General features: G+C 48.2%; 41 protein-coding genes and 1 pseudogene. 18 read left to right on the top strand and 24 right to left on the bottom strand.

Annotation, left to right across the window (positions count from 1 at the left end):
- The first annotated feature begins 145 nt into the window (after window positions 1-145).
- The 6 genes from FTO70_RS15220 (at window position 146) to FTO70_RS15245 (ending at window position 3,088) form a co-directional block, all read left to right on the top strand.
- Window positions 146-739, top strand: a complete 594-nt coding sequence (locus tag FTO70_RS15220) for a uracil-DNA glycosylase family protein (RefSeq protein ID WP_255336618.1) — start codon at window positions 146-148, stop codon at window positions 737-739.
- A 146-nt stretch (window positions 740-885) separates the two neighbouring features.
- Window positions 886-1,182 carry an Hsp20/alpha crystallin family protein gene (locus FTO70_RS15225; RefSeq protein WP_255336655.1) on the top strand — a complete coding sequence of 99 codons (297 nt, stop codon included), beginning with the start codon at window positions 886-888 and terminating at the stop codon, window positions 1,180-1,182.
- 57 nt (window positions 1,183-1,239) lie between these two features.
- Entirely contained in the window at window positions 1,240-1,470 is a 231-nt protein-coding gene (locus FTO70_RS15230) for a ferredoxin family protein (protein ID WP_304364521.1), read from the top strand.
- A 23-nt stretch (window positions 1,471-1,493) separates the two neighbouring features.
- Window positions 1,494-1,688 (top strand): ferredoxin family protein, encoded by a 195-nt coding sequence (locus tag FTO70_RS15235; RefSeq protein WP_255336619.1) that lies wholly within the window; start codon window positions 1,494-1,496, stop codon window positions 1,686-1,688.
- Window positions 1,689-1,759: 71 nt separating this feature from the next.
- Entirely contained in the window at window positions 1,760-1,954 is a 195-nt protein-coding gene (locus FTO70_RS15240) for a ferredoxin family protein (RefSeq protein ID WP_255336620.1), read from the top strand.
- Between the two features lie 117 nt (window positions 1,955-2,071).
- Entirely contained in the window at window positions 2,072-3,088 is a 1,017-nt protein-coding gene (locus tag FTO70_RS15245) for a hypothetical protein (protein WP_255336621.1), read from the top strand.
- Window positions 3,089-3,164: 76 nt separating this feature from the next.
- Here FTO70_RS15245 and FTO70_RS15250 read toward each other — a convergent pair whose 3' ends face one another.
- The 8 genes from FTO70_RS15250 to pta all read right to left on the bottom strand — a co-directional run bounded on the left by FTO70_RS15250 (window position 3,165) and on the right by pta (window position 11,905).
- Window positions 3,165-3,539 (bottom strand): transcriptional regulator, encoded by a 375-nt coding sequence (locus FTO70_RS15250; protein ID WP_255336622.1) that lies wholly within the window; start codon window positions 3,537-3,539, stop codon window positions 3,165-3,167.
- Between the two features lie 148 nt (window positions 3,540-3,687).
- On the bottom strand, window positions 3,688-4,578 hold the full coding sequence (locus FTO70_RS15255; RefSeq protein WP_255336623.1) for an S-layer protein domain-containing protein: 891 nt from the start codon (window positions 4,576-4,578) through the stop codon (window positions 3,688-3,690).
- 299 nt (window positions 4,579-4,877) lie between these two features.
- On the bottom strand, window positions 4,878-6,329 hold the full coding sequence (locus tag FTO70_RS15260; protein WP_255336624.1) for a HEAT repeat domain-containing protein: 1,452 nt from the start codon (window positions 6,327-6,329) through the stop codon (window positions 4,878-4,880).
- Window positions 6,322-7,182 carry a hypothetical protein gene (locus FTO70_RS15265; protein ID WP_255336625.1) on the bottom strand — a complete coding sequence of 287 codons (861 nt, stop codon included), beginning with the start codon at window positions 7,180-7,182 and terminating at the stop codon, window positions 6,322-6,324. Before FTO70_RS15265 ends, FTO70_RS15260 begins: the two co-directional genes overlap by 8 nt.
- Window positions 7,179-7,829, bottom strand: coding sequence for a hypothetical protein (locus tag FTO70_RS15270; protein ID WP_255336626.1), 651 nt, complete (start codon window positions 7,827-7,829; stop codon window positions 7,179-7,181). Before FTO70_RS15270 ends, FTO70_RS15265 begins: the two co-directional genes overlap by 4 nt.
- Window positions 7,830-8,492: 663 nt before the next feature.
- The gene (locus FTO70_RS15275) at window positions 8,493-9,242 is read right to left on the bottom strand and encodes an acetate--CoA ligase family protein (RefSeq protein WP_255336627.1); all 750 of its coding nucleotides are present in this window, start codon (window positions 9,240-9,242) and stop codon (window positions 8,493-8,495) included.
- Window positions 9,243-9,582: 340 nt separating this feature from the next.
- Window positions 9,583-10,809, bottom strand: coding sequence for an acetate kinase (locus tag FTO70_RS15280; RefSeq protein ID WP_255336628.1), 1,227 nt, complete (start codon window positions 10,807-10,809; stop codon window positions 9,583-9,585).
- A gap of 94 nt (window positions 10,810-10,903) precedes the next feature.
- On the bottom strand, window positions 10,904-11,905 hold the full coding sequence (pta, locus tag FTO70_RS15285; protein WP_255336629.1) for a phosphate acetyltransferase: 1,002 nt from the start codon (window positions 11,903-11,905) through the stop codon (window positions 10,904-10,906).
- 255 nt (window positions 11,906-12,160) lie between these two features.
- Between pta and FTO70_RS15290 the strand changes: the two genes are divergently transcribed.
- The 4 genes from FTO70_RS15290 to mtaA all read left to right on the top strand — a co-directional run bounded on the left by FTO70_RS15290 (window position 12,161) and on the right by mtaA (window position 19,570).
- A complete protein-coding gene (locus FTO70_RS15290; protein WP_255336630.1) occupies window positions 12,161-12,727 on the top strand; it encodes a flavodoxin family protein in 567 nt (188 codons plus the stop codon).
- Between the two features lie 297 nt (window positions 12,728-13,024).
- Entirely contained in the window at window positions 13,025-14,806 is a 1,782-nt protein-coding gene (locus tag FTO70_RS15295; protein WP_255336631.1) for a chloride channel protein, read from the top strand.
- 249 nt (window positions 14,807-15,055) lie between these two features.
- Window positions 15,056-18,475 (top strand): HEAT repeat domain-containing protein, encoded by a 3,420-nt coding sequence (locus FTO70_RS15300; RefSeq protein ID WP_255336632.1) that lies wholly within the window; start codon window positions 15,056-15,058, stop codon window positions 18,473-18,475.
- 57 nt (window positions 18,476-18,532) lie between these two features.
- Window positions 18,533-19,570 carry a methylcobamide:CoM methyltransferase MtaA gene (gene mtaA / locus FTO70_RS15305; protein ID WP_255336633.1) on the top strand — a complete coding sequence of 346 codons (1,038 nt, stop codon included), beginning with the start codon at window positions 18,533-18,535 and terminating at the stop codon, window positions 19,568-19,570.
- A gap of 572 nt (window positions 19,571-20,142) precedes the next feature.
- On the opposite strand, the gene FTO70_RS15310 is transcribed toward mtaA, so the two are convergent.
- The 3 genes from FTO70_RS15310 to glpX all read right to left on the bottom strand — a co-directional run bounded on the left by FTO70_RS15310 (window position 20,143) and on the right by glpX (window position 23,728).
- On the bottom strand, window positions 20,143-20,508 hold the full coding sequence (locus FTO70_RS15310; RefSeq protein WP_255336634.1) for a cupin domain-containing protein: 366 nt from the start codon (window positions 20,506-20,508) through the stop codon (window positions 20,143-20,145).
- A 639-nt stretch (window positions 20,509-21,147) separates the two neighbouring features.
- Window positions 21,148-22,455, bottom strand: a complete 1,308-nt coding sequence (locus tag FTO70_RS15315) for a tRNA (N(6)-L-threonylcarbamoyladenosine(37)-C(2))-methylthiotransferase (RefSeq protein WP_255336635.1) — start codon at window positions 22,453-22,455, stop codon at window positions 21,148-21,150.
- Between the two features lie 184 nt (window positions 22,456-22,639).
- Window positions 22,640-23,728: a class II fructose-bisphosphatase gene (gene glpX, locus FTO70_RS15320; protein ID WP_255336636.1), complete on the bottom strand. Its 1,089-nt coding sequence runs from the start codon at window positions 23,726-23,728 to the stop codon at window positions 22,640-22,642.
- 283 nt (window positions 23,729-24,011) lie between these two features.
- Here glpX and FTO70_RS15325 point away from each other — a divergent pair, with 283 nt between their 5' ends.
- On the top strand, window positions 24,012-24,806 hold the full coding sequence (locus FTO70_RS15325; RefSeq protein WP_255336637.1) for a type 1 glutamine amidotransferase: 795 nt from the start codon (window positions 24,012-24,014) through the stop codon (window positions 24,804-24,806).
- Here FTO70_RS15325 and cgi121 read toward each other — a convergent pair.
- Together cgi121 and cooS are read right to left on the bottom strand one after the other, a co-directional pair.
- On the bottom strand, window positions 24,798-25,322 hold the full coding sequence (gene cgi121, locus FTO70_RS15330; protein ID WP_255336638.1) for a KEOPS complex subunit Cgi121: 525 nt from the start codon (window positions 25,320-25,322) through the stop codon (window positions 24,798-24,800). The two genes, FTO70_RS15325 and cgi121, sit on opposite strands and share 9 nt — an antisense overlap.
- 231 nt (window positions 25,323-25,553) lie before the next feature.
- Window positions 25,554-27,455 (bottom strand): anaerobic carbon-monoxide dehydrogenase catalytic subunit, encoded by a 1,902-nt coding sequence (gene cooS, locus FTO70_RS15335; RefSeq protein WP_255336639.1) that lies wholly within the window; start codon window positions 27,453-27,455, stop codon window positions 25,554-25,556.
- 369 nt (window positions 27,456-27,824) lie between these two features.
- Between cooS and larA (FTO70_RS15340) the strand changes: the two genes are divergently transcribed.
- Complete coding sequence (larA, locus tag FTO70_RS15340; RefSeq protein ID WP_255336657.1) at window positions 27,825-29,087, top strand: nickel-dependent lactate racemase; 1,263 nt, start codon at window positions 27,825-27,827, stop codon at window positions 29,085-29,087.
- Between the two features lie 158 nt (window positions 29,088-29,245).
- The gene (gene larA / locus FTO70_RS15345; RefSeq protein ID WP_255336658.1) at window positions 29,246-30,505 is read left to right on the top strand and encodes a nickel-dependent lactate racemase; all 1,260 of its coding nucleotides are present in this window, start codon (window positions 29,246-29,248) and stop codon (window positions 30,503-30,505) included.
- 528 nt (window positions 30,506-31,033) lie between these two features.
- Here the strand turns inward: larA (FTO70_RS15345) and FTO70_RS15350 are convergent.
- Together FTO70_RS15350 and FTO70_RS15355 are read right to left on the bottom strand one after the other, a co-directional pair.
- Window positions 31,034-32,692, bottom strand: a complete 1,659-nt coding sequence (locus FTO70_RS15350) for a sodium:solute symporter (protein WP_255336640.1) — start codon at window positions 32,690-32,692, stop codon at window positions 31,034-31,036.
- An 80-nt stretch (window positions 32,693-32,772) separates the two neighbouring features.
- Complete coding sequence (locus FTO70_RS15355) at window positions 32,773-32,931, bottom strand: symporter small accessory protein (RefSeq protein ID WP_255336641.1); 159 nt, start codon at window positions 32,929-32,931, stop codon at window positions 32,773-32,775.
- 368 nt (window positions 32,932-33,299) lie between these two features.
- On the opposite strand from FTO70_RS15355, the gene FTO70_RS15360 reads away from it, so the two are divergent.
- Window positions 33,300-33,779 carry a hypothetical protein gene (locus FTO70_RS15360; RefSeq protein WP_255336642.1) on the top strand — a complete coding sequence of 160 codons (480 nt, stop codon included), beginning with the start codon at window positions 33,300-33,302 and terminating at the stop codon, window positions 33,777-33,779.
- Here the strand turns inward: FTO70_RS15360 and FTO70_RS15365 are convergent.
- Window positions 33,760-34,650 (bottom strand): LysR family transcriptional regulator, encoded by an 891-nt coding sequence (locus FTO70_RS15365; protein WP_255336643.1) that lies wholly within the window; start codon window positions 34,648-34,650, stop codon window positions 33,760-33,762. The two genes, FTO70_RS15360 and FTO70_RS15365, sit on opposite strands and share 20 nt — an antisense overlap.
- A 122-nt stretch (window positions 34,651-34,772) precedes the next feature.
- On the opposite strand from FTO70_RS15365, the gene FTO70_RS15370 reads away from it, so the two are divergent.
- From FTO70_RS15370 to FTO70_RS15380, 3 genes and pseudogenes are all read left to right on the top strand, one after another.
- Entirely contained in the window at window positions 34,773-35,312 is a 540-nt protein-coding gene (locus FTO70_RS15370) for a prolyl-tRNA synthetase associated domain-containing protein (protein ID WP_255336644.1), read from the top strand.
- A gap of 19 nt (window positions 35,313-35,331) precedes the next feature.
- Window positions 35,332-36,129: a glutamate 5-kinase gene (proB, locus tag FTO70_RS15375; RefSeq protein ID WP_255336645.1), complete on the top strand. Its 798-nt coding sequence runs from the start codon at window positions 35,332-35,334 to the stop codon at window positions 36,127-36,129.
- A 23-nt stretch (window positions 36,130-36,152) separates the two neighbouring features.
- Window positions 36,153-36,626 (top strand): annotated as a pseudogene (locus tag FTO70_RS15380) (transposase); the annotation flags it as partial.
- 151 nt (window positions 36,627-36,777) lie between these two features.
- Here the strand turns inward: FTO70_RS15380 and gatD are convergent.
- From gatD to codB, 4 genes are all read right to left on the bottom strand, one after another.
- Entirely contained in the window at window positions 36,778-38,052 is a 1,275-nt protein-coding gene (gene gatD, locus FTO70_RS15385) for a Glu-tRNA(Gln) amidotransferase subunit GatD (RefSeq protein ID WP_255336646.1), read from the bottom strand.
- A 273-nt stretch (window positions 38,053-38,325) separates the two neighbouring features.
- A complete protein-coding gene (gene argH / locus FTO70_RS15390) occupies window positions 38,326-39,801 on the bottom strand; it encodes an argininosuccinate lyase (RefSeq protein ID WP_255336647.1) in 1,476 nt (491 codons plus the stop codon).
- Window positions 39,802-40,290: 489 nt separating this feature from the next.
- Entirely contained in the window at window positions 40,291-41,142 is an 852-nt protein-coding gene (locus tag FTO70_RS15395; RefSeq protein WP_255336648.1) for a UbiA family prenyltransferase, read from the bottom strand.
- Window positions 41,143-41,284: 142 nt separating this feature from the next.
- The gene (gene codB, locus FTO70_RS15400) at window positions 41,285-42,559 is read right to left on the bottom strand and encodes a cytosine permease (RefSeq protein ID WP_255336649.1); all 1,275 of its coding nucleotides are present in this window, start codon (window positions 42,557-42,559) and stop codon (window positions 41,285-41,287) included.
- 218 nt (window positions 42,560-42,777) lie between these two features.
- Here codB and FTO70_RS15405 point away from each other — a divergent pair, with 218 nt between their 5' ends.
- Window positions 42,778-43,071: a hypothetical protein gene (locus FTO70_RS15405; protein WP_255336650.1), complete on the top strand. Its 294-nt coding sequence runs from the start codon at window positions 42,778-42,780 to the stop codon at window positions 43,069-43,071.
- 143 nt (window positions 43,072-43,214) lie between these two features.
- On the opposite strand, the gene cas3 is transcribed toward FTO70_RS15405, so the two are convergent.
- The 4 genes from cas3 to FTO70_RS15425 are packed head-to-tail and all read right to left on the bottom strand — an operon-like array spanning window position 43,215 to window position 47,250.
- Window positions 43,215-45,434 carry a CRISPR-associated helicase Cas3' gene (gene cas3, locus FTO70_RS15410; protein ID WP_255336651.1) on the bottom strand — a complete coding sequence of 740 codons (2,220 nt, stop codon included), beginning with the start codon at window positions 45,432-45,434 and terminating at the stop codon, window positions 43,215-43,217.
- 21 nt (window positions 45,435-45,455) lie between these two features.
- Window positions 45,456-46,079 carry a type I-B CRISPR-associated protein Cas5b gene (gene cas5b / locus FTO70_RS15415; RefSeq protein ID WP_255336652.1) on the bottom strand — a complete coding sequence of 208 codons (624 nt, stop codon included), beginning with the start codon at window positions 46,077-46,079 and terminating at the stop codon, window positions 45,456-45,458.
- Between the two features lies 1 nt (window position 46,080).
- Window positions 46,081-47,058: a type I-B CRISPR-associated protein Cas7/Cst2/DevR gene (gene cas7i / locus FTO70_RS15420; protein WP_255336653.1), complete on the bottom strand. Its 978-nt coding sequence runs from the start codon at window positions 47,056-47,058 to the stop codon at window positions 46,081-46,083.
- A 27-nt stretch (window positions 47,059-47,085) separates the two neighbouring features.
- Window positions 47,086-47,250, bottom strand: a complete 165-nt coding sequence (locus tag FTO70_RS15425; protein ID WP_255336654.1) for a hypothetical protein — start codon at window positions 47,248-47,250, stop codon at window positions 47,086-47,088.
- Window positions 47,251-47,443: the final 193 nt, after the last annotated feature.

The following is a 47,443-nucleotide window of genomic DNA, read 5'->3' on the forward strand; positions in this document are numbered from 1 at the left end:
CAACCTCATTTTAAAAAGAAGCAATGTTTTATCAATTTAAAGGAGCACAAAAAATGTGCGAGGGTTCACTTCATCCCCGACCTAAAGGACGGGGTATTCGTGACCCTCCGCGCTCCCGATGTAATAAAACTGGAAGATAAAAACCATGCCAGACGGGAAAAAAGACAGTGAAGATTTTGAAGCAAGGGCAAAGGAACTGGTAGATGCAGGCTATGAAGCCGTAGAAAAAGCCATAATTGCCTGTACACGGTGCCCTCTCCATGAAACCGCGACCAACAGGGTAATAGGAAAAGGCTCTCGCACCCCGAAAGTGCTCTTCATAGGGGAAGCCCCCGGAAAAAACGAAGACGAAAAAGGAATTCCGTTCTGCGGGAGGGCAGGAAAAGAACTGGACAAAATGGTCGAATATATGGGCCTTTCGGAAAAAGACTGGGCTGTGATTAACACCGTCAAGTGCCGCCCCCCGGAAAACAGGAACCCGAAAAAAACCGAACTTGAATCCTGCAAACCCTTCCTGCTCGCCCAGATCACCCTGCTTGACCCGAATCTAATAATCCTCCTTGGCAACACTGCAGAAAAAGCCTACTGCCCCGAAAAGAAGCTAGAATGGGGAGTTCCCGAAAATGTGGAAGGGCAAACGGTCCTTAAACTCTTTCACCCTGCAGCCCTGATCTACACTCGCTCAAGGACCGGGACCCAACACGAACTTATCGACAGGAACAGAGGACTCTGGGAGTAAGGCACAGGAAACCCCGGGGGTAAGGCAAGGGAGGCCCTGGCAAAAGAAAAATCTGACTGAGGTAATTTATTGTTCACAAATTATAAATAACGCGATCCAGCTATTATTATTTAGCTTATTCTGAAATTCAGAAAGGGGGTATGGATATAGCAATGGTAAAAATGTCTCCTGACGTGTTTTCATGTTCGGACGAACAGGGAAAACTGGACATTGAAATCGACCTGCCAGGAGTAAAAAAAGAAAGTATAGAGTTAAAGATGGTTGAAGACGGCTTCTTCATCAAAGCAAAAAGGGAAGAAACGGGAGTTGAGTACGTGGGGACCTATGCCTTCTGCTGCGATGTCGTCCCGGAAAAAGCCGCTGCAAAATACTCAAACGGAAAACTATACGTGACAGTGCCTTACAGGGAAAACGTAGAAACCGTAGATGTCAAAATCCTGTAAAAAAACAGGTGACTTTGTAATCTGATGTAACAGATGACTTTGTAATCTGAGTTTCACCTGTTTACTGAAAATCTAAAATCCGGGGGGAAAAGAACGTATCCGAAAATCGATTATAAAAAGTGTACCGGGGCTCTTGCCTGCTATGAGGTATGCCCGGCAGACGTCTTCGATATAGAGGAAAAAGAGGGAGTCAAAAAAGCTGCAGTAGTCCGCCCCGATGACTGTATCGAATGTGAGCAGTGCGTGGATGCCTGCCCGGAAGACGCCATCGAACTTGTTGAAGATTGATAAAAGCGAACAGGGAGGAAAAGGTGTATCCTGTAATCGATTATGACAAATGTACAGGATCCCTTGCCTGCTACCTGGTCTGCCCTTCCTACGTCTTCACTACCAGGAAAAGAAAGGGCATAAAAGAAGCGGTGGTCTCCCATCCGGAAGAGTGCATCGGATGTGAGCACTGTTTGAGGTCCTGTCCGACAAAGGCAATTGAACTGGTAGAGAAATGAAAGCTGAAATTTAATTATTCATGTCAAGTAAAAGCTGAAACTTAAAGAAACAAAATAATCGGGGGTAAGAAATGTATCCGAAAATCGATTACGAGAAATGTGTGGGGTCGCTTGAATGCTACGACGTCTGTCCGACGGAAGTATATGACGTGGAAGAAACGGATGAAGGAAAGAGGGCAGTTGTTGCCCGCCCGGACGACTGCACCGAATGCGAGCAGTGTGTGGATGCCTGCCCGACAAATGCCATAGAACTGGTAGAAGATTGAAAGGGACGCACAGGCAAAATTCCTGGGATTTTTCTTCAGGGATTTTGTTCCTTGTATTTTGTCCCCATTATTTTTGTTCCCGCTATTATTCTTGATTAAGAAAGAGGGGGAAAACCGGTGGACTTGCCCGCTGCAATAATACTTTTTATTTTATTTACATCTATTATCGGGGCAGCCGGGACCAGATTGGGCAGGACTGCGGACCAGCTTGCAGACCTTACGGGCCTCGGGGAAGCCATGGTGGGAGGAATACTCCTCGGAGCGATTACGTCCCTTTCGGGAATTGTAACCTCGCTTACTGCAGCAAGCCAGGACCACCCGGAACTTGCAGTCAGCAATGCCGTAGGGGGAATCCTTGCCCAGACAGCCTTTCTTGCCCTTGCCGACATCAGCTACAGGAAAGCAAACCTCGAACATGCGGCGGCATCCTACCCCAGCCTGATGCAGGGAATGCTCCTCATAATCCTGCTCTCCTTTATCCTGCTGGTGGCATTTTCTCCCGAAGTTTTCGTACTCGGGATCCATCCGGCATCGGTTTTCATAATACTTGCATACGTTTTCGGGATACGCCTTATCTGGAAAGCAAAGCAAAGAGGTATGTGGGCCCCGAAACACACGGCCTTTACCGTGGAAGACAGGGTACGCTACTTTGAAAGCGAGACCCTGAGCAAAAAGGGCGTTTCAGCCAGGTTCATTATACTTGCGGCTGCCGTAGCCGTCTCCGGATATATGGTAGCACAAACGGGAATCGTCATTGCCGAAGAAACGCGGCTTTCGGAAACCATCGTGGGCGGGCTTTTTACAGCTGTGTCCACTTCCCTTCCGGAACTCATTGTCACCTTTTCGGCGGTAAGGGAAGGAGCCCTCACCCTTGCCGTAAGCAACATCGTGGGAGGAAATACCTTTGACGTTCTTACCGTGGCTTTTACGGACTTTGCTTATTCAGGAGGTTCAGTATACCATGCCCTTACAGGCGGCCAGACCTTCATAATCACCCTGACCCTGATGCTGAGTGCGATCCTGGTCCTGGGACTCCTGGACAGGGAAAGGTACGGCATAGGAGGCATAGGCTGGGAAAGCTTTTTGATCCTTGTCCTCTTTGTGGGGGGCTACTTTGTCCTTATTTTTACTTGAGCCGGTTTAAGGCTTAATTCTACCAAGGCTTGATTCTGCTGAGGTTTAATTCAGAACCTTTCCGGGCCGACAGGGTTCACCCCCGGCAAAGTTCACCTCTAACTTCCTCCAGAAAGTATGAAATAGAAGGATTTTCATTTGTTTTTGCCCCGGGAAGCAGTAAAATTGGCTGCTCCGAAGGAGTGTAGACTTTTATTTTACGGCCTTTACAGCTCCATCTTACCACCTTTACACGGATCAGGCCAGCTTCTTCCAGTGCGTCAAGGTTGTATTTTAGGGTGTTCAGGCGCAGGCCAAGTTCTGCTGCAAGCTCGCTTGCAGACATCTGTTTTTCCCGGAGATGTTTCAGGATTTTCATCGAAAGGGGCCTTGAAAGAGCCCTGGCAAGCAGCGGCACCTCATCCGGCAGCGACAGGACCTGCACGGGTATCATATCCTCAGTTCCTTCCAAACCTTTCAGCCTCCTTTCCAGTACCCGGAAGCAAAGAACTCAAACACATTACAATTTCCCCATTCTCATTCAGCGTCTCATTCTCTTTTTATTCCGGAGTTTCAGGCCCCACATTTCTTCCGGGGCTCGAAACTCTGCAGCCTTACAATTAAGATGTACATTTGCTTCTCATTGTGATACATCTCCATAAGTCCCAGTACCACGAAGTAGGCGATCCTGTAATTTTTCCAGTGGACTTTACTGGTTCATTTCCGGAAGTGCCGGATGAGGATAAATCTGTAACCGAAGCATCATCAGCGGCTGAAGAATTGTCAGTAACCGAAGCGTTGTCAGCAATAGAAGCATTTCCGAAAACAAGACTTCCAGGGTTAGATGCATCTACTCCGCTGATGATTTGTTCAAGTGTGAATTCCCCGTATTCATCCCCGATATTGAGGGTCATGGCATTTGCATAATCAATAAGCCAGATCCCATCGATCCAGACGATTCTTTTTTCCATGCCCACGAATGACTGCCTGACATGGACTTTCATGACAACAATATCGTTTTCACCCTGAACATTGTCAAGGACAACAGTCCATGTCTTGTTGTCCTCGGAATCAACCGAGATGTTTCGGTCAGCGACATGTTGTCCGTCCCTGGTGAATTCTAGCCAGACCTCTCCACTATCAATATTATCAACAATCTGCCTGGCTTCGAGAGCATAACCATGGCCCAGGTCAAGTTTTTCGCCTTTTTCGAGAGTATGCGTTTCATTACTGTCAAGAACCAATCCGGCAAGCTTGTTCACGTGCGCGTCCCGGAGATCATCGTTATTGGCGAGCAGCGGGACATACTTCTCTCCGAATAGATCGATTACAGGATACCGTTCATCGGACCAGCTATCGCATTCATAACCGGTATCGGTAACATTACAAGTGACGGTTCTGTGACTAACATTATCTGCTGCACTTAAAGTGCCTGTCACACTTGCAGTGCCTGCTGCGACTGCAATTAAGACAGTAAGAGCAGCCAGTGAAACTACCGTATATTTCTTCATTTTGTTCATTCCTCCGTATTTTTTTGAAACATTTGAGCATTTTTTAGAGTAGAGTATTTTTTTAGAACATTCAAAAATCTAGCAAAGCCTTCGCTAATTGTTGACCACAGTCAATCAAAAACCGGGAACAGAGAACAAATTGTCTTTCAAAGATCCCGAACGTTTGCAGTTATTGCCAGACCAATAAAAACATAAAGTAAGGAAATTGTTTGCTTGTTTCTTTATTTCTTTTATACTTAATTTTATACTCAGTTTGAACTCAGTTGCATTCGGTGTGTTTCCCGAGCCAAACGCCTCGATTAAGAAGGAGAAGAGGTATTCACTGCTCCTTCTTCTCCCTTGAGCTTTCCAAGTGCCTCTTCTGCAACAGTCCTCACATTACGGTACTCTTCCATATCCGTACTGATCCGGCTCAAGCCTTCGATGGCCTCCGGTCCTCCCAGCTCCCCGAGAGCCCGGACCTCCTCAATCCTGACATCCCTTTCCCTTTCGGTTTCGAGAGCCTTGAGAAGGGGGCCAACGGCTCTCCGGTCCCCAAACTTTCCCAGGCCCTCTGCGGCACTTCTCCTTACCCTATAGTGTTCATCCCCAAGCAGCGAAATCAGAGGATCAACAGCCTGCGGATCTCCGATTTCTACAAGGGACTGCACAATCCCCGACCTTACTAACCAGGCCTCATCCCCAAGAAGGGCAATAAGAGAGTCAACAGCCTCAGGGTCTCCGATATCTCCCAGGGCCGCAACAGCAGCAACATGGAGGTTCTGGTTCTTATCCTGAAGGAGTTCTTCGAGGGATGGTACTGCTTCTTTGCTTCCGATCTTTCCAAGAGAGCGGGCAGCAGCTTCCCGTACCTCGGGTTCACTGTCTCCAAGGGCATCGATCAGGGGTTGTTCTGCCGGGGCAGCTTCTTCAGGCTCAAAATGTCCAAGGTAATAAGCGGCTTCCCTTCTTACCCCAGGAGACCTGTCATCCAGCATTTCGACCAGAAAGGGGACAGCCTCAGGGTCCCGGCCATTCCCAAGTGCGGTTACGGCGTTGGTTCGGGTTGTGGGATCCCTGCTGTCCAGCAGCACAGTGAGCTTTCCAAAAACCTGTTCACTTTCAAAGCGGCTGAGGATGTAGGCTGCGGAAGTTCCGAGCTTTTCATCAGCTAACAGGTCCAGAAGGGGGTCAACGGCCCCCAGATCTCCGATTTCTCCAAGGGAATGCATAGCTTCACGGCGTACATCGAGACTTTCACTATCCAGGACTTCGCTGAGAGGTTCGACAGCCCTGGGATCACCCAATCGCCCAAGAGCAATCACAGTATAGCGGACCACCTCTTCGTCTTCATCTTCCAGGAGCCCTATCAGAGGCTCAACAGCTTCCGTGTCTCCAATCAGACCAAGTGAATAAGACGCATTCATACGAACCTCCGGGAAGGGATCGTCGAGAACCTCCAGAAGAGGGTCCGCAGCTTTTTGGGTCTTTATTTCCCCGAGAACACGAGCAGCAAGGCTGCGCACCTGCGGATCATCGTCTTTCAATGCCTTTATTAAAGGATCCACTGCGGGTTCCCCAATATCCGCAAGCCCATCAGCTGAGGCATAACTGATATCCGGGTCCTCATCCCCAAGACCCCGGACCAGTTTTTCCACCCTGGCTTCAAGAGGATCCTGGCCAAGGCAGACGGCACAGATTCCGAAAAGTAAAATCAAGAGAACCATAAGTTTTGCATGCCTGCAACTGAGAAGTTCATATCGCTTAATCATACGCATCACCTGTTTCCTTTCCCGAAGGAAGCAGCAATTCGGCAGAAACTGCCTGGCCCTGCCACGTGGAAGTTACATTAACCCTGAAGCGGTCTTCGCTTCCCCCGATCACCACATTCTGGACAGGCATATAGGGCTCTTCTAAGGGGTTTCCATGCGCAATTTCCACAATTGCATAAGGGTAATCCGGCCAGGTCCACAGGGCACTCTTATCATTTCCTCTCACATCGTAAGTCCTGGAAGATGTAAAGACCGGTTCCCCTGTCCCCTCCTCTGTCACCGTCAGGTTCGTGGAAACATCCAGCGCAGAACCGGTTCCTTTGTTGATCAGGTATCCGTAGATCCTGTAAACATCAGAAGTATTCCTGCGCCCCATTTCATATTCCAGCTTCAGGTGGATTTCTGGAGGAGGAGTCTCTACAAGATAGGTGCCTTCATCAAGGAGCCTGCCGTTCTCAACAACCTTCACATTTACCGGGTATTTTCCCGGAAGTGCATACCCGATCCATACGCTGACCGAATTGTTTCCCGGAAGGAGGTGAATCGGCTTCTGAAGAGATACAAATTCGGCATTCCACGGATCCGCAGAGTCATTGGAAATAATCAGCCTTGAAGTGGAGCGAGCCTCTCCGTTCATGTCCACAAAAGCATTCTCGACTTCAAGCCACACATCCACAGGTTTCGAACCGTTGTTCTGAAGCACTATGTCCAGTTGTCCCGACTCCCTGACCCCGATGGGGGAAGAGCTCATATCCGCGATATGCACGTCAGCCCCGGTTCCATACAGCCAGAAAACCCCCAGAAGCAGGATCAATAAGGCAGCTGAAACCGAGATTATATTACCTTTCTTCATTTAATTTCCCCCTTGAGCCCTGTACACTCTTTAAGCTCGTTAGCTATCGAAATACAGTTCGTAAGCCCGTACTTTTTCTTTTCAATTATGCCCCTTCGTTCCAGATTCATAAGGACCCTGGATACCTTGGCCTTGGAAAAATCAAGGGAATTTACAAGTTCGTTTTGAAGAATTCTTCCTCCTTTTGCCGTAATTAATTCCACGGCTTTTCTTTCATCTCCTTCAAGGGCCCGCAAAAGGACGTCCGTAGGGTCAACGTTAGCCCTGGAAGGCTGAAATTCTTCAACAGGGGGATTCTCAGGGGAAGATTCTGAATTCTCATGAAGGTACCCCGAATGTTCTTCCAAAACTGCCTCTGCTGCAAGATTGATTGCCTTAACCTGACCTAATGCCGTAACCTGCCCTGCAGGCCCCTGTACGGGAAAAACCGGACCAGAAAGCCCCAGAGAATGAAGAACCTGGGCCAGTGCCAGCCCCCCCAAAAACCCGGAAAAAAGGAGAACATACGCCTCTTTTACCGTATACACATACGGGATATCCACAACCTTGAAAGTGTCCCCTTCAAGCTGGATTACCACCGGCGAATCTTCAAGCAGGAGATTGACGGCTACAGTGCTCGAAAGAAGCAGGATACCCACAGCCAGCACGAATCTTTTCCGTTCCTGGGTCGTATTATCACCTCGTTTGCTACCCTCAATATGTGCGAAACAAATGTTATAATTTTAGTCGGACCTGAGCCTGAAACGTCTTATAATTCCGAAACCACCGGCAAATGCTAACGAAAAATGATTGAGGCCAGCATATTTGAAAATTAGAGGATCTGACGTGGACGGAATGAAAAATATTCTGAAAGCAGTGAATAGGTCGCCCCTTAAAATAGCGAATAGGTCGCCCAACGTTATGCAGTTGATGCTTTTGAGTAAATAGAGAAAAAGAAACATTTTTCAATTTGCTTTTCAGGTACCGACGCACTCACCGGTCAGCTTGCTGACCGGCCTTTTCCGTAAAGTATATTTGCAGAACTATAAAAGAGAGCCTTGTGACTATAAAAGTTAGACTGATGACTATTAAATTTCTACTGATGGTTAAAATATACATTTGAATACCCCAAAAGAACAGAAAAATGACTGAAAAACAGAGAAATGACTGAAAAGTCCATTGAATTCTTTTTCACTTCTTTTTAGGGGAGGCGCCTCCAGGCAAGCTGGCGGAGGATTCCTAAATTACCGTGAATGAAAAAAGGTTTGCAGGGTTAATTGAAGTACTTTTTAGGCAAGCTGGCGGAGGTATTCAATATTGAATAGACGAAATCAGTCCTTCTTCAGCACAAGCCGCATGTCCACGGCCAGAGCGCCCTTTCCCCTTTCAAAAACAATCATCGGGTTAATCTCGAACTCTTCGATCTCCGGGAAATCGCAGACGAGCTGGGAAATTCTAATAATGGAGTCTGCAAGAGCTTCAATATCACTCGGCTCTGCCCCCCGGACTCCAGCGAGCAAGGGGTAGGTCTTTATGCCTGTGATCAGGTCCCTGGCCTCAGACTCGTTTACCGGGGCAATGGCAAACCTGACGTCTTTTAAGATTTCCACGTAGATCCCGCCGAGCCCGAACATGAGCATGGGGCCGAAGGTAGGGTCGCGGACCATCCCGATGATGACTTCCCTGCCCCCGGAGAGCATCTGCTGGAGCTGGACGCCTTCAAGGACGGCATCAGGCATTTTTTTCGGGATTGCCTCCATCATATCTTCAAAAGCAGCCCTTACCTCCCCGGCGTTTTGCAGGGAGAGTTTGATCCCGCCAACATCGGACTTGTGGGAGATCTGGGGGGAGACGACCTTCATTACCAGGGGATATCCGATTCTTTCGGCTTCCCTGACAGTCTCCTCTACGGTCTTTGTAACGGCTGTGCCCACTGTCGGGACGCCGTAAGCTTTCAGGACTCCGAAGGATTCAAGGCCCAGCGTATACCGGCCCTCTGCCCGGGCAGCTTCGAGGATGCCTGCAACTGCTGTCCTATCAGTGTCGAATTTCAGTGGGGTGGGGTTCTGATCCGTGATCATACGCAATCATGAAAATAGTTTTTTTGAGTAAGGATGTCTTTGATCGATTAAATAATCTGGTTTTTAATTCCCGGTTTGTGGAAGTTTGGGAAATTCGAAGCCTTATCGGAATGGATAATCGGAATGGATAATCGGAATGGATAATCGGAATGGATAATCGGAATGGATAATCGGAATGAATAATCGGAATGAATAATCGGAATGGATAATCAGAGTGGGAATAAGAGTGATAAATCTGAGCGAAAAAAATCGAAGTGAAAAAACCGAGTGAAAAGCCATAGACCTAACTAAAAAGATAAAAAATAGTGAAAAAAGGCAAAGGAGAGATCTCCTTTACCATTCAGACAGATATTGAAGCACCTAACTTTTCGTCGACACAGACCAACTCTTTGGTTTCCCTTGCGATGGCAAGTTCTTCGTTGGTCGGGATGACAAGGACCCTGACAGAGGCATCGGGTGTGCTGATGTCGATTTCCTGGCCCCTAATCTTGTTCTTCTCGTCGTCGATCGATATGCCCAGTCCCTCAAGGCCGGTGAGAATTCTCTTCCTGATGCTTGCGCTGTTTTCCCCAATGCCTGCAGTGAAGACAATGGCATCGGCACCGTTGAGCACGGCTGAGTATTCCCCGATGAACTTCTTGACCTTGTAGGCGAAGATTTCCAGGGCAAGTTCGGCTCTCCTGTTTCCTTTGGAAGCAGCTTCGTCCAGATCCCTGAAGTCGTTGCTCAGGCCGGAAACTCCGAGTACACCGGACTTCTTGTTCATCATGTTGTCTATTTCCCTGGTAGTCATGCCCTCTTTGTCCATGATGGTGGGAACGACTGCCGGGTCAATGGAACCGCACCTGGTACCCATTGCCAGGCCCTCGAGCGGGGTGTAGCCCATGCTGGTTTCCACAGACTTGCCGCCCTTTACTGCAGTGATGCTTGAGCCGTTTCCGAGGTGGCAGGTGATGACCTTAACTTCCTCCTGAGGCTTGCCGAGCATTGCAGCAGCCCTCATGGCCACATACTTGTGGGATGTCCCGTGGAAGCCGTATTTCCTGATGCTGTACTTCTCGTAGAATTCGTACGGCAGAGCATACATGTATGCATAGTCAGGCATTGTCTGGTGGAATGCAGTATCGAAGACAGCAACCATCGGGGTGCCTGGCATGATTTCCTCACATGCGGCGATACCCATCATGTTTGGCGGGTTGTGCAGGGGTGCCATGTCAAAGCAGTCTTTTATGGCCTGCTTAACATCTTCGGTGATTACGGCCGAAGAGGTGAACTTCTCGCCACCGTGGACAACCCTGTGCCCTACCGCATTGATCTCGGACATGTCACTTATGACACCGAATTCAGCGTCAGTGAGAGCCTTGACGACTTCTTCGAGAGCAACTTTGTGGTCAGGAAGATCAGTCTGCTTCTCCAACTTTTTCCCATCAAACTTTTTCTGGGTAATTATTGAGTTGTCAATGCCTATCCTCTCACAGAGACCTACTGCAAGAGCGGATTCGTTCGTCATGTCAATTAACTGATATTTGAGAGACGAGCTCCCTGCGTTTATTACCAGTACTTTCATGTATAAACCCCAAGTTCAATCCTTTAGTTCCGATCACCTATTCAGTTTTACGGATAAAAGATACTATGTATGGAATTTGATAAAACGCTTCCGATTATTTATCCTGTGCTGCAGCCTGGACACAGGTGATTGCAACGGCACCGACGATGTCTTCGTCGCTGCAGCCTCTGGACAGGTCGTTAATGGGCTTTGCAAGTCCCTGGGTGATAGGGCCATATGCTTCGGCCTTGGCAAGCCTCTGGGCGATCTTGTATGCAATGTTTCCAGCGTTCAGGTCAGGGAAGATAAAGACGTTTGCCTGGCCTGCAACAGGGCTTCCGGGGGCTTTTGAAGCTGCGACTTTAGGAACAATTGCTGCATCAACCTGGAGTTCACCGTCGATTGCAACGTCAGGAGCGAGTTCCTGTGCAAGCTTTGTAGCAGCGATTGTTGCTTCGGTCAGCTTGCTCTTGGCGCTTCCCTTGGTGGAGTAGGAAAGCATTGCAACCTTTGGCACGTCCTCGACCAGCAGTTCGAAGGTTTTTGCAGAACTCACGGCAATGTTCGCAACATCTTCTACGCTTGGAATTTCGACCATACCCGAATCAGCAAAGAGGAATGTCCCGTTTGACCCGTATTCGCAGTCAGGTACGGCAATGATGAAGAAAGCGGATGCGAGGGCTGCACCCGGGGCTGTCTTCACGATCTGGACTGCAGGTCTCAGGGTGTCTGAAGAAGAGTGGGCAGCGCCTGATACTACTCCGTCTACTTCCCCGAGTTTTGCCATCATAACAGCGAAGTAGACGTAATCGCTCATAATTTCAGCTGCACTTTCAAGTGTGACGCCTTTGTGCTTTCTCAACTCGTAGAAAGCATTAATGTATTCATCTTTTTTCTCATAGGTATTAGGATTTACAATTCTTGCTTTTGAGAGGTCAAGGTCTCCAGCGAGCGCCTTAATATCGGCCTCATTACCGACAAGGACAACTTTTGCAATACCTCTTTCAAGGATCTTGGCAGCTGCCTGGAGGGTTCTTATGTCTTCAGTTTCAGGTAAAGCGATGGTCTTGTTAAGTTTCTTTGCTCTTTCACTGATCTTATCTAAAAATGTTACCAATCAACCAACCTCCTATATAATTAGAGTAATTTAACTTACTGAGTTTTGATATATAAATTTACGTAAAAGGTATAGAGGAATATATAAAAATTGGAAATATATATGTCGAGAAGTTAATATATAACAGTGCCCGGATATTTTTTCCTAAATTATATAAAATCCAACATCAGTTTACACCAAATGTGTAATAATTTTAAACAATTATTACTGAATATCAATGATAAATTAATATAAAAGAATTCCGGAATGATACGAATGCAAATATTAGGGATTTCAGGCAGCCCCAGAAAGGGCCAGAACTGTGAAAAAATGATCGAAACCGCCCTGGAACTTGCAAAAGAGAGGGGCTTTGAAACTGACATAATTTTTCTTTCTTCCGCAGAGCTTGCCCCCTGTAAAGCCTGCGGGGCATGCAGGGAAAAAGATTCCTGCGTAATTGAGGATGACATGGAAGAAGCCTATGAAAAAATGAGAAAAGCCGACGGCATTCTCGTGGCTTCTCCCGTGTATATGGGGAATTACCCTGCCCAGCTCAAAGCCCTTTTTGACCGGAGCGTCCTCCTGCGCCGCAAAAACTTTGCCCTGAAAAACAAAGTGGGAGCTGCCCTTTCAGTAGGGGGTTCGAGGAACGGCGGACAGGAAAAGACCATACAGTCCATCCACGACTGGATGCACATCCACGGGATGATAGTTGTCGGAGACGATGCCCACTTTGGAGGAATTGCCTGGAACCCGGCAGAAGAAGACGCCGTGGGAATGCAGACGGTCCTTGATACGGCAAAAAAGCTGTGCGAGGTCCTGGAACTTATCCAGAAAAAATAAAAAATGCAATTAAAAAATGCAATTAAAAAAGGCAATCAAAAAAGGTTAAAAAAATCAAGATAAATAAAGGAAGAAATATGAACTTCAGAGAATAAAATACCGAAACTCACAGGACTGCAGCGAATAAATGATGCAAAAAGACATCAAACAATAATTAGAAGGGATAAATTTAAATAAATGCTCGAAATCCTTTGAGCGAAAAAGGTTTTTCAGGTAGAACTGAAGCTTGAAGACCTGAATATTTATTTTTAGCCAAAAAAGAGCGAAGCATAAAAAGTCCTCAAGAGGCGCTAGCGTTTGGAAGTTGGTCCAGAGTCCAGGTATCGGTTCCACAATATAACAGAATACCATAAGATAACAGAGCATATAGCCCGGAGGTTTGATACAGAATCCGCCAGGGTGAACTCTATTGCCGTCATCATAGGCATTCTTACGGGGCTTGTAATCGGGGTGTACGACCGCGCCCTCCGATACAGCAGTGTTTTGTTCGGGATGCAGGGCAGTGCCCAGATGCACGATTTCCCACACTATTATATAGTGTTCATGCCCGCCCTGGGAGGGCTGCTGGTGGGAGCAATCTCGTACTTCCTTATAAAACACCACTACGGTGTGGAAGGGCTTATCGAAACTGTAACTCTCCGGGGAGCCAGGGTTAATCCTTTCTATGCGTTTCTTGAAGTCTTCACCTCAATTATTACGATCAGTTCGGGAGGTTCCCTCGGGAAAGAAGCTCCCGGAGTCCTGGCCGGGTCAGGGGTAGGAGCCCTGGTCGGGCGAGCCCTCAAGAGTTCGGAAAGGCAGCTCCGGATCTTTCTGGGCTGCGGGGCTTCCGGTGGGATAGCTGCTGCATTCAATGCCCCTCTTGCAGGCGTGGTCTTCGTCGTTGAAGTGATTTACGGGGAACTTGAAACCAAGACATTTATCCCTATCGTAATTTCCTCAGTCTTCGCAACCCTGGTCTCAACCACTGTTTTCGGGATAAAACCCATCCAGATATCTTCCTACCAGCTGGTCAGCCCCTACCAGGAACTTGTACTCTACCTTGTCCTGGGGCTCCTTGCAGGCCTGGTCTCAACGGTGCTGATCCGGGCACTTTATTTCACAAAGGAAATTTTCTCGAAAATCCGCATCCATCCCATTTTCAAGCCGGCCCTGGGAGGGCTCGGGGTAGGCTTAATCGGCCTTTTTTATCCAGAGATCCTCGGGATGGGTTATTCCGTAATTACGGACGCCCTGAACAACCAGTTCCCCTTCAACCTGCTGTTAATCCTGCTCGTCTTAAAGATCGTCGCCTTTTCCCTGAGCCTGGGCTCGGGAGGCTCGGGTGGGACGATCGTCCCCTCCCTTTTTGCAGGTGCAATGCTTGGAGGAGCTTACGGGACAGCCGCAAACATGCTTTTCCCGGGAATCCCGGCAGAAGCCGGAGCCTATGCCATGGTTGGGATGGGAGCGGTCTTTGCCGGAACTGCAAGGGCTCCCCTTACCGCCATCCTGATCCTCTTCGAGATCACACGGGACTACAACCTTATCCTTCCTCTCATGTTTGCCTGCGTGCTGAGCAACGTGATGTCAAATGCCCTCTACCCTGAGTCCATTTTCACGGAAGGGCTCCGGCAGAAAGGGTTTAAAATCCGCAAGGGGAGAGAAGTGGACATCATGGTCTCAATGCTCGTAAAAGACGCCATGGTCAAGCACGTCCAGACCGTGTCCGAAGACAAAAACGTCGGCACCTTAATTGCCCTCATGCAGGCAAGCCGCCATGCCGGTTTCCCGGTCCTGGATTCAAAAGGCAAACTCTCAGGCATCGTAACCCTCTCCGACCTTCGCGGCAAGGTCAAGTACGGGGAAGTGGACAGGAAAATAGGGGACATTGCAAGCCGGGAAGTGGAAGTTGCATACCCTGACGAAAGCCTTGACGTTGTCCTCAACCGCCTGGCCGTAAGAGACATAGGAAGGCTTCCGGTTGTGGACCGGGAAGACAGGACAAAACTCCTGGGCCTGATCACTCGGAGCGACGTCGTGAACTCGTACAACAAGAAAGTCGTCGAAAAGGTCAGGGACAGCAACGAAAGACAGTAAGAAAGGAAGTAAGAAAGGAAGTAAGAAAGGAAGTAAGCTGCAAAGGTCCGTGACACGAAAGAAAGGCAGTAAACCGGAAGGAGAAGTAAACCGAGAGGAGAGGAACACAAAATAAAAACAGTGAACCGAAAGGTCAGGAATATAGGGCAAAAACGGTAAACTAAAAAAGGTATCCCGACAAAAAGAGATGAATGCAACGGGTGAGTTGCGGCGACTCTTTGTAAAATCGGGTAAAATAATGGGTGCCTTATGTCTCTGAAAGGGAGTGTTCCAGAGAGTGACCTGGAGAGTGGTCCGGAGAGTGGTCCAGGCGGAGAACCGGAGAAGTACCTGAGAGACATAATCCTGGATGCCAGTGCCAATGAAACGGGAAAGTATTATACTGCACCTCCGGTCAGGGAAATATTACCAATCACTCGCCGTCTTTTTGAAGAAAACGTCTGCCTGGCCCGTGAATTCAATATCCCCAAAATCATGGAAAAAGAAAAACACCTGCTTATTTACGGGGAAGCAGGTTCGGGAAAGACTGCCGCCCTTAAATGGCTGGAAGCCTCCTATGCCAGGAGATGCCTTGAGAAAAGTGAAAGGTTCGTTCCCGTTTACGCAGCCCTTGATTCTTATGTTAAAGGCCCTTTTTACGATTACTTAAAGACGAAAGCAGAACAAAAAGGAATTTCAGAAGCCTGTTTTAAGAAACTGCTTGAAGGAAAAGCCCTGCTACTTTTCGACGGGCTTGACCTGCTAACACCTTCTGACAATTTTCATCCATTTGAAGAAATTTCCGATTTCATCTCCGAGTACGAAGCCTGCAGATACGTAATTGCCTCAAGGCCCGGGAGTTTTGCGATCATAAAAAGTACTTTTGGGGCTTTCGAACTTGAAAAGTTCACAGACGAAAATATCCGGGAATTCATAGAAAAACACATACATGAAGAGGAAGAAGCAAAAATCCTGACCGCAAAAACCCTAAAAGAAGCCCGATCAAATCCATTCATCCGAAATCCCCTGATGCTTTGCCTCTGGCTTAAAATTGCAACGGGTCAAAAAGAGACAGCTCGTTTTGAGCCCATTAATCCCGACCCCGTTAATCCCGATTTCCTTAATCTACCTTATCTTAATCCGGATCCCCTTAACCCCCTTCCGGTCCCTTCCAGCCGGTCGGATATTTTCCGGGTTTTTATATTTGAAAGGGCTGGACATGATAAGACGGGATCGGAAATGAAGGAAATTGAAAATGTTCTTATTGACCTGGCTTTCAAACTCCAGTGCAAGAATAAGCTCTCATGCGAATACCTCTATGCCCTTGATATAGCGGAGAAACACTTAAAGGACAGTCCCTCCGGCAGAATGGAGGCCAGGGAGCTTATTCAGGCCTGTACCGAAATAGGGCTCCTTACAAAAAAAGGCGCCGAGATAAGAATCGGAACTGGCAGGTCTTTTCAGGAATATTTTGCAGCTTTAAAGCTGAAAACGTACTTCGAAAACGGAAAGGACATCTCTGAGGCATTCAGGCATCCTGGATGGGAAAATGTGCTCATGCTCACATCCGAGCTTGTTGAATCTGCCGATGAACTGGTAAATTCCATTATTACAGGTGGAGAGCTGTGGCTTGCCTCAAAATGCGCCGGGAAAGCCGGACCCGAAACAAAGGAAAAATTATGCTCACTGCTGGCCGGGAAACTCGAAAGCAGATTTACACCGGAAAAAATAAAGGCTATTCGGAGCCTTGAGAAGCTTGGGAACTGCGGGATTGGCGCGGCTGCCGGGGCGCTTCATGATGAAGAGGTCCTGGTGCGAAGGGAAGCAGTGAGGGTGCTTGGGGAAACAAAATCAGAGGCAGCCCTTCCTCCGCTTACGGGCGCCCTTGGAGATGAGGAATATTCGGTGAGGAGGGAAGCTGTGAGAGCTCTTGGGACGCTTGGGTCCGGAAGAGCTGTCGAACTGCTCACAAAAGCATTTGAAGATGAAAACCGGGCTGTCAGGCTGGAAGCTACCGAAGCCCTGGCACAGGTCGAATCCGAAAGGACCTTCGAAATCCTTGTCAACGCACTTACCTCGGACGACGATTTCGTCCGGCTGGGAGCCATAGGGGCACTTGGCAGGGCAAAAACCGGAAAGGCCGCAGACCCCCTTATAAAGGCATTTCAGGAGGGGGACAATTTTGTGCGGCTTGGGGCTGCAGAGGCCCTGGGCCGGATGAAATCGGAAAAGGCCATTGCCATACTCACGGAAGCCCTGGAAGACGAAGACAAGCTCGTGCGCTGGATGGCAGCAAAAGCTCTCGGGGAAATAGAATCCGAAGGGACTCACGAACTCCTGGTCAGCGCCCTTGTGGACGAAAACCACTGTGTCCGGAGAGAAGCTGCAAAGGCGCTCGGGATGATAGGCCCGGAGTCCGAAAAAGCCCTCGATTCCCTTATCTCGGCGCTCACTGATGAAGCCGAATCCGTAAGAAAGGAAGCCGCTGAAGCCCTGGGACTGATAGGGGCCGAAAGAGCTGTCGGGCCCCTGATAAGCTTACTCTCGGACAGGGAACAGTCAGTCCGGCTGGAAGCCGCAAGGGCTCTTGGAATGATAGAATGCACAAGAGCCGTTGACCCGCTTCTCCTCGCCCTTACAGATGAAAGCCACTTCGTCCGGAAAGGAGCAGCAAAAGCCCTTGGACAGCTGGAACTCGAAAAAACCCTCGAACCTCTCATCCGCGCATTCGGGTCCGGGGACATTTTTGTGAAACGGGAAACAGTAAAAATCCTGGCCCGGATAAAAGCGGTGAGTGCATCAGAAGATATATCGCACCGGATCCTGGACACCCTGATTACTGCCCTTGTAGACGAGGACGAATTTGTGCGCAGGGAGGCAGCAAAAGCCCTCGGAAACATATCCGAATACGAACCTGAAAAAGAACCGGAAAGAGAATTTGAAAAAGAACCGGAAAGAGGATCTGAAAAAGAATTTAAAAAAGGATCTGAAAAAGAGACAGAAAAAGTCCTTCAGCCTCTTATTAATGCCCTTAAAGACGAAGATGAGGAGGTCCGGAAGCTTGCATCCGAAGCCCTGGGCAACCTTAACTCCGAAATAGCTCTTTACCCCCTGATAGATGCCCTCAAGTCCGAAGACGGAATGGTCCGAAGGCTTGCAGCCGAGGCTCTGGGCCGAATAAAGTCAGAAAAAGCCCTCGAGCCCCTGATCGAACTCACCCTTGGAGATAACGTGGATTTTGTCCGGGGGGAAGCTGCAAGAGCCCTTGGAAAAATAAAGTCCGAAAAGGCCATCGAACCCCTCATTACAGCGCTCACGGACGAAAACAACGGAGGCCGCTGGGGAGCCGCCGAAGCCCTCGGCCGGATGAAGGCGGAAAATGCAGTGGACCCTCTCATCAATGCCCTTTATGACTATGACGATTTTACAAGATTGGCAGCTGCAAAAGCCCTTGGAAGAATAAAACCGAAAAAAGCAATTGAGCCCCTTATCGATACGCTTTATGACTGGAACCGCTTTGTAAAAGCAGAATCTGCAAGCTCCCTCAGCGAGATCTGCACGAAGGACGATGAAGCCCTCCTGAAGGTCTTACTTTCCTCGGAAGATAAATTTACTGCAAACTTAGCCTTTGAGATCCTGGAAGGAATTGAAACGAGGGAACGGTCAAAAGCCAGGTTGTTCCGGAAATGATTGGAAAAAAATTGGAACTCCATTGAAAAAAAGTTGGTAAAAAAAGGAGCCAGAAAAATGGAAACAAATCTCAGGAAAAACTTTCTTAATGCCCTGCATGGAAAGCCCGTCGAAAGAGTCCCGGCCCTTTCGGTAACCCAGACCGGTACCTGGAAACTTATGGACATGACCGGTGCCTCCTGGCCCGACGCACATTCCGACCCGGAAAAGATGGCAGCCCTTGCCCTTGCCGGACACGAAATTGCAGGCCTTGAAGCCGTCCGCTACCCCTACTGCCTGACCGTGCTTGCCGAAGCCCTGGGCTGCGAGGTCCGGATGGGCACAAAGAGCATCCAGCCCTCGGTCCTATCCCATCCATTCTCAAAAGGTCCCGAAGGCCTCAAAGTTCCCGAAGCCCTGCTGGAAAAGGGAAGAATTCCCGTCGTCCTCAAAGCAACCGAAATCCTGAAAGCCAGGACCGGGGGAGAAGTCCCCCTGATCGCAGGCATGGAAGGTCCCCTGACAGTCTTTTCCCACCTCGCGGAAATAAAAAGCTGCCTCATCTGGATGATAAAAAAGCCCGATTATGTCGCCCAATTCATGGAAACCTGTACCGAAGTCTGCATCGAGTACGCAAATGCCCTCCTCGACCACGGCGCAGACGCCCTCTGCATGCCCGACGGCGGGATAGTAGCTTCCGGAATGATGCCCCCTTCAGTCCTGGAAGACTCCGTCAAACCCTTCTACAAAGAATTCTGCAAAAACCTGAAAGGCCCCAAAATCCTCCACATCTGCGGCGAAGTAGGAGGCTCCCTGAAAACCCTCTCCGAGTGCGGCTTCGATGCCATCAGCATCGAAGAAAAAGTCAGCATAAAAGCCGCAAAAGCCTCAATAGGAGACCGGGCAAGGTTAATCGGAAACATCTCCCCCTCAGGTACCCTCCTCTTCGGGACCCCCGAACATGTGAAAGCCGAAGCAAAACAGTGCCTCTCGGACGGCGTGGACATCCTCGCCCCCGGCTGCGGAATCGCTCCTATGACCCCGCTTGCGAACATGAGGGCGATTGTGGAGGCAAGGGACGAATGGTATGAGGAGAAGGGTAAAAGAGTGGTATGAGGAGAAGGGTAAAAAGGCGATAATTAAGACAGGGCAACGGGATACATTTTTTGGGAACAAATAAGACAAAGCAACCTTATTAGCCGAATCCTGTGGTTCTTGCCCGCTCGCTTGCGAGCGGTCTTTTCCATGAAAAAAATAGAAGACTCAAATAAATAAAGAAAAGAACTGCCAGTGAAGTTCAAAAGTGTTTAAAGGCGAATGGAAAACAGAGTGAAGCTATCGAACGCAAACACAGCATTTAACATTCCGAGTTCTCATTCCGAGTTCTGAACTATTCATTTAATCCATCGAGAAAAAAGTGTTGACTTTAAGTCAGAGTTTCTTATTCGATTTCAAGTCTGACATAAGAAAATAAGTCTTTTATTTCTATTCATATTCGGAAAAAGCCGGTCAGCAAGCTGACCGGTGAGAGTGCCGGTACCTGAAAGCAGTTTGAAATTAAGGATATGCAGGCACCTAAAGGCAGTCCAAAAACGTTATTTTGGGAGCGAATAAGCAGAAAACAAAACTGAAAATCACGTGATTAGAAATCATTTCATGTGGATTCTGTTGATTTGCTGATTTTGTTACTATTCCATCAATTCCGTATCCTCATGTGCATACCCCGGCGCACAGCAGCAGAGAATTTTCAGCTCCTTTTCACCGGTATTTCTGATCCTGTGTGGGGTTCCCGGCGGGATGCAGACAGTATCCCCTACCCTGACTTCGAACTCCTCATTGCCGAGGGTCATTATCCCGCTGCCTTCGGTGATGTGATAGATTTCTTCAGCCACCGCATGTTTATGAAGGATCGTAACTCCTCCCGGCGGCACCGTGGCTTCGGCGAGGCTCTGGTTTGAGTTTCCGTGGACTGAGGGGTGCATGAGTTCACGGATTATTGAGCCGTCTTTGGTGGTGTAGGGTTCGACTTTTTCGTATTCGGTTTTAAGGGGCACTCTAATGACCTCCGGGATAAAAATTGATAAGCTCCCGGATTACAGAAGAAGCCAAAATATTTAATTGTGCGTCCTGCAGATGCCGGCGAGCAGGGGGCGGTTTACATCGCTGCCGGGGCTGATGGTATGGACGGTGATGTTGAAAGCGTATTTCCTTAATACCTTATCTAACCTTTATTGTCCCGCTCGTTTACGAGCGGCGTTTTCCATGAAAGACACGAAGACACTCGGTGTAAAAAAACGCTGCCAATGACGTTGGAAAAGCACAAAAAACACACTGAAATAAAACAATGAAACTATCAAAAGAGCACACAGAATCAACAGCCAGGAATGAGGAAGTTTGCTCTGATTTGTTTTTCGCAGGCTGTGGGAAGCAAGAATCTTCATTTTTCTTTTTTCATTAGGAAAAGGCCGGTCGCAAGCGACCGGTGAGTACGCCGGTACTTACAAGCAGTTCGAAACAAAAGGTGCATTGGAAACGGAAAACAGCTCTAAATGAATGATGCACTGGTATCCGAGAACGATTTGAAATGAAACGAAATGAAAAGAAATGGAACGAAACGAAATGAAAAGAAATGTACGCCGGCACAAGAGAACGGGTCGAAACAAACTTACGCCGGCATCCAGGGACGGGAAAACTCATTCTTCAAGCAGTTTCCCCAGGAAATACCCGGGCTTTGCAGCTGTAATTTCCACGCTGGCGTATTCGCCGGGCTTGAGGTTTGAGCCGCTTATGACCACGGGGCGGTAGGAGTCGGTGCGGGTGAGGACGTCTCCGAGTTCGGTGTATTTCGAGACAAAGACCCTGCCTTTCCAGCCGATCATCTGCTGCTTGGACCCAAGTTTGATCTGCTCGCAGACTTTGTGCAGGTCGTGGGAGCGCTGGACGGGAATCCGGGAGTCGAGGTTCCGGAAGGTGAAGGCTTTCGTGTGGGGGCGGGGGGAGTAGCGGGAGATGTTGACTTTTTCTGGGCGGTATTTTTTGACCCATTCGACGGTTTCTTCGAAATCCTCGTCGGTTTCATCACAGAAGCCCACGATTATGTCGGTGAAGAGGGAGAGGTCGTCGAAGCGGGAGCGGAATTTTGTTATGATTGTGTCCACGGCGTCCATTTTGTGCAGGCGGTTCATGCGTTTCAGGACGGAATGGGAGGCAGACTGGATGGGAAGGTGGAGGAGTTTGAAGATCTTGTCGGAGTCGAAGGCGTCCACCAGGTCGTCGAGGATGGGGAGAACGGAAAAGGGGTTCATCATGCCGACCCTTACCTTGAAGTCGCCGGGGATTTCCGAGATCAGGCGCAGGAGCTCGGGGAGCTTAAAGCCGGTGTCCATGCCATACTGGCTGTCGTCCTGGGAGGTGAGCCAGATTTCCCGGCAGCCTTCGGCAACGGCGGAGCGGATGTCTTCGACTATGGCTTCGGGAGGGAATGACTGGAGCTTTCCCCGGGCGTGCCTGACTATGCAGTAGGAGCAGGCGAAGTTGCAGCCCTGGGAGATCTGGCAGATGTGGATATTGGGGTTTGAGCGCTCGCGGGGGACGTTCAGGAAGCCCAGGGGCTCGGAAGTCCGGATCTCCAGGCGCCCGGCTAGCAGGCCTTCCTTTTTCCTCTGCTCGATTGAGGCAAGGAGGTCTCCGAGGCGGGAAACTGCATTTACGCCCAGGATATGGGCTTCGGGGTTGGCGTGCAGGATGTCGTCTAACTGGACTTCGGGCATACAGCCTGAAACAACCACTTCCAAACCCTTCTCGCCCATGCTGCGGATTTTGTAGAGGATCTTCTGCTCGGTGGTGTACTTGACGGTGCAGGAGTTGCAGATATAGACCTCCGCCTTTTCCGCCTCACCGGAACACAGCAGTTCATGTCCTAGCCTCTCCACAGCTGCTTTCATTATCTCGCCCGATGCCTGGCTTGCCGAGCAGCCAAAACTTTCAAGATAGACCTTCATATTCTAACGGACCCTTTTTGCTCTGAATTTTCACATAAATTTCCGGACAATAAATTTCCGGACAATATATTTCCGGCATGCATTCGTTTTTCCGGTTCTTAACCTTTTTTCAAAAAAGAAGAAAAAGAAGGAAAAAGAGGAAAAAGAAAAGAATGTTGAAAAAGGTAGTAAAGGTAAAAAGGATTTACAGGTAGAGGGGAGTCTCCCGCTTATCCTTTATGTATATGCTGTCCGTGAACCTGACGGCACCTGAGGAGCCCATGGAAACTGTGTGCACCCTGGCATCCCCGTTGCCGAAGAGGTTGACTTCGCGCAGGAAGTGGCCGGGAGTTACGGCTGTTGCGGAAAAGATCACATCTTTTCCTGGGACCAGCTTATCCGTGTCCAGGACTTCGTTGAGGTTTTCTAAGGTAATTCCCATCCTCTCGAGCCTGGGGAGCTTTTCTTCGATTTCTTCCTCGATCTTATCCTTTGGCTTCCCGTTTGCAACCGTGGGAAGCACAAGCCTCCCCAAGATCTTTCCGCCCAGGATCTTGATTGCAGCTGCCGTGAGCACGGCTTCCCCCGAGCCGCCTGCACCCATTACCATGTGGATGCCCGAGCCGCGGACTGCGGTTGCAACCCCTGGCATAAGGTCCCCGTCCGTGATCAGCTTGACGCGGGCTCCGGCTTCCCGGATCTCGGTTATTTTCTGGGCGTGCCTGGGCCGGTCAAGGATAACGACCACAAGCTCTTCAACGCTTCTTTCCAGGGCCTTTGCGACGATCTCAAGGTTGTGCCGGACCGGAGCGTCCAGGTCGATCTTTTCACCGGGGTGTTCTTTTTCATACTGCACAACCTCGGGCCCTACAACGATCTTATCGATATAGATGTCAGGGCCGTGGAAGATCCCGCCTCTTTCGGCCATGGCCATGACTGCGACAGAGCCGGGAGCCCCGTCAGCGGTCAGGTTTGTCCCTTCCAGGGGGTCGACGGCAATGTCCACCTCAAGGTCACCCTTGCCGGTCCCCACTTCTTCCCCGATGTAGAGCATGGGCGCTTCGTCGCGTTCCCCTTCTCCAATCTTGATTATGCCCTTCATGTCCAGCCTGTTCAGCATCCTCCTCATGGATGCAACCGCCACCTGATCGGCAAAATGCTTGTCTCCGCGCCCCATCTGGTAGGCTGCGGCAATGGCAGCGGCTTCCGTCACCTGGACGAGCCTCGGCAGTAAATCACACTCAATCGGGCCAGCACACTCGATCATTTCTTCTACAGTCTTTGGGTGAGGCATGATAATCGACTCTATTCTCCTGCTTCCTGATAATGAAATTCTATTTTTAAAGTAGAATTAATTTTTGGTAATGAAAAGATTCATTTTTAAGAGCTGTTCTTCGCCTTTTTATGTGACCTGTTGGCTTAATCTTATATTAAGTCTATTGCTCCACCCCGGTGTTTTATACTGGAGACAAATATTTATCAAATGAAACGTTTATCGCATGAGACCCTCCAGGCAATATATTCTTTTGAAAAACAAAAAAAACCTTTCATTGTCCGTTCCTCAAGGTGAAACCCCCATGAAAATCCACTGTCTCCAGCACCTGGAAAACGAAACCCTCGGAAATATCGGGACCTGGATATCCCAAAAAAACCACACGCTCACAAAAACCCTGCTTTACGGGGAAGCCCCCTCCTTTCCGGACCCCGAAGAGTTTGACCTGCTCCTTATAATGGGAGGCACGATGAGTGTCTACCAGGAGGAAGAATACCCCTGGCTAAAGCCTGAAAAGGATTTTGTCAGAAGGTCTATCGAAACCGGAAAACCGATTCTCGGGAGCTGTTTCGGCGCCCAGATGCTTGCAGAAGTCCTGGGCGGGAAAGTCACCCGGAACAAATACAAGGAAATCGGCTGGCACAGGGTAAGTTCAGTAAGAGAGGTGAGTTCAGTAACCAGTGAAAATGTGAATCCAAGCCTTCCTGCCCCGGGCCTTCCTGCCGGCATGTTCCCTGGATTTACCGCCTTCATGTGGCACGGGGACACTTTTGAGATCCCTGCAGGGGCAGTCAAACTTTTCGAAAACGAAGCCTGCCCGAACCAGGGCTTTATCTACAACGGGAACGTGCTCGGACTGCAGTTCCACCCCGAAGCCGACAGCCAGTGGATAGAGAACCTTATAACTGACCAGGGACACGAAATCGTGGAAGGAAAATACATCCGGCCGGAAAAGGAAATCCGGGGGCAGGATCATTTCCTTGAAAGCTCCAGGGACCTTGCTTTCGCCCTTATGGACTGGTTTGAGGAAAAAGTAGAAGGAATGGTAAAATTTCAGATGAGAACCGGAAAGGAAGTAAGAGCTGAAGACTCATTTTGAGATATCTGCCAGCGCCACCCTCTCAAGCACAAACTCGGGAATCTTCTCTTCTCCTGCAGCCTCAATTTCCGCAGCCGTGATCCCGAAGAGGGCAAGTATCCCTTTTCTTTTGGACTCAGAGTAGGCGAGCAGTTCGGGACACGGCTTTTCTTCAATTAGCTGTTTCATTTCAGAGAGAGAGGAAAGTACATCGTCCCTTTTTCCGAGCAGCACGAATGCAGCGCTGTTCTCCCCTTCATGCAGCCCTATAGAGAAACTCTTTTCAATCTGTCTTTCCCCGGCCGCATAGCGCATGATCTCAATTCCGGGGTCTTTTGCCACGTTCCTGCCTGCAGCCACTGCCCGGAGAGCCTTTCCTACAGCAAAATGGAGGTGCCTCTCACCTGCAATCAGATCAGCATTCAGCCCCTGGATTACGACGTCATGCCCGGAGGCGATGGAACTTACCACCTTCAGGAATTCCCGAAGGACAGGGACCTGGACTGTCCCGCAGAGAATCTGGATTTCCCTTTGCATTTCCATACCCCTGCCATAGCCCTGAATTTACAATAAGGATTTCGGTTGAGGATCTCTTGAAAAGAAACAGGGAAGAGAGAGGGGGAGAAGAGAGGGGAGAAGAGAAAGGAAAGGAAAGGAAAGGAAAGGAAAGGAAAGGAAAGGAAAAAAATGATAGGAAAGGAAAGGAAGAGTACGTGATGAACGGAATCATCACGGACTTCCATGCCAATAGAGTAGAATCCCGGGATTTCAGATCCCGAGCTTATTCCTCTTTTCCATTATGTGCTGTTCTATCCCGTCGGCTGCCTTTACGGCATCCTTTTCCACGCTCAGGACTCCGCCTGTCACTTCTTTGCAGTCTTCGGTCAGCAGTTTGACCAGGGCCGGGCCTCCGGTGACGGTCGGGACAGGGTTTACGTAGGTGTAGAGCCCGAAGGCAAGGGCAAAGATGGCGTCAATTGTGGCTTTCTGCTCCATGTACTCGGGGGCAGCGGCAGCTACCGGCAGGGCTGGGACAGGAGCTCCCAGGACTGCGGAGATGGCTCCGAGGAGGTCTGCAAGCCTTCCGGTGTCGGTGCAGGTCCCGTAGCTGAGCACGGGCGGGACACCCAGGGCTTCGCAGACTGCCTTTAAGCTGTCCCCGGCAAACTCCCGGGCTTCGGGAGAGCAGAGGCCTGCAACCTGCATTGCCCCGTTCCCGCAGCCCAGGGAGAGGACCAGGATGTTCCTTTTAATCAGCTCTTTTACAACTGCAACGCTGTGCGTGTCCTGCCCGGAGTCCCTTAAGGTGGTACAGGAAACCATGCCGACCACTCCTTTGATTGCACCGCTTTTTATGGCATCAAGGAGGGGGTCGAGGGTGCCTCCGAGGGCTTCAAGGATGCTTTCGGTTGAAAAGCCGACAACTGCTTCTTTCATCGGGAGTTTCAACAAGGGTTCTACCGAGCTTTTCCGGTTTTTGAAGTTTTCAATTGCCATTTCCAGAAGCTTTGATGCCTGCCTTCCAGCTTCAATCGGGTTGTAGTTCAGGCGCTCGGTAATGCCTTCAAAGGCCACGAGTTCGCTTACTGGCATGAGTTTGAACCCGTATTTTTCGGCGTAAAGGGGAGCGACCGGAAGCGAGCAGTTCATGTCTGCGGCAAAAAGGTCCACACTCCCGCTTGCAAACACCGCTTCCTGGGAAATCCAGTTCCCGGTAAAACCGTAGAAGATATCGTCTTCCTCCCACCTCTGGATCATTTCCTGCCCGGTCTCGATGCTGGCAATGACCCTCAGGCCTTTTGCTCCTGCAGCTTTTGCTTTCTCCTGCCACTCGGGTTTTCTTGCGAGCTGGACCATGGCAAAGCCGAGGAAAGGTTCGTGCCCGTTCGGGAGCACGTTTACATACTCCGGGTCAAGTACCCCGAGGTCAACCCTCATCATGTGGGGCCTTGGGATTCCGAAAAGGATGTCCTGGCAGTACTCGTTTACTATCTGGCTCTGGTATGCCATTGCCACGCCCAGGCGCATGGCTTTTAAGGCCAGGCTCACGTAATACCCGTCCACGTTTGTCAGGCAGGAGCTTGTGGAAAACATCATCTCCCCGTAGATCCCCCCCGGGAATATGCCCAGCTCTTCCCACCTTTTCTTTCTTTCGGGAGGAGCAAGGGCTTCCACAATCTTGCTGGGCTCGTAGGCAGGCCTGTTAAAGTCCTTCTCCACAAATTCACAGAGGCGAAGGGCAATTTCCGAATCAGTCCCCAGGGTCTCGACCCCCAGCCTGCCCGCAAATGTCCTCAGTTTTTCCGGCTCTTTTATGGAGTAAGGGGTTTTGCCTTTTGCAGTTTCCCGGAGGGTCCGGATTGTCTGGTCCGTGTGGTACTGGTAGGTGGATGCCCCCATCACGTTCCGAAGCAGCATCATCCGCATCGCCATGCCGTCGGCTGTAATCCCGCATACGCCTCTCTTGTCTTTTTCGGCATCCGAACGGCAGGGGCCGTTGGAACAGAGGTCGCAGCGGACTCCTTCCATACAGAAAGTACACCTGCGGTCAGGAACCCCACCCAGGCCCTGGGCCTCATAGCGGTCCCAGACGTTGGTCATATTGTCTTTTTTAATTTTCTCGTACATTTTCCGTACGGACTCGTGGTAGGAAATTCTCTCTTTTTCCATTGGTTTTCACTCCCCTTTTCAGGTTCAGTTTCAGCATGTTATGAATTCGGCATGTTATGAATTCGGCATGTTATGAATTCGGCATGTTATGAATTCGGCATGCTATGAAAAGCGTTGATTTTTGCATCATTTTTGAAGGTTCTGTCTTCCCCGCGGCTTTTAACCCGCGCCCCTTTCAGACAGAACCCCATATATGACTATCCCTGTAAACTCTATTATGCTTCCAATAGTAAATAATCCTGCATGCACGTTTGAAAGAGTAATTCGTCTATTCCCGATTTTACTTTTTTTGTCCTGTCTGTTTTTGATTTTTCAATATCGTTTTTCAATATCGTTTTATAGCATTAAAATAAATTCGCGGGCATGAACATGAAGACAAATACGAAAACGATCCCTCTTGCTTTCGGCAGTGGGGTAGTGGAGCTGGAAATCCCCGAAAAAAACCTTTCCAGCGTCATACTGCCATCGGAACCTGAAGCCAGGGAAGACGAAATATCCATCATCAAAAAGGCGCTCCTGAACCCTGCAGGCAGTAAGCGCCTCTCAGAGCTTGTGGGTCCCGAATCCAGGGCCGTAATCATTGTAAGCGACATAACCCGGCCCACCCCCTCTGCGAAACTTTTACCCCCTCTCCTTGGAGAGCTCCGGCTCGGAGGGGCCAGGGACGAAAATATCACAATCGTCTTTGCCCTGGGGCTGCACCGCAGGCAGACCGAAGAGGAGTGCAGGAAGCTTGTGGGGGATGAAATCTACGAAAGCATCCGCTGCATCCAGCACGATAGGGAAAAGTGCCGCCGCCTGGGTGAGACAAGTTTCGGGACCCCGGTTGAGGTCTTTGAAGAAGTAGCGGCCGCAGACCTCATTATCGGCACGGGGACCGTTGAGTTCCATTATTACGCGGGCTACGGCGGCGGGGGAAAATGCATCCTTCCGGGAGTCAGTTCGGAAAGAGCCGTGCTTTCCTTCCACGGTTTTTACAGCAAACTCTTCGAAAGCGAACCCCTTTCGGGAAGAGTCGACAGCCCTGCAAGGCAGAACATAGAAGAAGCCGCAAAAATCGCAGGCCTTGCCTTCATCTTGAACGTGGTTATCAACAGCAGGAAAGAAATCGTTGCAGCCGCTGCCGGGGATTTCATCCAGGCCCACCGGAAAGGGGCAGAGTATGTGGATGCCATGTACAAGGTTCCTGTGGAGCCTGCGGACGCGGTCATCGTTTCCTGCGGGGGCTTTCCGAAGGACATAAACCTTTACCAGGCGACCAAAGCCCTGGAAAACGCCGTCCCTGCCGTAAAAGAGGGAGGCTCGATTGTCCTTGTAGCCGAATGCGCAGAAGGGCTAGGAGACGAGGTGTACGAGCGCTGGAGCCTGGAATGCAAAACCCCGGATGAGGCGGTTGAAAAATTCAGGCACTGCTTTGAGTTCGGAGGGCATAAGAGTGCCATTGTAGGAAAGGCTGCCGGACAGTTCAAGCTCTACATGGTATCAAAACTTTCCGAAGACATCAGCAGGAGCACTTATTTCATCCCCATGGAAAGCGTGCAAAAAGCCCTTGATGCAATCCTTGCGGAAAACCCGGATGCGAAAATCCATGTGATGCCGGATGGGGGATGGACTCTGCCTGTCCGGAAATAAGCCTGCCGGACCACTATAATTTGTGTGAAATATTAAGCAAAATATGAAATTTTGTGTCTGATGGTATTTGCAGTTTTGAACTGCAGTTTTGAGGTGCAGGGCCCTATTGTTTACCTATATGATTTTATAGCATCAGTACGAAATGACCGGCCATGAACATGAAGACAAATATAAAAAAGATTCCACTCGCTTTCGGCAGCGAGAAATTAGAGCTGGGTGTTCCTGATAAAAACATCTCCAGCATCATCCTGCCCTCGGAACCTGAAAACAGGGAAGATGGGGCTTTTTTAATCAAAAAGGCGCTTGAAAACCCCATAAACAGCCGGCGCCTCTCCGAACTTGTAAACCCCGAATCAAAGATTGCTGTCATTGTAAGTGATGTGACCCGCCCGACCCCCACCGCAAAAATCCTTCCTCCGCTCTTTGATGAACTCTACCTTGGAGGAGCAAGGGACGAAAACATAATTATCGTCTTTGCCCTCGGGCTGCACAGGCAGCAGACCGAAGAGGAGTCAAAGAAGCTGGTAGGAGAGGAAATTTACGGCAAAATCCGCTGCATCCAGCATGATACCGGCAGGTGCAGGCGGATCGGAGTAACATCCCGCGGGACCCCGATAGAAGTCTTTGAAGAAGTCCTGGACGCTGATGTTGTTGTCGGGACCGGAGGAATCGAGTTCCACTACTACGCAGGGTACAGCGGCGGTGCCAAGTCCGTCCTCCCGGGCGTAAGTTCGGAAGAGTCCGTACTTACCAACCACAAGATGATGATTGAGGAAAAGGCAGTTTCCGGAAGGGTAGACAGCCCTGTCCGACAGGACATGGAAGAAGCCGCAAAAATCTTCGGGCTTGACTTTATCCTGAACGTCGTGCTCGACAGCAAAAAAGGGATCGTTGCTGCCGTTGCCGGGGACTTTATCGAAGCCCACAGGAAAGGGGTCGAGGCCGTAGATTCCATGTACAAGGTGCCTGTGGAGCCTGCAGACGCTGTTATAGTATCCTGCGGAGGCTACCCGAAGGACATAAACCTCTACCAGGCAAACAAGTCCCTTGACAATGCAACCCAGGCCGTAAAGGAAGGAGGTTCCATAATCCTTGTGGCCGAATGTGCCGAAGGGATAGGAAACCAGGTCTACGAGTGCTGGAACAGGGAATGCAGGACGCCGGATGATGCTATCGAACGCTTCAAGCACTGCTTCGAGTTCGGAGGGCACAAGAGCGCAATTGTCGCAAAAGCCTCAAAGAGATTCAAGCTTTACCTGGTCTCAAAGCTCCCAGAAGAACAGACCCGTTCGGCATTCTTTACCCCCGTGGCAGACATACATGAAGCTCTTTCTGCAGTCCTCTCGGAAAATCCTGACGCAAAAATCCACCTGATGCCTCACGGCGGGCAAACCCTCCCGGTAAGAAAAGAGGAGTGAAAATTCTCTCTTATTTTTCCTCATCTTTTCTTCTTCATCTTTTCTTCTTCATCTTTTCTTCTTCATCTTTTCTTCCTCATCTTTTCTTCCTCATCTTTTTCCACAAAGAAATCTCTGATAATTAGAATGAGGTGCATGACTCAGGATTTTAGAATCAATGCCTTGAGCCGCGGCTTTTCGCAAAATATGTATGCTTTTTTTGAGCGGTGCAATAGAACATGAAGCTGGTTTGTTCAGGTCCTGAAGTTTTTTTCTGTATTTTTAGGGAAAGGCCGGCCGACTTCGCGGCCGGTGAGTATTCGGGGTGTTGCTAAGTAGTGAAAACCATGAGGGAGGCTGGTTCACTAAAGGAAAGGTGAAATACAGATGTTTACGGGGACGAATGTTTACGCGGAGCCGTATTCAATCAGGATAAAAAAAGAAGAACAGAGTAGAAAAAGAACAGAGTAGAAAAAGAAAAGAGTAGAAAAAGAAAAGAAGGGAAAAAGAAAAGAAGGGATAATCCCTCTCTTAAGCCGCCGGGCAGCCTTAAATGCTTGCCGTATCGGCTGTTGTGTGTGCGGGCTGTCCGAGGGCGTCTTCATCATCGTCTTCGGGCCTGAGACTGTAGCATTTTTCCAGGAATTTCTCCGGCATTGGCTTTGTTGCAAGGCTTACCACGACTGCCACAAGGAAAGCAAGCGGAGTTGCGATCAGGATCGGGTCCACAAGGGGCCAGGTGCCTGAAAGCAGGGTGGCTTTCCCGAAGATTGCCTGGCAGATTCCCAGGGGGACTGCTTCTTTTGCGTGGACGAAGGTTAGCCAGAAAAGGCTGCTCACGGACCCGACGACCAGGCTTGCCACGGCTCCTTCCCTTGTTATGCGCTTCCAGAAGAGTGCCCCCATGTATATGGGCAGGAAGGCCGAGGTACAGAGGCCCATGAACATTGCAGTTGCCCGGGCGATGATGCTTTCCGGGAGGATGTAAGCCAGGATGACCGAGAGCAGGATGGAAAATGCCATTCCGATCCTGGTGGCGTGGATGGTGGTGCCCCTTGACTTTCCTTTCATGATACCTTCCTGGTAGAAGTCGTGCCCGATGGCCGTACCCATTGCATGGAACTGGGCTCCCGAAGTGGACATGGCAGCCGAGAGCAGGCTCAGCATGAAGAACATCACAAATAGTTCAGGCATGGCGCTGTTCAGGTACGCCGGCATGATAAGGTCCGTGTTGCCTCCTGCAACCTCAAGGGCGATCTGGCCCGTGGTCCTGTAGAAGTATACGTTGGAAAGGGCTCCCACCACGTAAGCCACGCCTGCCATCATAAGGATGAAGGGGCCGCCCACGAGGACTGCCCTTTTTAAGGAGCGGTCGTCTTTGACAGTCATGAACCTGACTGCGAGCTGCGGCTGGGCGAGCACACCAATTCCGACTCCCAGGAAGAGGGTCGAGACCATTGTCCACCAGAGCGGGGAGCCGAAAGCAGGCATTGCTGTCCAACCCTGGTGCCCTATGTCGACGAGGGACTGCGGGACCAGGGGTGCCATATCGGTTAGCGCCTGGTGGGCTCCCACAACTCCTCCGAGTTTTATGTAGGTAAAGATAAGCAGGAAGGCCATTCCGAGAAACATGAGGGTGCCCTGGAAGGCATCCACGTACATGACGGAAAGCAGCCCGCCTTTGAGAACGTAGGAAGCAATGATAATCGTGAAGATAAGAAGAGCGAAGTTGTAGTTGATTCCCAGGGTCGTCTCAAGGAAACGTGCAGCTCCGATGAGTACGCTTCCTGCATATAGCGGCATGAAAATCCCAATCAGAAGCCCGGAAAAACCCTGGATGAAGCGGGACTGAAAACGCCTCCCAAGGAATTCCGGAAATGTAACTGCTCCCAGGTTGAGCCCCATGCGCCGGGTTTTAGGCCCGAAGAGCACGAAAGCGATGAAAATGCCGAAAAAGATGTTCATAAAGACAAGCCAGAGAAGCCCCATACCTAAGGAAGCGGCCACTCCTCCGAACCCTATGATCGCAGAGGTGCTGATAAATGCCGCCCCGTAAGAAAGGGCCATGATGGCGGGGTGCACCTTCCGGCCGGCGAGCATATACCCATCGGTCTGGGAACTCTTCCTGTAACCCATGCGGGCGAGGTAGAAGATGCACACGAGGTAAATGAGAACAAGAAAGATTAGCGTAGAAGTACTGACTGCCATAAAAATCGTTCCGGAATAGTTTCAAAAAGCTGTTTTTTCGAAGGCATGCCCGAAAAGTGCGGGCTGGCACCAGGACCGGTTCACTGGTCCTGAACCGCTGCTCTCGAAGTGCTGCTTTTTACTGTCTGCTCTTCTTCCCCGCCTTTCCAGTTCAGTGCTCCGTAAACCATGCATCCGAGCGCGCTTAATACACATGAAACGTATGCAAGCCAGATTTGAGGATCATCGATTCCTAACATCTCTACACCCTTCACAATTATAATAATTTTAATCTGCTAGTGGCTAACATGACACTTGCTAGCATAGTACATAATAGTTTTTTGTTATTTAAAAGTATTGTATGAGGAATGCCGGACTTAACAAATTTATAAAATGTAATGCGGAGTAATAATACGGAGTAATAATACGGAGTAATAATACGGAGTAATAATACGGAGTAATGTATCAGTTAATTCAATTAGTTAACTCAATTAGATGTTAAGCCTTGAATTTAATTCGAGAAACTTTTACTTTCAGTTTTGTAATTTTCATTATCCCGTCTCCACATCCATTATAATGGCTACATATCCATTACACAGTCTGTGAGGGTGCGCTTACGGGCAAATTGATGGAAATCAGCCTTATTGTCCTGTTTTTGATTGTCCTGGGAATTGGGGCGTTGAATTACCATACAAACAAACTTTATGAGGAGAGTTTCTCGAGCAGCTATGAATACGACATAACTCTGGAGACTGATTCGGAATTAAGGAACGTGACCCTTTATCTCCCTCTGCCTTTGTATGAGGGCGAATCCGCAATTGGGAATGAACTCACAGGCAGAATTTCTCAGGAAACCAGAGGAGGGGATTTAAGCATTGAGGATACGGAACATGGAAAAATGCTTTCACTGAGGACTGATAAATTCGTCCCTGGATTGCGCCTTCCCCCTGAAGCCATAAGCGATGCTCCGGAGGTAGCAAAAGAACTGACTGAAACCGGTGATACGGAAGTGGCAGGGCAAAGTCCAGAAGAAGCCCTTCCTCTGGATGAATACTCAGGAAATCTTTCAGATGGCGGGGACGTAGTTGTTACACATTTTCTTTCTTAGAGTTGTTCCTGCATTGCAGATAGTCTAAAAATCGCTTAACTGCAAGCGATGCAGATTTTTTATCTCTCATTGCAAGACCAATCTTACGGTACGCCGGTATGTCCAGTTCCTTTATTACAATTCGGTATGGAATACGCTGCAAAATAAGCTCCGGCAAAATACTAATTCCCAATCCACTTTCGACCATTGACATGATGGCATAATCATCCCATGTTGTAAAACGTACTTTTGGTTCAATATTACATTTTTCAAATATTTCCGATATTTCAGCCTTAGCGCCTTTTTCTAAAAGCATGAAAGGGTAATCACATAGCGCCTTTACAGGAAAGTATTCACAGTCGGCCATCGGATGATCTTCCGGCAAAACAACAAGCAGCTTATCCTGCTCCAAAAATATCGTTTCAAACTCCGGGTGTGTAGGAAGCCGGAGGAAACCGCAATCAACGCGCCCCTCGGAAATCCAGCTTTCAATTTCCGTATAGTCGCCCAACAGAAGCTCGTAATCGATATTAGGGTAGTCCTTTTGAAACTCTTTGATGATATTCGGAAGCCAATGGGTCGCTACACTTGAAAATGTACCAATCCGAATTAGCCCCGATTTCAAGCCGTTCAGTTCGTCCACTTGCACCTGCAATTTCTGATATTCGTTACATACATTTTGAGCAAACGGCAATAGCTTTAATCCGTCGGAAGTCAGGCGCACACCGGCGCGCCCACGTTCAAGAATCGACACGCCCCACTCCTTTTCCAAGTCGTTAATCATGCGGCTGATGCCGGATTGGGAGTAGTTCAATACTTCTGCCGCCTTTGTAAAGCTGCCATATTCAACAGTTTTGACAAAAGCCATATATTTTTGAATGTTCGTGTCCATGCGATTCTCACCTGCTTTACATCTGAATATGTAATGTTAAGTGGTATAAACATTCGCTTTCGTAATCCATAAATACATGATACGTTATAAATGCAGACATTTCAGGTGAAAGGAAATTGATTATGTTCTTTGTAAGTGATATTTATACAACAGCGCCGTCCGGGTTTAAGACGGAGCTCCAGGAAAAAACATTTAGAGTATTGCAAGACCTGCATATCCCGTTTGAGCGCGTCGATACCGACGAGGCAATTACGATGGACGATTGCGTTCAGATTAATAAGGCGCTAGATATGAAAATGGTCAAGACGCTGTTTCTGTGCAACAGAAAGCAGACAGAGTTTTTCCTCTTTGTTACCACAGCAGACAAGCCGTTTAGCGCAAAGGAGTTCAGTAATGCGTTGGGTGTTTCCCGCGTTTCTTTTGCTCCTGCGGACTTGATGGGAAAGATGCTGGGAACAGAGATAGGTGCAACGACTGTTTTCAGCGCCTTATTGGATAAGGAGAATGGGTTACAGATTGTTTTCGATAAGGATATTCTTGCGGAAGAATGGTATGGGTGCAGCGACGGCACGACTACCGGGTTTATGAAAATCAAAACATCACAAATCTTCCATGATTTTCTGACGTTTACAAAACACTCTCCCAGGATTATTCACGTGTAGCGAAAGAAAGGTGAATAATTTGAGTTTGTATCAAAACAGAATTGTTGTCAAAGTAGGAACTTCTACCCTGACAAATGATATCGGGAAAAGCGATCTGCGTTCCTTTGACCGCATTGCCTGTGTACTGTCCGATATTCATAACATGGGCCATGAAGTCATTTTAGTTTCATCTGGCGCGATTGCTGTGGGCACGAATAAGCTACAAATGAAAACACGCCCAACGAGTATGCGTTTGAAGCAGGCTGCCGCTGCGGTAGGACAATGCAGCATTATGCACTTATACGACAAATTTTTCAATGACTACGACAAGACTATCGCACAGATTTTGTTGAACGCCGAGGATATGGAAATGGAGGAAAAGAAGGAAAATCTGATAAACACCTTTGACGCATTGCTTGAAATGGGCATTATCCCGGTTGTGAATGAAAACGACTCTGTTAGCTATACCGAAATCGAATCGGAAGATAGACTATTTGGCGATAACGATATGCTCTCTGCGGTTGTCGCAGTATTGTGCAGAGCGCAAAAACTCGTCATTCTGTCCGACATTGACGGCTTTTATGACAGTGATCCTCGCCTCCATCCCAACGCAATACGGATAGAGCGTATCAACGCAATAGACGAGGGCGTGCGATCATTAGCCGGAGGCGTGGGTTCTCGGCGCGGTACAGGCGGTATGAAAACTAAACTGCAAGCGGCAAAGCTGGCAACAGCGCAGGGGATTGATACTATCATTACAAACGGCAAAAATCCGTCCGCTCTGTATGAAATCATCAAAGGGGGCAGCGTTGGTACGCTTTTTGTCGGTAAACGATAATTTGTGGAGACTTCAAAAACAAAATCAAATCTTCAAAAAATCAAGTTTGGACTTTACCTCCAGATATTCGAGATCTCATTCCTTCGATCATATCTGCTATTTGGTTGAGTCTTTTGTAGATGAAATGAATTTTATTGAATTTGAAATCAAGTACAATGTCCTGGGCACCCTTCTTATCATCCTCGCATATTATGCAAGATTTTGATTCAATCGATGCTTGATAGAGTACGAAGGTCGCGAGCGATAGCTCGCAATGTTCGAGAAAATGTATTTACATGTATTTGGCTGGAAACCTGAAACCCGATTTTAGAATAATCAGTGACTTTCGAAAGGAAAATGGAAAAATGATCACCAAACTGTTCAAAAATACAGTTGCGGCGGCTAAAGATCATGGAGTGATAGGTCTTGAGCAACTAAGCATAGATGTATCCATGGTAAAAGCTTCTGCGTCAAATAACAGTGCTGTTATAGAAGACGTTTTGAAAGTTATTGTAGAGATTGCTACGTTATTACCATCAGTAATTGTCGGACAGCATGTGAAGGACGGGGTATCCGTGACCCTCCGCGCTCCCGATTTAATGAATTGAAGAAAAAAATAGAAAGGAAAAGGGAAATAAAAAAGAAAAAATTTTGAGCTTATTTTCTCCTTTACTTTAGTGTGCACTCAGTGATTTCCCCGCTGAGGTCGTTTTTAAGCATTTCAACGGCCTTTTCAAAATCATCGGTCTGCCCGAGTACCCACATAAGCTTGACAAGGGCGGTTTCGGGAAGGGTGTCTTCCCCTTCTACTGCTCCGGCTTTTAACATGTCGCGGCCTGTGTCGTAGACGCGGTCGCAGATCCTGCCGTTCAGGCACTGGGATGTGACCACCACGGGCATTTTTGCGTCCACTGCTTTCCTTAGCATGGGAATCCATTTTGTGGAGACGTGACCCAGCCCCGTACCTTCAAGGACAAGGCCTCTGTATCCGGCATTTATATAGTAGTCGAGGACTGCAGGGTCTGCACCGGGGGTGAACTTGACGAGGGCGCACTTTGCTTCCATGCCGGGCTTGAATTTAAGGGATTTTTCCCCGCGTTTCGTGTAGTCCACGATGGTTGTAATCTCGCGGGTGTTGTAGTCAACGGTCCCTATGGGCAAGGAGTTGACGGACTTGAAGGCGTCCCTGCGGGAGGTGTGCATCTTCCTTACTTTTGTTCCGCGGTGGATCTCACAGTAGTCGTCCGAGGTCGTGCCGTGCATGACCAGCGAAACTTCGGCAATGTCGCTTATTGCAACCAGGGCTGCACAGATGGCGTTCATGGCGTTGTCGCTGCTCGGGCGGTCGGCACTCCTCTGGGAACCAACGAAGACGATTGGCACCGGGGTTTCGATCATGAAGGAGAGGGCTGCAGCCGAGTACATCATGGTGTCCGTCCCGTGGGTGATGATCACGCCATCGGCTCCGGCTTCGATCTCTTCCACAACAGCCTTTGCGAGGTTTTGCCAGGAGTCGGAGTCCATGTTCTCGGAGAGGATGCTTGAAATTACCCTTCCCTTGAAATCCGCAATTTCCTTAAGTTCGGGAATTGCCGCGAGGATGTCGTCGGCGGTGAACTGGGAGGTAACGGCTCCTGTCCGGTAGTCGATCTTGCTGGCAATAGTCCCGCCGGTGGAAAGGATCGCGACTTTAGGGAGTATCTTCCCGGCCCCGGCCGGAGGCTCACCCCCGGCTTTGCATTCTTTTACCCCTTTTCCGTTCTTTGGGCCTTCTTCCCCGTTGCTTTCAAGACGGGTTATACGGACCCTGTCCGTAGAAAAGCCGGCATTGTACCCGCTCTTCATCTTGATAGTGATGTACCCTTCCATTGAAGGCATCACCTTGCCTTCATACACTGTGCCGTTCTTTTCTATGCTTACCCGGTCGCCCTGTTTGAATTCCATGATAATTCCCTTTTTCCTCTGTTGGATAATATGATCTTAAAATTCCCTTTATTCCGTAATTTTTCTGCTTTACTATGAGGTCAACGTAATATTAAAAGGTTAGATGTGAAAGGTTTAGAAATAAAAGGTTTAGATGTAAAGGTTAGATGTAAAGGTTAGATGTAAAGGTTAGATGTAAAGGTTAGATGTAAAGGTTAGATGTAAAAGGTTAAATGAGGTATTAAAACCTCAACCTCCGTTTTAAAATTTTGGTTTAAAATTTTATTTTAAAGCTTAGTCCTTCCTGTATTCCTCGACCACCGAAAGCAGATTTTCGAAAGCCGAGTCAATAGAATCTTTCAGGGTTGCAATTTCCTGTTCGTTGAGTTCCAGGTCAGCCTGCCGCTTTCCCAGGTAGCGCTGCATTTCTTCGGGGGCCGGGCCTCCCGGAACCTTTCTCCTCTCAATATTCGAGACCGGGTTGAGGGCTTCCCTTACCATCTTTTCCGTAAGCCCCCTGTCCGAAAGCGACTCTCCCAGCACTACTTCGGCTATGGAGTCTATTTTTTCCAGGGTGGGCTTTTCGCTGTCCCTGGCCAGCACCCCTACGAGCTGGTGGGCAGTCCTGAAGGGGATCCCGGTTTCCCGGACAAAGGTGTCTGCAAGTTCGGTAGCTGTGGTAAAGCCCGTAACCGACTGGGCTGCAAGCACATCAGGGTGGACTTTCATTGTCCTTGCCATCCCTTCCATGACCCTGACCGAAGCCCGGACGGTTTCTGCGGAGCGCCAGATGTTGGGGGTTGCTTCCTGCAGGTCCCGGTTATAGCTCAGGGGAAGCCCCTTACAGATCGTAAGGAGAGACATAAGCGCACCGGTTGCAACGCCTGTTTTCCCGCGCATAAGTTCTGCAGTATCCGGGTTTTTCTTCTGGGGCATGATCGAGGAGGTGGAGGCATACGTGTCGTCCAGCTCGATGAAGTTGAATTCCGAGGAAGACCAGACAACCAGCTCTTCAGCCATCCTGCTCAGGTTGATCATGAGGTTTGCAAACACCGAAGCACATTCGATCAGAAAGTCCCTGCTGCTTACCGCGTCCATGGAGTTTTCAAGCATGCCTGCAAAGCCCAGGAGTTCCTGGGTCCGCTTCCTGTTGAGGGAAAAGCCCGTGGATGCAAATGCAGCAGCGCCCAGGGGGCACAGGTTCACCCTGGAAAAGGCATCCAGCACCCGGTCAAAGTCCCTGGAGAGTGCGGATTCGTGGGCGCTGAGGTGGTGGGCGAGGGTGGTAGGCTGGGCATGCTGCAGGTGGGTAAAGCCGGGCATGAGGGTTTTTGTGTGCTTTTCTGCAAGGGCAAGGAAGGTCTTTCTGAGAGTGAAGAGTTCCTCAAGGAGCCCGAGCAGCTCGTCCCTCAGGGCCAGCCTTATGCAGGTAGCAACCTCGTCATTTCTGGAACGCCCGGAGTGCATCCTGCCCCCAACTTCTTCCCCCACCATGTCGATTAAGCGGGATTCCAGGGAAATGTGGATGTCCTCGTAGCTGAAGTCGAGCTTTTCCATCCCCTCTTCCCGGACTTTCAAAAGCCCGCTCAGGATTTTGCTGCAGTCCTCTCCCCTTATGATGCCCTGCTCTTTCAGCATCACGGTATGCGCAAGGTCAACTGCAATATCAGCGTAGAAAATCCACCTGTCAGCCTCCATAGAGGAGGTATAGCGTAAAATTTCCTCATCCGGGGCAGCTTCTAACCTGCCTCTGCGTAAAATGTTGCTCATCAGGGTCCCTCATGTGAGATTATAAAGTAGGCTTGTGTGATGTGATTGGTTCTATGATGTGATTGATAAGATTGAGAATATCTGTAACCGGTTATGTGTGTAATCGGCAACTAATACCTTTAATACGTCTATCTTTAATACGTCTATACGTCTGATTGATGCCTGTGAGTGATTTATTTTTGCCCGCCTGCTCATAAATAGGCCGAATACCGGAAAATCCGTAGCGTGGTATTATTCCATAACACTTAAATATGAATCGGTTTTCCGGATGTTGCAGTCCTTGTTTAAGTGGATCTTGATCTCGAATCAACCGGAAGGGCGAAACTGCCGCCCAACGGCTGGCGTTACCGGCAAGGGAGGATTTGGCGGGAAAAACCACCAGACGCCAAATCCGCCGTTGGGGCAGAATCCCGAAAGTACGGGCGAATTCCCGCACCTGTCCGTTGCACGCGGTGTTGGGAGGCTTAGAATCAAACTGCCGCCAAACTTTCACCTGACCATTCGAATGATTATGATAATTAAGAATGCCACCAATCCGCTCAGGTATATCCAGCGGATATAAATTCGCCGATTTGCTATTCTCGAGTCCAGCAATTTACTCGTTGAGTACAGAATAACCGCATCCATCAGTAAAATGGGAAACAGATAAATCCACTCTAACCAGCCCAGGAAAAACGGCAAGCTACTTGCAACAATCACCAGTAAGAAAATCGCTCCGCTGATTTTCAAGGCGTTTTCGCGACCAAGTACCAGAGCTAAGGAACGGGACCCTGCGAGACGATCGCCTTCAATATCCATAGCATCTGCCGCAATTTCTTCTCCCAGGTCTACAAGCATTACTATGACCGCAAAAAACCAGACTATGATTTCAAATGGTCTGCCTGCTGCCATACCACCAAAAACAAAAGTCATGCCTACCGAAAAGCTGACCATCAGATTTCCTATAAAACCAGCCTTTTTGAACCTCCAATTGTAAAGAAAACCCACTGCCCATACTAAAATAACTATAAGCAAAGCCTCCAGGCTAATCAGGTAGCCTGTGATAAATCCAAGCATTGTCACTACAATGGAGAGCAAAACAACATCCCGCCCGGTAACAAGCCCTGCCGGGAGCGGCCTTTCCGGGGCGTTTATTCTGTCGATTTCGATATCAAAATAGTCATTCGGGATCAGAGCCGCAGCCGAAATAAAAAAAAAGCTTAGAAACCCCAGTACAATTTCTGTTGTGGCGGGGAGTTCGCCTAATGCCAGCAATTCCCCTAATATCACGCACACTCCCGCAGCAAATGGCAGTTCAAAACGGAATAAGCGAAACAGACCTGGCATTCTTGTTCTGAACATAACAGTATTTCCTCACAATTAACTCAATATTTGCAGCCCAAGTATTGAGTATAACGGAGTGTTTTAATCCTTGTTTTTTTAATCCTTGTTTTAGTGGATTTTGCCCGTGGACCGGATCCCCTCTGTTATTTCCTGGTTGATGTTACTGTCGTCTGGACACTTTTTTGTTGCAGCGGAGCTTGAGATAACCTTTCCAGAACCATTCAGCGATCAGGTAGACGGCCATGGAGCAGAGGATGCTGTTTACGGCAGTGATGCCGGGCAGCAGCCTTGCAGCCAGTACACCGGAGATCCAGGCCGCAACGGCGGTCCCTCTGAGTTTGCTGAACCGGTGCACATCCAGCGTGGCGTAGCTGCGTTTACGGAGCAGGAAGTAATCGGCAATGATCACTCCCCCGATGGACGGCAGCATGGTATTGAGCAGACTAAGAAAACCAACAAAGTTGTTGTAGAGATACATGGCACTGACAGTACCCACCAGTCCGTTGAACAACACCATATATTTCTTGGGCAGGCGGGTAATGTTGGAGAAGCCCAATCCCGAGGCGTACAGGGCATTGTCGTTTGTGGTCCATATATTCATTCCCAGCACGAGCATGGCAGGGATGATCATCCCTTGCCTGAGCATCACATCAGAGATGTCACTTTGCTTATAAAGTGCAGCACCCACGGCACCGAAGAGGAACATGAGGCTATTTCCCACGAAAAAAGCGATGACGGTGGTCGATACGGAGATGGACGGCTTTTTTGCAAAGCGGGTAAAGTCAGGGGTAAGGGTCCCGCCACTGATAAATGAAGCCACACAAATCCCAATGGCGGTGGTCATGGCCATGGGGTTATCGGGAGTAAGGGCAAAGAGCCCTTCCAGCCCCCCGGCAGCCTCCACCCCCCTGGCCACGGAGGCACTCCCCAGCAAAGCTATAGACGGCACAGCAATAAAGCTAAGGGCGGTGAGGGCCCGGATCCCAAACCAGGCGGTAAATGTCATAAGCAGTCCGGCCGCCCCTATGAGCATATAGATATTGTCGCCGGTAACCCTCTGTACCGGCAGGGCAAACATGGCCACTCCCACACCGAACCATCCCACCTGTGTGATACTCAAAAGGAAAGAAGGCAGGTATGACCCTATCTCCCCAAAAGAGTATCGAGTGAGCAGGTGAGTGGACAGCCCCGTACGTCCGGCAATATAAGCCAGCAGACCGGTATATACTCCCAGTATCAGGTTCCCTGCCAGTACGGCGACGATAAAGTCCCGGACGGTAAGGCCCATTCCCAGTGTCCCTCCCGACCACATACTGGCGGAAAAGAAGGTGAAACCCAGCATCACCACCAGCATGGACCAGAAAGGTTTCTTGTGGGAAGGGGCTACATGTTCCAGGGAGAAATCGGTGTCAGGAGTAGAATTTTGTTTCGTCATGTTTTTCCATTTTGCTTTTGTGTTTCAATCCTTGTTTTAGTGAATCATGCAATAGTTTCTATATAGATTTTTAAATTGAGGAATACACAGTTTTTATCTATAGTTCTATTCGGCAAATATCTGATAAATAGCAAAACAACCTGAGAACAAAAACATGTTGAATAACTTTTTATATTTTCTCGACATCACATGCCATACTATTGAAAGGGGTTCATACTGTGACAACGAGACGTATTACTAAAATCGGTGTGTTATCACTTGGAAAAACCTTTGGAGCGATTTACGCAATAATGGGCTTTATATTCGGAGCTATAATGACTCTCATGTCCCTGGGAATGGGTTCTTTGATGGGAAACGAGGGAGCGTTAGCAGGCCTGCTGTTCGGGGTCGGAGCCATCATAACAGTACCCATCTTCTACGGAATTTTAGGTTTCATTGGCGGTATAATCACAGCGTTGATATATAATGTAGCAGCCGGATTCATTGGTGGCCTGGAAATAGAAGTGGAATAAACCAATAAAGTTTAAATCCCTGTTTTTACGGACCTTACCCGCGAATAGCTTTGCTTGGAGATTTAAGGGAACCTTTTACCCTTGTTTCAATCCTTGCTTTAGTGGATCTTGCTCGCGAATAACGTAAGGCCTCAAGATTTATTCTAGTTAAAAATACCTAAAAGAGACTCCCCTGAATCCAATAAGAGACCTAGTTCAGAACTGTAATCAACACTCGCAAATATCATATCGGAATCAATTTCTATCTGGTTGTTATGGATTAGTTTTTTGTATTGACCGATACTTATCGAAACAACATATTTCATAGCTTCAAAATATCTTTTATTTTCAATTTCCTCGAGATATTCGAGTTTAAACTGGGTTGGAACAACTTCAACAGATTGATACAGGTTATAAAACTCTTCCTGATTTTCTTTTTCATTCATGAAAGGAAAAATTTTGCTATGAAACTTTGGAAAGGTTTTTTTAACCATCTCTAAAGAAGCCAGATCAGAACCCTGATATCCATTTGAATAAACTTCGTCTACAAGTTTTTGAATTCTGCTTTCTCCTAGAATACTCTCTTTACTTAACAGTTCAAGACTCTTAGAGACTAACTCCTGGTTTTTGTAAACATATGTGTCTTTTTCAGACCCTTGTTCAAAAACATACACAGGCTTGATTATTTTTGCTTCCCATCCTTTTCGGTTAATCCTTCCAAACCGCTGGACGAGGGCATCGATAGGAGCTGGCTCAGAGAAGAGTACATCATAATCAATATCAAGAGAAACCTCAATTGCCTGTGTGCCAACTAGAAGGTTCAGATTCTTTAACTTGGCCTCAATTTCTTCTCTGTCTCTGAGGATAAATCTTCCATGAATTAATCCCGAATTATCTACTTCTTGAGATAGCAGTTTATATACATTCTGAGCCTGAGCTACGGTGTTACAAACGACAAGCACCTTTCTGTTATCATCGATTTCTTTTTGAATAAGATCCAAATTGTCTAAGATGCCCCCTTTAAGAACATAAACCCTGTGTCTTGTAAACTCATTCAGTTCAAGTTCTGTAAAAGAGATTTCTGTTGTTATTCCCAGTTCCTGCTTGAACATTTCTTTAAGAAAAGAAGGGAGAGTGGCGGACATAATCAAAAAATTGGCTTGATAACCTTTCAAGATTTTCAATGTTTCAAGGATGAGAGCAGTTGTATGAGAATCATAAGCGTGAATTTCGTCCATTATGAAAAGAGCATTGGACATTTCTGCAAGATTCTGTTCAAAACCTCGAATTCCAAACATTGATTTAAGAATCTGATGGGGAGTCGCTATTTTATAAGGTCTATAAATTTTATCAGTGAGGTTTTTTACTTGTTTTGCTTTTTTAGTTGCAATCAGGTAATCTTCTTCATCCTCAAAGCTTCGGTACAGATAGTACATAGCTTTTCCATGTTGGATACCAGTCAATTCAGAGTCTTTAAAGTCCCTTTGAAGTCGTTTATACATTGCATTTATACTGGCAGTGTAGGGAAGCAGGTAAAAGACCCTTTTATACTTGCCAGGATTCTGATTTGCATGACTCCAGAACAATGAAGCTTCTGTTTTCCCACTTCCAGTAGGTGCTATTAAAAAGGCATCACCTTTTGTTTCGGATGCTTGACTCTGCGTTTTTCTCAGTTCGGAAAAGTTATATACAGCTCTCATGTCTTCAATTCCACATAACAAGCCGTATTTGCCCCCCGATGCAAGGTGATCGCAGGCTGTTAAAAATCCTTTTAGGAATATCCCATACTTACCATGTAAACTTGTTAATTCATCATTTTCAAGCTGGTTTTTATAAGGTAGTACGGCACTTTTATAAGAATCAACCATTTCCTCTATTGACCCTATTTCTCTAAATTTATTTAATTCAAAACCCAGATACTTTTTGCTGATTTCTGGAATTTTTCGTTGAATCTCCTTTAATTCTTCAAAGTTAGGAGTTAGTTCCTGTAGCTTTTCAAAATACCGTTTTTTGCCAACAGGACTTGGGTAAGTCTGATACATTTCCCGTAAATAAGACAAATCTTTGTGATGTGTAATTATTGCCATGGCAATGGCTTCTTTAGAGAAGTCTTCGTACTCAAGCCCAGAAACAAAACCTGCAGAGAGAATTTCATGTCTGTACTTCCAGTTCTCCTTTCCAGAAAGAGCTTTTTGAAATCCTGATGCGGCTTTCCCAAAGTCATGGAAAAAAATAGAGTAGAAGAGATGATCCCAGAAGTCCGGAACTCCGCAGACCTGGGGAACTTCAGGGTACGCATCTTTTATGCTTTTGAAGACCATAAGGGCTTTTTCTGTATGTTCCAGCAGAGTTTCATCAGGATCTTTTTTTGCAAGAATTACCATACTTCTTCCCTACTTTACCAATCAATTCTCGTGAAGCCAGACTGCCCAATTCATTTCCGGATCAAATAAACACTTTTCAGGATAGGTGAAGAACTCGTCCATCAGAAGATATGGTTTTACCCCTACAGCTTTTCGGGGAATGGTATCAGTAAAGTGACTTGGAAGTGCCTGCACAAGACCATATGCACCTTTAATTCCAAAAGGAAGGATAGTTTTACCCAACCTCTTTCCAGCCTCTTCTTCAAGATTCAGTCCCTTTGTTTCTGAAACTTTTGCCAGATCTCCAGATCTTCCAAAAAGAAGGGGATAATGAGGTTTACGGAAATATTCCTCAAAATCGGGCTTGTCAAGATATAGGTAAAGTTTGGGATTATACAGGAACTCTCTTTTCACGACATTTGATTTTGCAGAAAGTCCTGGACTTAATTCGTAGATTGTTTCAAGGTCTACAGCTTTACTTTCAAATTCAAATACGTAACCAATATTTACATCATCAGGAGTAGTTAACTCTCCTCTTGCTGCTGAAATCAACCCATACACAGTACTTACAGGAGGAACTGGAAGAGTGGGCTGGAATCCGCTTATAAAGCTAGGATACCTGAAAGATGCGGTCCAGCCCTCAATTTTGACCCTTAAGACTTTCATCTTACCTCATCAGCCCGGGAATCGTTTGCACAAAAGAATCAACTATTTCGTTTATAGAGCCATAGATTACTTTCCGACTGTTGCCTGCATATTTTTCAGTTAGAGCTTTAAGTGCAGGATCGAGCTCTTCCATGAAACCTTTACGTCTTCCGATATAGATATCAGTCAACAGGATATCAGAATAATCAGAAATCACGTCTTCAAGAGCTTCCATGTCTACAAGGGCTTCCCCATTTTCTTCTCTGACAAGATTCATAAATAGGTGATTCCCACCGTCTATCCCTGCGAGTATGAGAAGTTTTGGGGAGACATCAGTGAGGTGGGACGTTTGTTTTGCACCGCCTGTAAGATATGGAAGAGCTTTTAACACATCTTTTGCTCTCCCTATTCTGACTTCGGCAGGCATTACCCACTTACTTTCGATCTTTTCAGCCCCATTTTTTTCTGCAATTGCTTCGAGTTCAGAATACATATTTTTATATCCTGTTTTCTCGCTCTTGTAAAATACACCGATATTGTCCAGGTCAAGGGAAAAGATTCCTTTCAAAACCGTGGAATAAAATTCGTGCTCATAAGGAACGGGGTCACCTTCATGGCGTGCCATCACTCCGAAATCTTCTGTAGGAACTTGGCCTGCAACAGAAACAAGAGGAGAATTCTTCAGAACTGATAGCCTTGTGACAGTGCCACCGTCTGCTTTTTTGAGAGCTCTCATATATCCGAACACATCATCATCATCGTATTCAACAGGATTAGCACTTGTAAATGCTATTTTCTTCTCGCGCTCTATAGGGGAGATTTTCCAATTGAATTTTTCTTCCAGAGTAGAGCGCCACCAGTACCTGAGAGCCTGACCCGAAACATAGGGGTACACTTTCCTTCCTTTTCTGATCGCCTTCACTCTGACAACATTTTCTGTCCTTTCACTGCTGTCATTTCCTGCATTGTTAAGTGCTGAATGAGGAGCATCGATAAGCATGAAACCATTTACTGTACGTGTCACAATTTATTCCTCCATAGAGATTTCCGTTTCTTCATCCTCGTTAACAAGTTGAGATTTCAAAGCATCCTGTTCAACCAGCCAGTTGTGCAGGTTTTCGTAAATTCTGAAAAGTAAAAGGTCCTGAGTCTCTTTCCAGCCTATATTCCCTTCAGGGAAGAGGTCTTCCATAAACTCTTCAAGGGTAAATATAGAGCCTTGAGAACCTCTTTTAATTCTGTCTTTTTCGATCAGCCTAAGTACAGTACTTCGCTAAAAATCTCTCCTCCATGTCTCCTCTCCATTCATTTACCTCAAACACTCCACCATTAACCTGACCTTTAACTTTCTTCTCAGCCATTCCTCAATGAGAAGTATAAACATA

Source organism: Methanosarcina sp. KYL-1 (genome assembly GCF_024372725.1).
In the GTDB taxonomy this organism is placed as follows: domain Archaea; phylum Halobacteriota; class Methanosarcinia; order Methanosarcinales; family Methanosarcinaceae; genus Methanosarcina.

Bases quoted from the DNA above. Each gene is read 5' to 3' on its own strand.
- FTO70_RS15220 (WP_255336618.1), top strand. From the start codon at position 146: ATGCCAGACGGGAAAAAAGACAGTGAAGATTTTGAAGCAAGGGCAAAG.
- FTO70_RS15240 (WP_255336620.1), top strand. From the start codon at position 1,760: ATGTATCCGAAAATCGATTACGAGAAATGTGTGGGGTCGCTTGAATGC.
- FTO70_RS15255 (WP_255336623.1), bottom strand. From the start codon at position 4,578: ATGAAGAAATATACGGTAGTTTCACTGGCTGCTCTTACTGTCTTAATT.
- FTO70_RS15260 (WP_255336624.1), bottom strand. From the start codon at position 6,329: ATGATTAAGCGATATGAACTTCTCAGTTGCAGGCATGCAAAACTTATG.
- FTO70_RS15265 (WP_255336625.1), bottom strand. From the start codon at position 7,182: ATGAAGAAAGGTAATATAATCTCGGTTTCAGCTGCCTTATTGATCCTG.
- FTO70_RS15275 (WP_255336627.1), bottom strand. From the start codon at position 9,242: ATGATCACGGATCAGAACCCCACCCCACTGAAATTCGACACTGATAGG.
- FTO70_RS15280 (WP_255336628.1), bottom strand. From the start codon at position 10,809: ATGAAAGTACTGGTAATAAACGCAGGGAGCTCGTCTCTCAAATATCAG.
- FTO70_RS15290 (WP_255336630.1), top strand. From the start codon at position 12,161: ATGCAAATATTAGGGATTTCAGGCAGCCCCAGAAAGGGCCAGAACTGT.
- FTO70_RS15300 (WP_255336632.1), top strand. From the start codon at position 15,056: ATGTCTCTGAAAGGGAGTGTTCCAGAGAGTGACCTGGAGAGTGGTCCG.
- mtaA (WP_255336633.1), top strand. From the start codon at position 18,533: ATGGAAACAAATCTCAGGAAAAACTTTCTTAATGCCCTGCATGGAAAG.
- FTO70_RS15315 (WP_255336635.1), bottom strand. From the start codon at position 22,455: ATGAAGGTCTATCTTGAAAGTTTTGGCTGCTCGGCAAGCCAGGCATCG.
- glpX (WP_255336636.1), bottom strand. From the start codon at position 23,728: ATGCCTCACCCAAAGACTGTAGAAGAAATGATCGAGTGTGCTGGCCCG.
- FTO70_RS15325 (WP_255336637.1), top strand. From the start codon at position 24,012: ATGAAAATCCACTGTCTCCAGCACCTGGAAAACGAAACCCTCGGAAAT.
- cgi121 (WP_255336638.1), bottom strand. From the start codon at position 25,322: ATGCAAAGGGAAATCCAGATTCTCTGCGGGACAGTCCAGGTCCCTGTC.
- cooS (WP_255336639.1), bottom strand. From the start codon at position 27,455: ATGGAAAAAGAGAGAATTTCCTACCACGAGTCCGTACGGAAAATGTAC.
- larA (WP_255336657.1), top strand. From the start codon at position 27,825: ATGAAGACAAATACGAAAACGATCCCTCTTGCTTTCGGCAGTGGGGTA.
- larA (WP_255336658.1), top strand. From the start codon at position 29,246: ATGAAGACAAATATAAAAAAGATTCCACTCGCTTTCGGCAGCGAGAAA.
- FTO70_RS15350 (WP_255336640.1), bottom strand. From the start codon at position 32,692: ATGGCAGTCAGTACTTCTACGCTAATCTTTCTTGTTCTCATTTACCTC.
- FTO70_RS15355 (WP_255336641.1), bottom strand. From the start codon at position 32,931: ATGTTAGGAATCGATGATCCTCAAATCTGGCTTGCATACGTTTCATGT.
- FTO70_RS15360 (WP_255336642.1), top strand. From the start codon at position 33,300: ATGGAAATCAGCCTTATTGTCCTGTTTTTGATTGTCCTGGGAATTGGG.
- FTO70_RS15365 (WP_255336643.1), bottom strand. From the start codon at position 34,650: ATGGACACGAACATTCAAAAATATATGGCTTTTGTCAAAACTGTTGAA.
- FTO70_RS15370 (WP_255336644.1), top strand. From the start codon at position 34,773: ATGTTCTTTGTAAGTGATATTTATACAACAGCGCCGTCCGGGTTTAAG.
- gatD (WP_255336646.1), bottom strand. From the start codon at position 38,052: ATGGAATTCAAACAGGGCGACCGGGTAAGCATAGAAAAGAACGGCACA.
- argH (WP_255336647.1), bottom strand. From the start codon at position 39,801: ATGAGCAACATTTTACGCAGAGGCAGGTTAGAAGCTGCCCCGGATGAG.
- FTO70_RS15395 (WP_255336648.1), bottom strand. From the start codon at position 41,142: ATGTTCAGAACAAGAATGCCAGGTCTGTTTCGCTTATTCCGTTTTGAA.
- codB (WP_255336649.1), bottom strand. From the start codon at position 42,559: ATGACGAAACAAAATTCTACTCCTGACACCGATTTCTCCCTGGAACAT.
- cas3 (WP_255336651.1), bottom strand. From the start codon at position 45,434: ATGGTAATTCTTGCAAAAAAAGATCCTGATGAAACTCTGCTGGAACAT.
- cas5b (WP_255336652.1), bottom strand. From the start codon at position 46,079: ATGAAAGTCTTAAGGGTCAAAATTGAGGGCTGGACCGCATCTTTCAGG.
- cas7i (WP_255336653.1), bottom strand. From the start codon at position 47,058: ATGCTTATCGATGCTCCTCATTCAGCACTTAACAATGCAGGAAATGAC.
- FTO70_RS15425 (WP_255336654.1), bottom strand. From the start codon at position 47,250: ATGGAAGACCTCTTCCCTGAAGGGAATATAGGCTGGAAAGAGACTCAG.